General features: G+C 40.1%; 47 protein-coding genes and 1 pseudogene (1 of these 48 running past the window's edge). 38 read left to right on the top strand and 10 right to left on the bottom strand.

Annotation, left to right across the window (positions count from 1 at the left end; translation table 11 throughout):
• Nucleotides 1–568, bottom strand: the 5' portion of a protein-coding gene (locus EEJ45_RS13090) for a DNA-3-methyladenine glycosylase (RefSeq protein ID WP_124565254.1). 32 nt of this gene lie to the left of the window's left edge; the window shows 568 of its 600 coding nt (coding positions 1–568); its start codon is at nt 566–568; its stop codon lies beyond the left edge, outside the window.
• Nucleotides 569–841: 273 nt separating this feature from the next.
• On the opposite strand from EEJ45_RS13090, the gene EEJ45_RS13085 reads away from it, so the two are divergent.
• The 6 genes from EEJ45_RS13085 to EEJ45_RS13060 all read left to right on the top strand — a co-directional run bounded on the left by EEJ45_RS13085 (nt 842) and on the right by EEJ45_RS13060 (nt 7,620).
• Entirely contained in the window at nt 842–1,714 is an 873-nt protein-coding gene (locus EEJ45_RS13085; protein WP_124565253.1) for a Cof-type HAD-IIB family hydrolase, read from the top strand.
• 130 nt (nt 1,715–1,844) lie between these two features.
• Nucleotides 1,845–3,335 carry a coproporphyrinogen III oxidase gene (locus EEJ45_RS13080; RefSeq protein ID WP_124565252.1) on the top strand — a complete coding sequence of 497 codons (1,491 nt, stop codon included), beginning with the start codon at nt 1,845–1,847 and terminating at the stop codon, nt 3,333–3,335.
• A gap of 178 nt (nt 3,336–3,513) precedes the next feature.
• Nucleotides 3,514–5,070, top strand: a complete 1,557-nt coding sequence (locus EEJ45_RS13075; protein WP_124565251.1) for a fatty acid--CoA ligase — start codon at nt 3,514–3,516, stop codon at nt 5,068–5,070.
• Between the two features lie 167 nt (nt 5,071–5,237).
• Nucleotides 5,238–6,020 carry an SDR family NAD(P)-dependent oxidoreductase gene (locus EEJ45_RS13070; protein WP_124565250.1) on the top strand — a complete coding sequence of 261 codons (783 nt, stop codon included), beginning with the start codon at nt 5,238–5,240 and terminating at the stop codon, nt 6,018–6,020.
• 32 nt (nt 6,021–6,052) lie between these two features.
• Nucleotides 6,053–6,712 carry an oxidoreductase gene (locus tag EEJ45_RS13065; protein WP_124565249.1) on the top strand — a complete coding sequence of 220 codons (660 nt, stop codon included), beginning with the start codon at nt 6,053–6,055 and terminating at the stop codon, nt 6,710–6,712.
• A gap of 119 nt (nt 6,713–6,831) precedes the next feature.
• Entirely contained in the window at nt 6,832–7,620 is a 789-nt protein-coding gene (locus tag EEJ45_RS13060; protein ID WP_124565248.1) for an enoyl-CoA hydratase, read from the top strand.
• Nucleotides 7,621–7,651: 31 nt separating this feature from the next.
• Here the strand turns inward: EEJ45_RS13060 and EEJ45_RS13055 are convergent, their stop codons facing one another.
• Complete coding sequence (locus EEJ45_RS13055) at nt 7,652–7,837, bottom strand: YhzD family protein (protein WP_124565247.1); 186 nt, start codon at nt 7,835–7,837, stop codon at nt 7,652–7,654.
• Nucleotides 7,838–8,129: 292 nt separating this feature from the next.
• On the opposite strand from EEJ45_RS13055, the gene EEJ45_RS13050 reads away from it, so the two are divergent.
• The 7 genes and pseudogenes from EEJ45_RS13050 (at nt 8,130) to EEJ45_RS13020 (ending at nt 17,736) form a co-directional block, all read left to right on the top strand.
• A complete protein-coding gene (locus EEJ45_RS13050; RefSeq protein WP_124565246.1) occupies nt 8,130–9,350 on the top strand; it encodes a metallophosphoesterase family protein in 1,221 nt (406 codons plus the stop codon).
• A 56-nt stretch (nt 9,351–9,406) separates the two neighbouring features.
• Nucleotides 9,407–12,079, top strand: a pseudogene (locus EEJ45_RS13045) (AAA family ATPase); the annotation flags it as partial.
• Between the two features lie 61 nt (nt 12,080–12,140).
• Nucleotides 12,141–13,085: a 3'-5' exoribonuclease YhaM gene (gene yhaM, locus EEJ45_RS13040; RefSeq protein ID WP_124565244.1), complete on the top strand. Its 945-nt coding sequence runs from the start codon at nt 12,141–12,143 to the stop codon at nt 13,083–13,085.
• Between the two features lie 63 nt (nt 13,086–13,148).
• Nucleotides 13,149–13,346 carry a sporulation YhaL family protein gene (locus EEJ45_RS13035; protein ID WP_124565243.1) on the top strand — a complete coding sequence of 66 codons (198 nt, stop codon included), beginning with the start codon at nt 13,149–13,151 and terminating at the stop codon, nt 13,344–13,346.
• A 99-nt stretch (nt 13,347–13,445) separates the two neighbouring features.
• The gene (locus tag EEJ45_RS13030; RefSeq protein ID WP_124565274.1) at nt 13,446–14,006 is read left to right on the top strand and encodes a glycerol-3-phosphate responsive antiterminator; all 561 of its coding nucleotides are present in this window, start codon (nt 13,446–13,448) and stop codon (nt 14,004–14,006) included.
• Nucleotides 14,007–14,232: 226 nt separating this feature from the next.
• Complete coding sequence (glpK, locus tag EEJ45_RS13025) at nt 14,233–15,723, top strand: glycerol kinase GlpK (RefSeq protein WP_124565242.1); 1,491 nt, start codon at nt 14,233–14,235, stop codon at nt 15,721–15,723.
• A gap of 324 nt (nt 15,724–16,047) precedes the next feature.
• The gene (locus EEJ45_RS13020; RefSeq protein ID WP_124565241.1) at nt 16,048–17,736 is read left to right on the top strand and encodes a glycerol-3-phosphate dehydrogenase/oxidase; all 1,689 of its coding nucleotides are present in this window, start codon (nt 16,048–16,050) and stop codon (nt 17,734–17,736) included.
• A 169-nt stretch (nt 17,737–17,905) separates the two neighbouring features.
• Here the strand turns inward: EEJ45_RS13020 and prsA are convergent, their stop codons facing one another.
• Nucleotides 17,906–18,748 (bottom strand): peptidylprolyl isomerase PrsA, encoded by an 843-nt coding sequence (gene prsA, locus EEJ45_RS13015; RefSeq protein WP_124565240.1) that lies wholly within the window; start codon nt 18,746–18,748, stop codon nt 17,906–17,908.
• 200 nt (nt 18,749–18,948) lie between these two features.
• Between prsA and EEJ45_RS13010 the strand changes: the two genes are divergently transcribed.
• Complete coding sequence (locus EEJ45_RS13010; RefSeq protein WP_124565273.1) at nt 18,949–19,050, top strand: YjcZ family sporulation protein; 102 nt, start codon at nt 18,949–18,951, stop codon at nt 19,048–19,050.
• Nucleotides 19,051–19,159: 109 nt separating this feature from the next.
• A complete protein-coding gene (locus EEJ45_RS13005; RefSeq protein WP_124565272.1) occupies nt 19,160–19,246 on the top strand; it encodes a YjcZ family sporulation protein in 87 nt (28 codons plus the stop codon).
• Between the two features lie 60 nt (nt 19,247–19,306).
• Here the strand turns inward: EEJ45_RS13005 and EEJ45_RS13000 are convergent, their stop codons facing one another.
• The 3 genes from EEJ45_RS13000 to EEJ45_RS12990 form a co-directional block, all read right to left on the bottom strand.
• Nucleotides 19,307–19,498 carry a hypothetical protein gene (locus tag EEJ45_RS13000; protein ID WP_124565239.1) on the bottom strand — a complete coding sequence of 64 codons (192 nt, stop codon included), beginning with the start codon at nt 19,496–19,498 and terminating at the stop codon, nt 19,307–19,309.
• Nucleotides 19,499–19,655: 157 nt separating this feature from the next.
• On the bottom strand, nt 19,656–20,213 hold the full coding sequence (locus EEJ45_RS12995) for an HTH-type transcriptional regulator Hpr (RefSeq protein WP_124565238.1): 558 nt from the start codon (nt 20,211–20,213) through the stop codon (nt 19,656–19,658).
• A gap of 135 nt (nt 20,214–20,348) precedes the next feature.
• Nucleotides 20,349–20,711, bottom strand: coding sequence for a YtxH domain-containing protein (locus tag EEJ45_RS12990; RefSeq protein ID WP_124565237.1), 363 nt, complete (start codon nt 20,709–20,711; stop codon nt 20,349–20,351).
• A 71-nt stretch (nt 20,712–20,782) separates the two neighbouring features.
• On the opposite strand from EEJ45_RS12990, the gene EEJ45_RS18495 reads away from it, so the two are divergent.
• Nucleotides 20,783–20,944: a hypothetical protein gene (locus tag EEJ45_RS18495; RefSeq protein ID WP_164464283.1), complete on the top strand. Its 162-nt coding sequence runs from the start codon at nt 20,783–20,785 to the stop codon at nt 20,942–20,944.
• 51 nt (nt 20,945–20,995) lie between these two features.
• Here the strand turns inward: EEJ45_RS18495 and EEJ45_RS12985 are convergent, their stop codons facing one another.
• Nucleotides 20,996–21,427, bottom strand: coding sequence for an HIT family protein (locus tag EEJ45_RS12985; RefSeq protein ID WP_124565236.1), 432 nt, complete (start codon nt 21,425–21,427; stop codon nt 20,996–20,998).
• 545 nt (nt 21,428–21,972) lie between these two features.
• On the opposite strand from EEJ45_RS12985, the gene EEJ45_RS12980 reads away from it, so the two are divergent.
• From EEJ45_RS12980 to EEJ45_RS12945, 8 genes are all read left to right on the top strand, one after another.
• The gene (locus EEJ45_RS12980; protein WP_124565235.1) at nt 21,973–22,722 is read left to right on the top strand and encodes an ABC transporter ATP-binding protein; all 750 of its coding nucleotides are present in this window, start codon (nt 21,973–21,975) and stop codon (nt 22,720–22,722) included.
• Complete coding sequence (locus EEJ45_RS12975; protein ID WP_124565234.1) at nt 22,709–23,917, top strand: ABC transporter permease; 1,209 nt, start codon at nt 22,709–22,711, stop codon at nt 23,915–23,917. Before EEJ45_RS12980 ends, EEJ45_RS12975 begins: the two co-directional genes overlap by 14 nt.
• Before the next feature lie 5 nt (nt 23,918–23,922).
• A complete protein-coding gene (locus EEJ45_RS12970) occupies nt 23,923–24,636 on the top strand; it encodes an EcsC family protein (RefSeq protein WP_124565233.1) in 714 nt (237 codons plus the stop codon).
• Nucleotides 24,637–24,758: 122 nt separating this feature from the next.
• Nucleotides 24,759–26,870 (top strand): transglycosylase domain-containing protein, encoded by a 2,112-nt coding sequence (locus EEJ45_RS12965; protein ID WP_380018303.1) that lies wholly within the window; start codon nt 24,759–24,761, stop codon nt 26,868–26,870.
• A 212-nt stretch (nt 26,871–27,082) separates the two neighbouring features.
• Nucleotides 27,083–28,123, top strand: coding sequence for a uroporphyrinogen decarboxylase (hemE, locus tag EEJ45_RS12960; RefSeq protein WP_380018302.1), 1,041 nt, complete (start codon nt 27,083–27,085; stop codon nt 28,121–28,123).
• A 15-nt stretch (nt 28,124–28,138) separates the two neighbouring features.
• Nucleotides 28,139–29,077, top strand: a complete 939-nt coding sequence (hemH, locus tag EEJ45_RS12955; protein ID WP_124565232.1) for a ferrochelatase — start codon at nt 28,139–28,141, stop codon at nt 29,075–29,077.
• Nucleotides 29,078–29,099: 22 nt separating this feature from the next.
• Nucleotides 29,100–30,506, top strand: a complete 1,407-nt coding sequence (hemY, locus tag EEJ45_RS12950) for a protoporphyrinogen oxidase (RefSeq protein WP_124565231.1) — start codon at nt 29,100–29,102, stop codon at nt 30,504–30,506.
• A gap of 448 nt (nt 30,507–30,954) precedes the next feature.
• The gene (locus EEJ45_RS12945; RefSeq protein WP_380018301.1) at nt 30,955–33,381 is read left to right on the top strand and encodes a DUF6359 domain-containing protein; all 2,427 of its coding nucleotides are present in this window, start codon (nt 30,955–30,957) and stop codon (nt 33,379–33,381) included.
• A gap of 14 nt (nt 33,382–33,395) precedes the next feature.
• On the opposite strand, the gene EEJ45_RS12940 is transcribed toward EEJ45_RS12945, so the two are convergent.
• Nucleotides 33,396–34,805: a cryptochrome/photolyase family protein gene (locus EEJ45_RS12940; protein ID WP_124565268.1), complete on the bottom strand. Its 1,410-nt coding sequence runs from the start codon at nt 34,803–34,805 to the stop codon at nt 33,396–33,398.
• Nucleotides 34,806–34,998: 193 nt separating this feature from the next.
• On the opposite strand from EEJ45_RS12940, the gene EEJ45_RS12935 reads away from it, so the two are divergent.
• The 3 genes from EEJ45_RS12935 to EEJ45_RS12925 all read left to right on the top strand — a co-directional run bounded on the left by EEJ45_RS12935 (nt 34,999) and on the right by EEJ45_RS12925 (nt 39,047).
• Nucleotides 34,999–35,571 carry a TetR/AcrR family transcriptional regulator gene (locus EEJ45_RS12935; protein WP_124565230.1) on the top strand — a complete coding sequence of 191 codons (573 nt, stop codon included), beginning with the start codon at nt 34,999–35,001 and terminating at the stop codon, nt 35,569–35,571.
• 74 nt (nt 35,572–35,645) lie between these two features.
• On the top strand, nt 35,646–37,922 hold the full coding sequence (locus EEJ45_RS12930; RefSeq protein WP_124565229.1) for a YhgE/Pip domain-containing protein: 2,277 nt from the start codon (nt 35,646–35,648) through the stop codon (nt 37,920–37,922).
• Between the two features lie 111 nt (nt 37,923–38,033).
• On the top strand, nt 38,034–39,047 hold the full coding sequence (locus tag EEJ45_RS12925) for a LacI family DNA-binding transcriptional regulator (RefSeq protein WP_124565228.1): 1,014 nt from the start codon (nt 38,034–38,036) through the stop codon (nt 39,045–39,047).
• Between the two features lie 55 nt (nt 39,048–39,102).
• Here EEJ45_RS12925 and yhfH read toward each other — a convergent pair whose 3' ends face one another.
• Nucleotides 39,103–39,237 (bottom strand): protein YhfH, encoded by a 135-nt coding sequence (gene yhfH / locus EEJ45_RS12920; protein ID WP_124565227.1) that lies wholly within the window; start codon nt 39,235–39,237, stop codon nt 39,103–39,105.
• A gap of 158 nt (nt 39,238–39,395) precedes the next feature.
• On the opposite strand from yhfH, the gene EEJ45_RS12915 reads away from it, so the two are divergent.
• The 3 genes from EEJ45_RS12915 to EEJ45_RS12905 all read left to right on the top strand — a co-directional run bounded on the left by EEJ45_RS12915 (nt 39,396) and on the right by EEJ45_RS12905 (nt 42,856).
• Nucleotides 39,396–40,130, top strand: a complete 735-nt coding sequence (locus EEJ45_RS12915) for an MBL fold metallo-hydrolase (RefSeq protein WP_124565226.1) — start codon at nt 39,396–39,398, stop codon at nt 40,128–40,130.
• Between the two features lie 9 nt (nt 40,131–40,139).
• On the top strand, nt 40,140–41,126 hold the full coding sequence (lplA, locus tag EEJ45_RS12910) for a lipoate--protein ligase (protein WP_124565225.1): 987 nt from the start codon (nt 40,140–40,142) through the stop codon (nt 41,124–41,126).
• A gap of 203 nt (nt 41,127–41,329) precedes the next feature.
• Nucleotides 41,330–42,856, top strand: coding sequence for a fatty acid--CoA ligase family protein (locus EEJ45_RS12905; protein WP_124565224.1), 1,527 nt, complete (start codon nt 41,330–41,332; stop codon nt 42,854–42,856).
• Nucleotides 42,857–42,885: 29 nt separating this feature from the next.
• Here the strand turns inward: EEJ45_RS12905 and EEJ45_RS12900 are convergent, their stop codons facing one another.
• Nucleotides 42,886–43,464 carry an SCO family protein gene (locus EEJ45_RS12900; protein ID WP_124565223.1) on the bottom strand — a complete coding sequence of 193 codons (579 nt, stop codon included), beginning with the start codon at nt 43,462–43,464 and terminating at the stop codon, nt 42,886–42,888.
• Nucleotides 43,465–43,618: 154 nt separating this feature from the next.
• Here EEJ45_RS12900 and EEJ45_RS12895 point away from each other — a divergent pair, with 154 nt between their 5' ends.
• The 8 genes from EEJ45_RS12895 (at nt 43,619) to EEJ45_RS12860 (ending at nt 57,531) form a co-directional block, all read left to right on the top strand.
• Nucleotides 43,619–44,872 carry a M48 family metallopeptidase gene (locus EEJ45_RS12895; protein WP_124565222.1) on the top strand — a complete coding sequence of 418 codons (1,254 nt, stop codon included), beginning with the start codon at nt 43,619–43,621 and terminating at the stop codon, nt 44,870–44,872.
• Nucleotides 44,873–45,107: 235 nt separating this feature from the next.
• Nucleotides 45,108–46,688, top strand: coding sequence for a malate synthase A (aceB, locus tag EEJ45_RS12890; RefSeq protein WP_124565221.1), 1,581 nt, complete (start codon nt 45,108–45,110; stop codon nt 46,686–46,688).
• A gap of 17 nt (nt 46,689–46,705) precedes the next feature.
• On the top strand, nt 46,706–47,983 hold the full coding sequence (gene aceA, locus EEJ45_RS12885; RefSeq protein WP_124565220.1) for an isocitrate lyase: 1,278 nt from the start codon (nt 46,706–46,708) through the stop codon (nt 47,981–47,983).
• 650 nt (nt 47,984–48,633) lie between these two features.
• Nucleotides 48,634–49,224 carry a competence protein ComK gene (locus EEJ45_RS12880; protein WP_124565219.1) on the top strand — a complete coding sequence of 197 codons (591 nt, stop codon included), beginning with the start codon at nt 48,634–48,636 and terminating at the stop codon, nt 49,222–49,224.
• A 208-nt stretch (nt 49,225–49,432) separates the two neighbouring features.
• Nucleotides 49,433–50,032, top strand: coding sequence for a TVP38/TMEM64 family protein (locus tag EEJ45_RS12875; RefSeq protein WP_124565218.1), 600 nt, complete (start codon nt 49,433–49,435; stop codon nt 50,030–50,032).
• 99 nt (nt 50,033–50,131) lie between these two features.
• Nucleotides 50,132–53,578, top strand: a complete 3,447-nt coding sequence (gene addB / locus EEJ45_RS12870; protein ID WP_124565217.1) for a helicase-exonuclease AddAB subunit AddB — start codon at nt 50,132–50,134, stop codon at nt 53,576–53,578.
• Entirely contained in the window at nt 53,575–57,210 is a 3,636-nt protein-coding gene (addA, locus tag EEJ45_RS12865) for a helicase-exonuclease AddAB subunit AddA (RefSeq protein ID WP_124565216.1), read from the top strand. Before addB ends, addA begins: the two co-directional genes overlap by 4 nt.
• 15 nt (nt 57,211–57,225) lie before the next feature.
• Nucleotides 57,226–57,531, top strand: a complete 306-nt coding sequence (locus EEJ45_RS12860; protein ID WP_124565215.1) for an HNH endonuclease — start codon at nt 57,226–57,228, stop codon at nt 57,529–57,531.
• The last annotated feature ends 140 nt before the right edge of the window (nt 57,532–57,671 follow it).

The following is a 57,671-nucleotide window of genomic DNA, read 5'->3' as shown; positions in this document are numbered from 1 at the left end:
AAAAGCGCCACGGGTAGTGGACGGCCTCTTCTGCGTAATCGATATTAATTCGTGGTCCTGTTGTTATTTCATAGGGCAAGGGGTTACACGCTTCAATGTAGAGAGTATTACCAAATAATGATACTCCATTGTGAACTCTTGTAATGCACATGGCTTTGCACAGCTTACCGGGCCCGTTTGTAAGGTTACGCATTTGACTTTTACTCACATTTATTGTGCCGTATCGTGCATACAGCATCTCCTCTATTCCTTCGTCAGGCATAATTGCACGGACCAAAATACCATGTGGTACGCCTTCTGGAGCTGTAATAATATTGAAGCAATCATACATGCCGTATATCAAATAGACATAAGCATGCCCCGGCGCACCGAACATGACTTCTGTGCGAGCAGTACGACGATTACCATGGCTATGGGCCGCTTTATCTTCAGGTCCTTGGTAAGCCTCAACTTCTATGATAATACCACTTCTTCTTTTGCCATTTACAACGTGTACTAATCGTTGTCCAAGTAAGCGGCGTGCGACAGTCAATGTATCATATTCATAAAATGATAAAGGTAATTTCATACAGAACACTCCTTTTATAAGTGCAAATAGTTTTTCGTATATAGACATAGTAAGAAAATCAAAGGCAAGAACTGTTTCATATAGACCTGTGGGTTTCCACTGCACGAGCTCCGCTATGTAACTACATAATACGCGGTCTACCTTCCCGTTCTAAAAAACTCACTTTCATTTTTGTCAATTCACAGACGCTTGAAGTATGATTTGTTCTAAGGAAGCCCATCGTTTCATACGCTATTTATGAGGACGCGACAGCTTAGAAAAGGAGGGGCTTCTATGATTTATCGGTTATTAGCTATTAATATAGATGGTTCTCTCATTCGCTCCAACGGCCGTTTACAAAAGGGCGTAAAGGAAGCGATTGATTTCGTGCGCGAAAAAGGCGTATACGTGACGCTTTATACGAGCCGTAATTTTCAGTCGGCGCATAAAGTGGCCAAAGCGCTAAAACTGGATTCATTGCTTGTCACCCATAGCGGTGCGTTTGTTGCGTCATCTTTAGATGAGCCGTTTGTACAACGCAAGCTATCGGAAGAGAAGACATTTAACTTAGTACAGGTACTTGAACATTTTGATTGTAACATACGTATTTCACACGAACGTTTTTCTTTAGGAAACCGGCGCAAGCTGTCCTCTAATCTCATTGCACGTGCCGTACTTTCAAATGCAGACCCTGTATTTTATCCTATCCAGTTTGTAGAATCGTTAGGCGATACACTACGTGATCAGCCTGTAGAAGCGGCGCGAATTGACGTATTTTTCGCTAGTAAACAAGATAAAGAAAAAGCATTGCAGACTGTTCGTGATGCATTCGAGGACGTAAACATCATAGAATGTAATGGTAATAAAATCGAAATTTTACCTACAGGTGTGTCAAAGCTACGTGGTCTACAAATTGTTGGTCAGCATTTGGGAATTGCCACATCAGAAATGGTCATTATTGGCGACAGCATTGATGATTTAGAAGCCATTGAACACGCTGGACTTGGTGTAGCAATGGGGAATGCAACTATTGAAGTGAAACGTGCTGCTGGCTGGATTACCCGCTCTAATAATGAAAATGGTGTTACGTATATGATTAAAGAACACTTCCGTAAACAGTTTCCGCTTGATTTCTTGAAAGACCATATTAGAATCAAGCGTTGGTAATCTTGCAAGCAGAGGCTGTCCCAAAAGTGGAACAGCCTCTTTGCTTAAACTTACCATTATACATCCTGGTTGACCGCTTCTTACTCCTGAAGTACACTAAAGAAAGTCTGAAATGAAAAGGTGAGGAGCATTGCAAATAACTATTCAACAATTACAGGATGAGCGTTTTTTGCGTCCGCTGCAATTGATTGGCAGCTTGTTTTTTGAAGAATGTACTATCGTATTCGGAGAAGACGGAGAGCTTACTGTTGCGATTCATATAGAAGGAGAAGAGGAAGTGACAGCTTCCGCTGTGTTAATGGAGGCGGCGACAGGTAAAACTTACAGTGCTTCGTTCTCTAAAGATGTCACAAGCTTTGAAACGGAAAAAGAACGTTTTAAACAGGTAAAACATGTGGTTTCCTATGTGTATCTTTCTGTTTTACAGCAGTTTACGGGTATTGAACAGAAATGGGGCATTTTGACTGGGGTAAGGCCAACGAAATTGCTGCATAAGAAATTGCAAAGTGGTTTGTCACAAGAAGAGGCACACAGACAGCTACGTGATGAGTATTTAATTCACGATGAAAAAATTGAGTTGATGCAGCGTATTATTGATCGGCAACTTGCGGTCGTGCCGGATTTATATAATTTGAAGCAAGAAGTGAGTATTTATATTGGTATCCCGTTTTGTCCGACAAAGTGCGCATACTGTACATTCCCAGCTTATGCAATTAATGGGCGACAAGGCTCTGTTGACTCTTTTTTAGGCGGCTTACATTATGAGATTCGCGAAGTTGGTAAGTTTCTAAAGGACAAAGGCATTAAAATTACAACTGTATATTACGGCGGTGGAACGCCGACGAGTATTACAGCAGAAGAAATGGACATGCTGTATGAGGAAGTATACGAGGCGTTTCCAGATGTGAAGAACATTCGTGAGGTAACTGTAGAAGCGGGGCGACCGGATACCATTACACCGGCAAAGCTCGATGTGCTTAATAAATGGAATATCGACCGCATCAGTATTAATCCGCAGTCATATCATCAAGAAACACTAAAGGCGATTGGTCGTCATCATACGGTAGAAGAAACGATTGAAAAGTACCACTTGGCACGTTCAATGGGAATGAATAATATCAATATGGATTTAATTATCGGTTTACCAGGAGAAGGTTTGGACATTTTTCATCATACGTTGGCAGAAACAGAGAAGCTGATGCCGGAATCGCTGACGGTTCATACACTTTCCTTTAAACGCGCTTCTGAAATGACACAAAACAAGCGCAAGTATAAAGTGGCAAGTCGTGAAGAAATTACGGAAATGATGTACGCGGCGGAGGATTGGACGAAAGAGAATGGTTATGTACCATATTACTTGTATCGCCAAAAGAACATCTTAGGTAATCTTGAAAATGTTGGCTATGCGATGCCAGGACAAGAAAGTATCTATAACATTGTTATTATGGAAGAGGTACAAACCATTATTGGTCTTGGGTGCGGAGCATCTAGTAAGTTTATTCATCCAGAAACAGGCGTAATTACGCAGTTCTCGAACCCGAAAGATCCAAAGTCCTATAATGATAACTATATGAAATATACAGAAGACAAACTGAAAATTTTAAGTGAGCTATTCGCGTGATACATGACAAGTCATCCAAAAGTGGATGGCTTTTTTGTGTAGAAATACAACGAAAAACCGAGGGAAATGACGAGAAATGACTTATTTTATCTGAGGTCTCTTTTCAATCAGAGAAGGAGGGGCTTGACCAATCAGCGAAATTATACAAAGGTAAACTTTACTCAAGGAGGAATGTGCGATGTTTATGACGATTGGGAGAATCTTTGATTTGAGCGTGCAAAGCTATCCAAATCAAGAGGCACTTGTAGAACCTGCAAAAGGGATACGTTGGACGTATAAACAATGGGAAGAACAAGTGAATAAAACGGCAAATGCTTTCCTTGCAAATGGTGTTACAAAAGGGGATTGTGTATCTGCATTTCTTTATAATTCGAGTGAATTTGCAACCGCTTACTTTGCTTGTGCTAAAATTGGTGCTATTTTTAATCCTATTAATTTCCGTTTAAAAGAAAGAGAAGTATCCTATATTTTACAAGATGCATCGCCAAAAGTAGTATTATTTGAACAGGCTGTGGCAGCAACTGTAGAAACACTGGCAGAAAAATTTACGTCTATTTCCTTTTGGTGTATCGATGGAGAAACACCTGCTTTTGCAACTTCTTACCATGAGCATATTGCAAAAGCAATAGATCAACCTATTTTTATAACAGTCGAAGAATCGGATTACTGTTCTATTATGTATACAAGCGGCACAACAGGGCATCCAAAAGGAGTATTGCACCGTCACCGTGAAATGGCAGAGCATAGTTTAATTTGTACATATTATCTGAAATATTCACGTGATACAGTCGGGCTTGTAACAGCACCTTTATATCATTGCGGCGAGCTTCATGCCGGCATTCTACCTCGGGTGCATGTGGGCGCGAAGAATGTGATTTTGCATCAATTCGAAACAAAACAAGTATTAAACACGATTCAAGAGGAAGGCATTACAACATTCTTCGCCGCTCCTACGATGTGGAATATGCTACTGCAGGAGGATATAACACGTTATAAACTCGATACTATGAAAATTGGTATCTACGGGGGAGCGGCAATGGCACCTTCTCTTGTAAAGGAATGTAAAGAACGTCTGCATATTGACTTGGTACAAATTTACGGTATGACGGAAATGGGACCAGTTGTCTCCTTTTTAGTAGAGGAAGACCAACTTACAAAAGCTGGTTCGGCAGGAAAAGCATGTTTTAATCACGAAATTCGTATTGTCAAACCGAATGAAGAAGGAGTATCGGAGCCGGATGACGTACTTGCACCTTATGAGGTTGGAGAAATTATTATGAGGGGTCCTTGCATGATGGCTGCCTATCATAATCGCGCGGAAGCAACCACAAAAGCGACTTATAAAGGTTGGTATCATTCCGGAGACCTCGGTTATATGGACCGTGATGGATATCTATTTGTAGCTGACCGTGTGGATGATATGGTGATCAGCGGCGGTGTGAACATCTATCCACGTGAAATAGAGGATTTCTTGCATAGTCATGAAGACGTGCTTGATGTAGCAGTGCTAGGCGAGCCGGATAAATTGTGGGGTGAGCGCGTCGTAGCAGTGGTTGTGAAAAAAAATCCAAACCTTACGGCAGAAGAGCTTGATGCATATTGCAAGGGGACAAACGGCATTGCGGATTATAAGCGTCCAAGACAGTATATTTTTATGGAAGAACTACCACGAAATGCTAGTGGTAAATTGCAAAAATTTGTCCTTCGCCAGATGTTCACAACAACGGTTAAATAAAATAACCTAAAAAGCTGCCCGAATTCAGGCAGCTTTTTAGGTTATGGACTTGCAGTTGAAATTTCTTATAAAATATCTTGACGAAAGAAAAGATATATATTAGATTACAACTAAATGTTTAAGCTTTTAAACATTTAATCATAAGGGTATAAGAAAGGTTGATATAGATGAAACATGAGACAGTATTAATTACAGGTGCATCGGGCGGTATTGGGAAAGAGCTTGCTTATTTATTCGCGAAGGGTGGCTACCATCTTGTATTAATAGCGCGTGATGAAAGTCGTTTACAAAACATTGCAAATGAACTACAGAATAAATATGGCACACAGGCTACCATCATTGCAAAGGATCTTTCTAATCAAGATGCTGTAAGTGAAGCATACAAAGAATTGCAGGAAAAGCATGTGCAGGTAGACTATCTTGTAAATAATGCTGGATTTGGCTTGTTTGGAGAATTCGCAAAAACTGACTTGGATAAAGAGCTTAATATGATTGATTTAAATATAAAGACGCTAACACATTTAACGAAGTTACTTTTACCGGGAATGATGCAGCGGAACAAAGGCGGTATTTTAAATGTAGCTTCAACTGCGGCATTCCAGCCGGGACCATTGATGGCTGTGTATTATGCAACAAAAGCATATGTGCTTTCGTTTACAGAAGCGCTTGAAAATGAATTGAAAGATACAAATATCAAGGTAACCGCGCTTTGTCCAGGTCCGACACAAACAGAGTTTTCAAATCGTGCAGATCTTGGTGCATCTAAACTATTTAAGAGCGGTGTTATGGATGTAAAACAGGTTGCCGCTATTGCTTATAAAGAATTCCAAAGTGGTAAAACCATTGTCATTCCAGGATTAAAAAATCGCATTCTGGCAGGCAGTATTCGCTTTATGCCGAGAAAGCTGGTAACCGCAATCGTTCGTCGTGTTCAAGAGCGAGAGCAGTAAGATTATAAATCAGGAAAAAGGAGTGAATGTGATTGAAACGAACAGCGCTGCTTTTAGGAGCATCAGGATTGGTAGGATCGGAGCTTTTACAAATATTATTAGTCTCTGAAGTTTATCAAAAGATTACCGTTTTGGTACGCCGTAAGCTCCATGTCAATCATCCAAAGCTTGTACAGATTGAGATTGATTTTGACCGCATGCAGGAGTATGGTGCGCATTTTGAAGTGGACGATGTGTTCAGTTGTCTTGGCACCACGATTAAAAAAGCTAAAACACAAGAAAACTTTAAAAAGGTTGATTATGGCTATACACTAGCCGCTGGAAATCTTGCCAAGCAGTATAAGGCAAAGCAATTCCTTATCGTCTCCTCTATTAATGCGGATGCTAGTGCGTCTGTCTTTTATAGCCGCGTTAAAGGAGAAACGGAGGAAGAATTAAAAAAGTTGTATTTGCCAAGCTTGCATATATTTCGCCCGTCACTTTTACTAGGGGACAGGCAAGAATTTCGTCTAGGCGAAAAAACAGCAGAGAAAATGAGTACGGCTCTTCCTTTTTTGTTTAAGGGGCCACTGCGTAAATATAAACCAGTTCATGCAAAAGATGTTGCGACAAGTATGTATGAAGCTGCACTGACTGAGAAAAGTGGAATTTACACATACGAATCGCATATGTTGCATCAAAGCTCGGATTAATAGCCGAGCTTTTTTCATATCAATTCGCAAGCTAATATTTTTGTAACATTACAAAAAAGAAGGATTTCTTCTATATCACCTCAAATTGTATAGTGTGAACAATAAAGGGGGATATGAAAATGACTGTATCAAGTTCTACAGAATGCGTTATTGTAAAATATGAAGGCCGTATTGCAACGGTAATGTTAAACCGCCCAGCTGTTTTAAATGCTTTAGATGAGGCAACGTTAAAGGAATTGCTTTATAAGCTAAAGGAAGTAGCAGGGAGCGCAGTTGATGTAGTTGTATTGTGCGGAAACGGGAGAGGATTTTCTGCAGGGGGTGATATTAAATCGATGCTATCAAGTTCTGATGAAAGTAAATTTTTGCCGATTATGAACACGATCTCTGAACTTGTTGTTACTTTGTATACAATGCCTAAATTGGTTATCAGTGCGATACACGGCCCTACTGCTGGTCTTGGATTAAGTTTAGCTTTAGCTGCGGACTATGTTATTGCTGACACTTCATCTGTCATTGCGATGAATTTTATCGGTATTGCTCTTATCCCAGATGGTGGCGGTCACTTCTTCCTGCAAAACCGTGTGGGTACCACGGCAGCGAAGCGAATTATTTGGGAAGGAAAGCGTATGACGGCCGATGAGGCACTGAAAGCAGGTGTTGTAGATGAAGTAGTAGCACAAGATTTCCCAAAAGCGGTAAGGGAAAAAGCAGAAGCGTGGTTGCAAAAACCAATTAAGGCAATGGTGCAAACGAAACAAATTTTGTGTGAAGGAAATAAACAATCCTTACTTCAAGTGCTTGAGCTTGAAAAAGAAGGGCAATTCCGTATGCGTGCCACTGCAGATCATAAAGAAGGTATCGCGGCTTTTTTGGAAAAACGCATACCAGTGTTTCAAGGGAAATAAGACGAAAAGAAGCACGGTGATTCCGTGCTTCTTAGCGTTGAAATAGAATGAGCTTTCCGCTCGCGCTCGTGCAGCGATGCGTCTGCTCATATACATGATGCTCACGAAGCAATTGCTCGCCAATTCGCTTTGCTTCTGCCTCGCTAGCTGCCTCAAAGGTTTTATCAATTAACTTTTTCCCGTCTTTTTCATAAGCTGTGATTGTGTAAACGCCCATTTTTTTCTCCCCTTTAAAATAAAATCAGAATGTTATTACTATTTTGACATAAAAATGATTGGTATGCAAAAAGAAATTTATTGGTGAGCATGCTACAATAAGACATAAAGTAGTACATATGTTTTATAAGTTAGAAGAGTAGGAAAGATGTTTGCTTATAAATGACGTGGTGCGAGCCATACATAAGCTCTAGCTATGTTTATACAACGCTTACTCCTCTTTTCTAATCTAAAAGAAGATTCTTCATTTAATTTGTAATCGCATATTTTACATAAGAAAAGGAGTTTCGTTGATGACATCATTAACGTTTATTCATGCAGCGGATTTGCATCTTGATAGTCCGTTTAAGGGTATGCAAGGACAAGTTCCTCTTTGGTTGTTTGAGAAGATGAGAGAAAGTACTTTCCGTTCATTCACGCGTATCATTGATAAAGCAATTGTAGAACGCGTAGATTTTGTCATATTGGCTGGTGATTTGTATGATGCGGAAACAAGGAGTTTACGCGCACAGTTATTTGTTAGAGACCAATTAAAGCGTCTAGAAGAATACGGCATTCAGGTATATATTATTCATGGAAATCATGATCATTTGGGCGGAAATTGGGAAGGGATTTCGTTTTCGCGCAATGTGCATGTTTTTAGCCAGCCGTATGTGGAACAAAAATTATATTACCGAGACGGAGTACTTTTAGCTGCATTATATGGCTTTAGCTACCATCAAAAAGCTGTTCGAGACAATATGACCGCACAATATAAGAAAATGGGGGATGCCCCTTTTCATATTGGATTGTTACACGGTAGCTTAGAAAGTGATGAAGATCATAGTCGTTATGCGCCGTTTTCAATTCGTGAACTACAGGAGAAAAATTTTGACTATTGGGCCCTTGGTCATATCCATAAACGAAGTATCGTAGGACATCACCCTCCCATTGTATATCCTGGAAATATTCAAGGTAGACATCGTAAAGAGCTAGGGGAAAAAGGGTGTTATTTGGTCCGAATGGAAGCTGACTTTGTTACGCAGACATTTATACCAACATCTGATTTAATTTGGCATGAAATTGAGGTTTCAATTGAAAATTTGGAACATATCGATGCGCTTTTACAAGCTTGCTATCAGGCGCTCAATACAATTCGTAATCCAGAAGGGGGAGCCCTTGTATCTTTAATTTTTTCAGGTTGTGGTGAATTGTCTTTTTATCTCAAGCAAGAGTTGGATGAATTTATTCATATTTTACAAAGCACAGAAGAGCGTGAGGATTTTGTTTATATTATAAAGTATGAAAATCATACGATATCGCATAAAGCACTGCGTGCACAATTGGACAATCCTTTCTTTGCTTCGTTGCTAGGGGAAGGTAGCCAGTTTAATGATATGGATAGTATCTTACGCCCCCTAAGAACTTCTGCATCTGGTCGGCAGATTGAAATGTTTTCCGAAGATGAGAAACAAGATATTCAAAAAGAAGCAAAACGGATTTTACTTCGCATGATCGGGGAGGTGGAGAGATGAAATTAGAAATCCTTCATATATACGGATATGGAAGCATAGAAAAGATGGATCTGTCTTTGAAGGATATTACGGTACTATACGGAGAAAATGAAGCCGGAAAATCAACAATTCGTTCCTTTATCAAAAGTATCTTGTTTGGTTTTCCGATAAGAGGACAATACAGATATGAGCCGAAAAGTGGTGCTGCTTATGGAGGTGCCATTACGATGATGACAGAAGAATATGGGCGTATTCGCGTGGAGCGTATTCCCAAGCAATCTGTAGGCGAGGTGATAGTTTACTTTTCAGACGGAATGCAAGGCGGAGAAGAAGTGTTGCAACAGCTGTTAAAAGGCATTGATATAGGCTTGTTTGAATCGGTATTTTCGTTTGATATGCATGGGCTTCAAAATATTAGGCAGGTAAGCCGTACAGATCTCGGTAATTATTTATTCTCAGCAGGTGCGGTTGGGACGGATATATTGCTTAGAATGGAAAAAGAGCTTAGTAGTGAGATAGAGGCTCTTTTTAAGCCAAACGGTAGAAAACCCATCATTAATGCTGGATTACAGGAACTTGCAAAGCTAGGTGAGTCAGTTAAGAAATGGCGTACAAAACTTGGCTTATATGAGGAATGGCAAAGGAAAAAGCGAGAATGTGAAGAGCAAATGGCGGCTCTGCGTATAGAGCAGGAGCAAATACGATTACATATACAGGATTGCGAAACCATGCAAACATTGCAACCACTCCTGCTACAACGACAAAAGGATGAGGATTTTCTACATACTTTTTCTGCAGTTTCGTTTCCCGTAAACGGCATTGCTAGATATGAAGCTTTAATGGCGGAGTGGAAACCCATCCGCGCACGAATGGCGGCTCTTGAACAAAAGATACAAGATGAAACAAGAATACTCAACGAGTTGCGTGTATCCGCCGATTTATTGAAGCAAGAAGCTCTTGTTGATGAATGTCGTCTCAGTCATATGTCTTACGAAAGTGAAAAGCAAGAGTTGGAGCTTATGAATCGTTCTATTGCCCAAATGAAGAAAGATTTACTTACGCTACAAGAAAGTACTGGTGTATTACGTGATGTACAAGAAATAGATACGAGTCTAGCTGCAAAAGAAGCTATGAGACAACTTGTACAAACAGCACAAAGACTCTCAGAGCAGAAGCATCAGCTTGATGAGCGCTTTACTGAAGTAAAAGCGCAACTGGAGGAACAGGAAGAGCGTGTGCAGCATATTAAAGGAAAAAGAAAAGGGCATGCTCACAAGAGTACTTCCCATGCAAATATAAAAGTGCTAGCTGTAGGGTTAGTTATTAGTATTTTCTTATTTGCAGCAGGCCTTCTGATTGGAGTTACAGGCTTATCCATATTCAGCTTGGTACTTTTTGCAGGAACCGTTGTATTTTGGATGATGAATCGAGCACCTCGTAATGATGTTGTGAAACAATTAGAAGAGGTAGAGCTTTTTAAATTACAGCAAGCAGAGAAATTATATGAGCGGATTTTGCAGCAATATGAGGAATGGGAGCAAACCTCGTATGAATTAGAAAAAGAAACAGAACGTATAAGAAATAAGTATGCCTTACCACATTCTCTTCCTCATTCTCAGCTGCTGTCAGCTTTTGAGAAGTTGGAAAAGATGAAACAATTGCAGCGTGAGATTATGCTGAAAACACAGCAGTATGAAGATATAATGAAGCGCACAAAGCAATTTGAGCAAAAGGTTTTAGTGTTAAAGCAGAGCTTTCACGTTGCTTCCGGTTCTATATCAGGCATGCTGCATAGTATATATGCACTTGTGCAGGCTGAAAAAGAAAAGCAAGTAAAGAAGCAACGAGTGATAGAAGAGCTAGCTGAAAAACAGGCTGAATATGAAGAGTTGCAGCATGCACATGCTGCATATGTCAAGGAGCGAGATGAACTTTGGCAAGCAGCGGCAGCTTCCAGTGAGGAGTCATTTTATCAGCGCGGCAAAGAATATGAAGAGGTACAGAGCATAAAAAGGCAATTGTCTTTCATGAATACACAAATTAATATACTGCAAGAACGACTGCATCTTGTAGATATTACAAAACGAACAATCTGGATAAACAACTATGAAGAGTTGTATGAAACCTATACAAAAGAACTGCAGCGTATGCAGCAAACAGAGCGGCAGCTACAGGAACAAATTGCAAAGTATCAGGTAGAAATAACGGGACTTGAAGATGGGGGCGCTTATCCGGAGCTTTTACATGAATGGGAAGTACGTAAGGAGAACTTACGTGAGCAAATGAAGAAATGGGCAGCATATAGCGTTGCAAAGACTATGCTGGAAAAAACGAAGGCGCGTTATCATGATGAGCAATTACCCCGTACGTTAGAATCAGCAGAGCAATATTTTATTCATTTAACAAATGGTCGATATCAGCGTGTATTTGCCCCCAAAGATGAAAGTGGATTTATAGTGGAGCGGAAGGATGGTATAAGGTTTGCGGCACATGAACTCAGTCAAGCTACTGCCGAGCAACTATACCTTTCATTACGCCTAGCGCTGGCGGATACGCTAGATCGGAAGCTTCCTTTGGTGATAGATGACAGCTTTGTACACTTTGACCGAGAGAGAACGGAGAGGGCTGTTTCCTTGCTTCATCACATTGCGCAAAAGCGGCAAGTGATCTTTTTTACCTGTCATGCCCATTTGCTAGCGTTCTTTGATAACTCTGAAACAATACAGTTAAAAGGCGCAGAGTTTGTTTGAATACTCATACAGACTGACCTGTCATGGTATAATAAATATAACTTACGCTGGAGGAACGAATATGAAAAAGAAAATTTTACAATATGAGGTTGGTGAATCAGTAGAGGTGCTTCTGCTTATTAAGTCAGCCGCACGAGGAATTGCTAGTAATGGCAAGCCATTTCTTACTCTAATGCTTCAGGACCAAAGCGGAGAAATTGAAACAAAGCTATGGGACGTTTCAAAAGAAGATGAGCAACAGTACGTGGCCGAGCGAATCGTAAAAGTTGCGGGCGATATTCAAAACTATAAGGGGCGCATTCAATTAAAGCTGAAGCAAATCCGCATTTTACAGCCACATGAAGCACCGGATGTGTCGGAATTTTTAGAGCGTGCCCCTTTAACAAAAGAAGAGATGCTGGAGAAGGTCACACAATTTGTATTTGAGATGCGCAATCCAAATCTGCAGCGCATAACAAGGTATTTATTAAAGAAATACCAGACGCAATTTTTAGAGTATCCAGCTGCAACAAAAAATCACCATGAGTTTGTTTCAGGCTTAGCTTATCATGTGGTATCTATGCTAGAGCTGGCAAAATCCATTGCAGATTTGTATCCTACCTTAGACAGAGATTTACTCTATGCAGGTGTGATTTTACATGATCTTGGCAAGGTTATTGAATTGTCTGGTCCCATTTCTACCACCTATACAGTAGAAGGCAATTTGCTTGGCCATATTTCCATTATGGTAGGCGAGATTTCTAAGGCCGCGGATGAGCTACAAATTGTCGGTGAAGAGGTTTTAATTTTACAGCATATTGTCTTAAGTCATCACGGTAAGGGAGAATGGGGCAGTCCAAAGCCACCGATGGTACGAGAAGCAGAAATTTTGCATTATATTGATAATTTAGATGCGAAAATGAATATGATGGACCGTGCACTCAGCCGCGTCAAACCAGGAGAATATACAGAGCGTGTCTTTGCGCTTGAAAACCGTTCCTTCTATAAACCCAAATTTCATAGCTAAGGTATAAACAGTAGAGCTTCCTCATATAGTTGTAATAAAACAGCTTGTCTGAGGGGTGAAAATATGGAATTAGCATGGTGGGTATACCTTGTGATGATTGGGATTGTAGTGAGTGGCTACATGGTATTGCATACAGCAAAAAAAGAAGAAGAGATGGATCAAGAGTTTATTGAACGTGAAGGAGAAGTGTACATGAAGCGCTTGCGTGCAGAACAGGAGCGGCGCAATGCGAAGAAGGACGAAAACACCCTTCTTTTATAAGCCGGCGTGCCCGGCTTTTTGTTGTCTAATGTATATAGTGTGTAGCAAATATTCTTTTTAAATTAGGAAAGAGAATATTTGCTAGGAAAGGAACAACAAATGGAAATTTATGAACAACGTATATTGCCGGCAGTACGGCAAATTAAAGATTTAGAAAAACTATTGCGAAGCAAGTATACATACATCGTGCTTCTGGATTTACATGTAGCGCAACTGAAAAGTGTTGTTTCCTTAGCAAAACGCCATGGAAAAAAGGTCTTTTTGCATGTGGATTTAATTCGTGGCCTGCAAAGTGATGCGTATGCAACTGAGTTTTTGTGCCAAGAATTCGAACCGTACGGTCTGCTTTCTACAAAAGCAAATGTCATCACAAAAGCAAAGCAAAAGGGTGTAATAGCTATACAGCGCATCTTTTTAATTGATTCAAGTTCACTTGAGAAAAGCTATGCTTTGCTAGAAAAAACACGGCCTGATTATATCGAGGTGTTGCCCGGCGCGCTTACGGAGGTAATTGCTGATGTGAAAGAGCAAACGGGAATTCCAATTCTAGCAGGCGGGTTTCTTCGTAGTGTAGAAGACGCAGAAAAGGCGTTAGCCGCAGGGGCAACGGCGATTACAACATCTGACCGTAGTCTGTGGCGATATTATGAAAAGGAATGAATATCATGCATTGACACCGCTTACAAAAATGTTTACTATTATAAATAAGTTAATAATTGTGACGGAGAAAAAAGAGATTCACATTCAGAAACTTTTACATAAAGGTAAAAGAACATGGGTGTGGTCTCTTCTTTTTTAAATCATAAATCATAGGGAGTTATAAAGCAAATCAGCTAGTCAGAATTTATGATGTAGAGACGAGAGTTTTTTTTAGGAGGGTGTAGTAATGGAAACATATATTCTTTCACTAGATCAGGGCACGACAAGTTCTCGTGCAATGTTGTTTAATAAACAAGGTAAAATCATTCACACAGCACAAAAGGAGTTCACACAGCATTTCCCGAAGCCAGGCTGGGTGGAGCATAATCCAAATGAAATCTGGGGCTCCATTTTGGCTGTTATCGCAAGCTGCTTAAGTGAAGCAAATGTAAAGCCTGAGCAAATTTCCGGTATCGGTATTACAAATCAGCGTGAAACGACAGTCGTGTGGGAAAAAGCAACAGGCAGACCTGTTTACAATGCGATTGTATGGCAATCACGTCAAACAGCGGATATTTGTGAAACACTAAAAAAAGAAGGCTATGATGAGCTTGTACGCACGAAAACGGGCCTATTAATTGACGCATATTTCTCAGGAACAAAGGTAAAATGGATTTTGGATCATGTAGAGGGTGCGCGTGAACAAGCGGAAAATGGCGAGCTCTTATTTGGAACGATTGATACGTGGCTCGTATGGAAGCTGTCTGGCGGTACGGTACATGTGACGGACTATTCTAATGCTTCAAGAACATTAATGTATAATATTCACGAACTACAATGGGATGAAGAACTTCTTGCAATGTTAAACGTACCAAAAAGCATGCTACCGGAAGTTCGCCCTTCTTCTGAGATATATGGTTATACGACACCATACCACTTTTTTGGACAATCCGTTCCAATTGCCGGAATTGCAGGCGATCAACAAGCAGCGTTGTTTGGGCAGGCTTGCTTTGAAGAAGGTATGGCAAAGAATACGTATGGAACAGGTTGCTTTATGCTTATGAACACAGGTGAAAAAGCAGTGGCTTCTGAGCATGGATTATTAACAACCATTGCTTGGGGGCTTGATGAAAAGGTAACCTATGCGCTTGAAGGGAGCATTTTCGTGGCCGGATCGGCTATTCAATGGCTCCGAGATGGACTACGCATGATCAAAGATGCACAGGAAAGCGAGTTATATGCAGAACGCGTGGATTCTACAGAGGGGGTATATGTAGTGCCTGCATTTGTAGGACTGGGTACGCCGTACTGGGACAGTGAGGTGCGAGGTGCTGTGTTTGGCGTAACACGAGGCACTACAAAGGAACATTTTATCCGTGCAACATTGGAATCGTTGGCGTATCAAACAAAGGATGTACTAGACGCTATGGAGGCGGATTCCGGTATCAACCTGCAAACATTGCGAGTGGACGGCGGTGCTGTGAAAAATAACTTCTTAATGCAATTTCAGGGCGATTTATTGCATGTGCCAGTAGAGCGTCCAGTCGTGAATGAAACGACGGCTTTAGGCGCTGCGTATTTAGCAGGTCTTGCGACAGGATACTGGGAGAGCCAAGCGGAAATTGCAAAGCAATGGAACATGGATCGTTCTTTTGAACCGAAAATGGAAGAAGTACGTCGTAAAGAGTTATATACAGGCTGGAAAAAAGCAATTGAAGCAACAAAAGTTTACAAATAAGTAAAATTGTAGTATACTAGAGATAAGTTAATATATTGTCAGGAGTTTTAGAGAGACCGCAGCGCGCTATAGATGCATATTCTATAGTGCAGTTTGTGGTCTCTTTTTTTGTATAGGCTGTGTTAAAGCCTAATGTTGACAATTTGCACTTGTTGATTGGAGTGAAGGGGGTAAGACTTCTGCGGGAAAAGCGATTCAAAGGAAGACCCGCAGGCGCATAGTGCTGAGGAAACTCCTTGACCGCCCACGGAAAGCGAACCCCCGTAACGGAAATCAACAACAAACTTTAACAGAGCCTTTGCATAAAAAAAGGAGGAAAAAGTGATGGGAACTTTATTTTCAAGTAGAATGCGCAAACAAGAGTTAAGGAATATAAATAAACAGCATGTGGATGTATTAATTATTGGCGGGGGGATTACAGGGTGTGGTATTGCACTTGATGCAGTGACACGGGGAATGTCAGCCGTGCTATTTGAAATGCAAGATTTTGCTGCAGGCACATCGAGCCGCTCTACCAAGCTTGTACATGGCGGTCTTCGCTATTTAAAGCAGTTTGAAGTGAAAATGGTAGCAGAGGTAGGCAAAGAACGAGCAATCGTATATGAAAACGGACCGCATGTCACAACACCAGAATGGATGCTACTTCCGATTCATAAAGGCGGTACATTCGGGAAGCTTAGTACATCAATTGGTCTACGTGTGTACGATTTCTTGGCAGGGGTAAAACAGAATGAACGCAGAACGATGTTGAGCAAGGAGGAAACATTGAAGCGCGAACCACTTGTCAAGCAAGCTGGATTAAAAGGCGGCGGTTATTATGTAGAGTACCGCACGGACGATGCTCGATTAACGATGGAAGTGTTAAAAGAGGCTGTAAATAGGGGTGTAAAAGCATTTAACTATGTAAAAGTCGATTCGTTTTTATATGAAAATGGCAAAGTGATCGGTGTAAAGACTGTTGATCAAATTGATGGCGCTACGTATCATGTATACGCAAAAAAAATAATTAACGCAGCCGGTCCATGGGTGGATTTACTCCGTGAAAAAGATAACTCACGCAATGGTAAGAAATTGCAATTATCTAAGGGGGTACACCTTGTGATTGATCAAAAGCGTTTCCCTTTGCAACAAGCCATTTATTTTGATACACCAGACGGCCGTATGGTATTTGCGATCCCTAGAGGGGGAAAAGCCTATGTTGGTACAACCGATACGTTTTATAAGGAAGATGCCGCGCATCCGCGTATGACGACGGAGGATCGAGACTATATTATCAATGCAATTAATTATATGTTTCCAAGTGTGAAGATTACAGAACAGGATATTGAATCCAGTTGGGCTGGTGTACGTCCTCTGATTTACGAGGAAGGAAAGAATGCCTCGGAAATTTCGCGAAAAGATGAAATCTGGCAATCTCCAAGTGGTCTCATTACAATTGCGGGAGGTAAGCTCACAGGCTATCGTAAAATGGCAGAAATGGTGGTAGACCTTGTGGCTGATTTATTACAAAAAGAAACAGGTGCACGTTATCAGTCCTGTAAAACGAAACCAATGCCTATTTCAGGAGGAGATGTCGGAGGTTCTAAAGGGTTTGAAGCATTTGTTGCCGAGAAAACGAGACTAGGACAGCAAAGAGGATTGACCAAACAAATCGCTGAGCAGTTTGCTCGTTTTTACGGTTCTAATGTAGATATATTATTTGATTTGTATGACAAGCACGAGAAGGAAGCGCAGGTGTATCAATTATCAGTCGATGTATTTATCCCGCTTGTATATGCACTCGATTATGAGATGACAGTAAAGCCGACGGATTTCTTGGTTCGCCGTACAGGCGATGTGTTCTTTAACATCGACCGCGCATACCGCAGTAAAGATGGTGTTATTCAATATATGAGTAAGCGTTTAGGCTGGAGTACTCAGGAGAAAGTAACCTACAGTAAAGAAGTAGAGCATGCGCTTCGTGCTGCGATACAACCTGTCGATCAAGATGATACGAATTCTGTAGGAGCTTAAATGAAAGAGGCCGGGACATAACTGAATTATGTCAGTCTAAAGCCGACAGAATAGAGAATAACTAACACTCATAAAGGAAAAATCCGAACTCAATCGAATTCTGTGTAGAGAATTCCGACTAATAGTTCGGATTTTTCTTTGGCTGAATCCCAGCCTCTTTTTCGTTTTATTATTGTCCAGCAGGTTGTTCAGCTGGTTTTAAAGCGTCTTTTAAGTCTTTGTCTTCAACTTTTACATTGGCTTTTTTCAATTCTTTATCAACAAGCTCATTCATGAACGCAGAATCCTGCATTTTCTCTTCAACAAGCTTATCTTTAATCTTAGCCTTTTCTTCCTCAAACGACTTTAATTCTTTAATATCAGTTACCTTAATGATGTGATAACCGTATTGTGATTTTACTGGTTCACTAGTTTCACCTTTTTTCAGCTTGTAAGCAGCTTCTTCAAATTCAGGAACCATTTGACCAGGACCGAAGTAATCTAAGTCGCCGCCTTTTTCGCCGGAACCTTTATCTTCAGAATATTGTTTTGCTAGCTCTTCAAAGGATTGTCCTTGTGCCAAAAGATCTTTTACTTTTTTAGCAGTTGCTTCATCTTTTACAAGAATGTGGCTTGCTTTAATTTCAGGCTTATAATGCTCTTTTAATTCTTTATCAGTCAAACTTGTAGCAACCGCTTTTTTCAAAGCAAGGCTGGAACGAATTTGCTTTTTAAAGGAATCCTCTGTCATGCCGCTTTGTTTTAGTAATTCTTTAAATTGATCTCCGTATTGCTTCTTTGCATCTTCGTACTCTTTTTCCACATCTTTTTCACTTACTTTATACTTCTTTGTAAACACTTTCTCAATCACTAATTGCTTTAGTATGCCTTGTCCAGCGCGTTCCTTCATTGCATCGTAAAACTCTTCCTTTGTTACATTTCCGGAGCTAGACTTCACGATTGTATCGGAAGAGCCGCAAGCGGAAAGAGCAAATACGCTCGAAGCTGCCAGTGCAATTATTGCTTTCTTCATGTTAACACTCCTACTTTATGTATTTTACAGTATGTTCCCATCAGAAAATAGACTCTGAGTGGTTGACCTCCTTCGCCTATTATCTCATAAATAAAAGAAAAAGCGCAACATTTGTCGGTTTTGTTTGCAAATTTAGGGTATATATGTAAAGTTTCAATGTTTATGGGCAAAAGGATGTTTCTTTTCATATGATACCGCAGATAAACAAAGGAGGGGTATCTATGGATTTCAATAGCGGTTTTGTCATATTGCTTATTTTATTTATTCTTTTGATTATTGTTGGATGTATTTACATGTATTAATTGAAATTCTGGGTAAATACCTAATCCATTATGGCGACAAGCGCATACAATATCATACTTCAATATGAATTCGCTGTAGCGGATTTATATGAACAAGGAGGTGTGAAGCATGAGCGGGGGATACTACAACGGTTTTGCATTGGTGGTTGTATTGTTCATTTTGTTGATCATCGTAGGTGCGGCTTGGTTGTACTAATTGTAAATGTAAAAAACATAAAACATCGGCCAATATGCGGTCGATGTTTTTTATGTATGCTTAGATAAGATGAATTGCGACAAACACCCTAACATAAGCGGATATTAATAAAATCGTAACACAGATATTGATGACACGAAATAAACGGATGGCGCGGGTGGGTGTGATTGCTTTGCGTACACATAGCTGATGCGTCAATACGTTTATATAAAACAGAATGAAGCACGCGAATAGTGCAAATAAAATAAGCAAGAAAACACCTCCTTTGGCTTTAGTCAGTATGAAAGGGAGTCGTGTGTAGGAGGGTTAATATTGTGAAGATTTGAATCGTAAAAAGCGGACAATACCGCTTTTTACAATAAAAAAGCGCTTCCATTAAAGAAGTAAATAAATTATAAATGTATGTATCCTATTTTTTAATGAGCTTTTTATCTTGTTCAGTAAAATTTTCTTCAATATTGTCTAATGATTTTTCAAAGATATCAATAAAATCTTGACCATATATATTTCTCAGAATCGCCATTAATTCGATATTTTCTGGAAATTTACCGTAAAAATCCCGAAGTGCGAGCGCACCATTGAAAACAGAATTCTTTTCAGGATTATACTGTTCCATAAGGGTTAATAACAACTCTTCGCCGCTTTCAGTAATTTCAATGTATGTGTTACGCTTGTCGTCCTCTTTTTTTGAAAAAATAAGTAAGCCTCTTTCTTCTAATTTTTTGGAAAAGTTGAACGCAGTAGAAACATGCATGACGCCAAATTTAGCAATCTCAGAAATAGAAGCTCCTTTAAGGTGATACGCAATCCAAAGAATGTGGTGCTCATTAATATTCAAGTCATACGGTTTAATCCATTGTTGCCAATCTTTTTCTACGCATTTCCATAAAGCTTTTGATAGTTGTGCGATACGCTGACTAAAAATCATAGCTTCTTTTATTGAGTAACTCTTCTCCCCGTTTTTCATTAACTCACCTGCTTTTCTCTCAATCTACTTCATTATTATCTATTATGCCAGTAAAATAAAAATTAATAAAGAACTTTTGTTAGAATTGTTAAAATTTTTTGTTTAAGCCAGGATTTGTAAATCCTGGCTTTTTTACTATTCCTTAGGTGGCACGGCATTTTGTAGTTGTTGCAGTGAAGTTTGAATGTCCTTTAATTCTTGTTCAATATTCGCTTTGTTAGGCTTAATTTCCTGCTGCCAAGTTGAAAATGCATGTTGCATATCTTCCTTTAAGTCATTAAACACAATCTTACTTTCAGAAGCAGCTTGTATGACTTGATCTTTTAATAGCAACGATTGATCTTTTAGATCACCTAGAGACTGTTTAGCAAGATTGCTTTTTTGTTTTACTTTTTTACGAAAGTCTTTTCCAGAAGAAGGGGCGGTACATAAAACAGCGATTGCTGCTGCAGCACCTCCGACCATTAGACCTGTAAAAAATGCTGTTGCTTTTGACATATAATACCCCCTGATAATTTTTTCATGAATAAGGGACAACATGCATATGTGTAGAGTAGGAGGGATGATCCATGTTGTTCCTGTTGGTTATAGTGAGTGCGTATTGTTTTATTCGTGCAGGCTTACTCTTATCAGAAAAAAGTATGTATCCGCCACCACTTGTACGAAAACGAAAAGCAAGGCTTTACGTTAGTCTTGCGATTGTATTATTAATTCTTGCATTCTTGTTATAGAAACTGTGCTAAAACGTAATGTTGATAGTTAACAGAGAATTGATACTGCCATTATGACAAGTTGTGTGCAATAGAAGCAGCGATTTGTTGTAAATCAGCTGAAGTATAATTATCCGCATTTGATTTCCAAGTTACATCAAATCCATCATTTTTTTCGTAGCGCGGAATGATATGGATATGAAAGTGGAAAATTGTCTGCCCAGCATCTTTTCCGTTGTTGTTCAATAAGTTCAATCCAATTGGGTTGAACTCTTTTTTTATGGCTTCTGCAATTTTTGGAACTGCAGCAAAGGTTTTGGCGGCTATTTCTGGCGTAAGTTCAAAGATATTTTCTTTATGTATTTTGGGTACAACAAGAGTGTGTCCCTTTGTTACTTGGCTAATGTCTAAAAATGCATACATGTATTCATCTTCATATACTTTGGCGCTTGGAATGGTACCTGCAATAATTTTGCAGAACAAGCAATTTTCTGAATGATGCATATTAATCACCCTTTCTTACATATTCTTAGGCGTATTTTATCATATTTATGTGAGATACAATAGAAAAACAGGAAGCAAAATGCTTCCTGCCGTATGAGAAAGGAGTATTGAAAAACTTATCGTATTATACCTTTAGGAGACACCTCATTTGCTAGGAAAAATTTGCGCATTTTCACTTCTCTGCTCTGCTCGAGACACCCCATTTACGGTTGAAGTATATGCCTTTTCCAATCATGAATTGCTGTTAGAGAAACAGATATCTCTACTCTCCGACAAACACCTCATTTTCAACAAAATGCTACGTTTCTCTTACTTGGTCTTTAATCGACACCCCGTTTCAAAATGATTCCTACACGTCCTCATTTGCTCGGCTTGTGTTTTTCAATATCGCCCTTCCTCACTAATTATCATGTCCACAATTGCAAAGAGTATGCAGTCATTTTATAAAAACTTTTATCAGTAAAGGAACACTGCTTTTTCAAATGTGCATTCTAGTCAGCTTTTTTGGTAAGATGGATATATATTGCTTCAGAGGAGGGTGATTCATGGATACATTATTACGCATTGAAGGTATTACAGGAGGATATACGAAGCGGCCGGTGCTACAGGATGTCTCGTTTTCCATCGCTTCCGGGGAATTAGTGGGACTTATTGGATTAAATGGAGCAGGAAAAAGTACAACCATTAAGCATATTATTGGTCTGATGGAGCCAAGGAAGGGGAAGATTGCAATTGGTGGAAAAACCTTTGCAGAAGACCCTACCTTGTATCGGGCTAGCTTTACCTATATACCAGAAACACCAGTTCTATACGAAGAGTTAACACTCGAGGAGCATTTAAAGCTAACGGCTATGGCTTATGGTTTATCTGAGGAGATATATAAGGAAAGAGTTCCGGCACTTTTAAAAGAATTTCGCATGACAAATCGCTTAAAGTGGTTTCCTTCTCACTTTTCCAAAGGGATGAAGCAAAAGGTAATGATTATGTGCTCTTTTCTTGTGCAACCTTCGTTATATATTGTAGACGAGCCATTTTTGGGGTTAGATCCGCTCGGTATTCAATCTTTGCTGCAAATGATGGATAAAGCGAAAAAAAGTGGTGCGGGTATTTTAATGAGCACACATATTTTAGCTACTGCGGAACGCTATTGCGATTCGTTTGTCATTTTGCATCACGGACAGGTACGGGCAAAAGGAACCTTAGAGGAGCTACGCCTTCAATTTTCTATGCCAAGTGCTACATTGGATGATATCTATATTGCGCTTACAAAGGACGATGACCATGAACACGAATGAATTATGGAAGCAGCGGTTCATATTGTTTCTTACCAATATTCGAACGTATAGCCGTTACATTTTTAATGATCATATCAGTATTGTTCTTGTATTTGGTCTTGGTCTTGGTACGTATTATTATAGAGAATGGCTACATACCTTATCTCCGGATTTTCCTTCTGCACTTATCATAGCGCTTGTGCTTTCTTTTGTGCTGACAGCAGGATCTGTTCAAACATTATTTAAGTCTGCCGATCTTGTATTTTTACTTCAGGTTGAAGAGAAGCTTGGTATCTATATACAGAAAGCATTTCGCTTTTCCTATGTGATGCAGCTGTATGTGCTTGTTTTGTTTTTTGCGGCATTTGCACCGTTATACACGAAAACGCTGGGAAACGTTCAAAGCTATCTCGTCTTGTTATTACTTGCGATTCTTGCAAAGCTTTGGAACCTAATGGGCTATTGGAAAAGTTCCTTTGATATGAACCATAATGTAAGACGGTTTGACCGTATGATTCGATTTTTTTTCAACTTTTTGTTAATGTTTTTTGCAGCTACGCATAATTCGATTTTTATCGTGGGAACGATTGTAGTAGCAATGGTACTGTATTTGCTTTTACTACAAAGAAAGCAAAAAGGCAAAGGACTGCACTGGGAGTATTTAATTGAAGAGGAAAATCGACGGATGCTCTTATTTTATCGCATTGCCAACATGTTTACAGATGTTCCTGCGTTAAAAGAGCAAGTGCGTCGCCGTCCTTGGTTAGACTTTGTTGCAAATATGGTTCCACTTCAGCAAAGAAGTACATACACGTTCTTGTACACACGAACCTTTCTACGGTCAGGCAATTATCTGGGTATATATGTACGCTTACTTGCGTTAGGAGCTATTCTTGTATATATAGTACCGTCTTTATACGGACGGATGCTTCTCAGTAGTTTATTTCTTTACTTGTTAGGGTATCAAGCATTAAGCCTTTGGAGACAGCATAGTTTAAAGCTATGGGTAGGGCTATATCCTGTACCTGAAGTAATGAGAAAACAATCCTTTTTACGTGTTCTCTTTATATTGTTACTTGTAGCAGCTACCATACTCATAATTGTTTTTGCGATTGCCACAAAGCACTGGCTCATGACAGGAGCACTGACAATCGGCAATATTGCAGTGGCTTTCTGGTTTACGTACGTATATGGCAAGCGCAAAATACAGAGGTGATAATAATGAACGTATATGAACAACAAGTTATGCACAACCTTGCTACTTGGAAAAAAGAGATGATGCAAGAGTCTTCACTTGTAAATCGTTTTTCTAAAAAGGTACAAACGAAGGTGCAGGAACTGATTCCAGAAAAAGCGCATGCCATTATTACAGAAACGATGAAGAAAATGGTGCAAGGAATTGTCATTGGTACTGATTTTATTCAGCCAGTGCTAAAAAATAAAGCTTTGACCTTACAAGAGCGGGACGAACGCGTTAAAAAGAAGATAGAAGATTATAAAAAAATCGCAGCAGTAGAAGGCGCTGGTACCGGAGCGGGAGGCATTCTGCTTGGGTTAGCTGATTTTCCTCTATTACTCACGATTAAAATTAAATTTCTGTTTGATGCAGCAACGCTGTACGGATATGATACAAGTAAAGAAGAGGAACGGTTATTTTTGTTACACATCTTTCAGCTGGCCTTTTCAAGTGACGAGCATCGCCGCGATATCTTTTCTATTGTAGAGAATTGGGAAGAAGAAAAAGGGCGACATATGGATTGGCGTAAGTTTCAGCAGGAATATCGTGATTATATCGATTTTGTAAAAATGTTACAGCTTGTTCCGTTTATTGGCGCACCGGTGGGGGCTTATGCAAATTATAACCTGCTACAGCGTCTTGGTGATATTACGATAAAATGCTATCAAATGAGATGGCTGAATGAGCATAAAGAATGAGTCTGCTGATGCAGGCTCATTTTATTTCTCAGGAAATGTCTAACTCTGTCGTTTTGGTACATAAAGGAAAATAAATGATGAATACTAAGGAGTAATTATATTGCGGAAATGAGGTAACTGCATTGAAAAAAGGCTGGTGGATAATCGGTGTTGCTGCATTCATGTTTGTTACAGCATGTATGGGATACTTTGTCATAATTTTATTCGGTAATTATGCTATAGATGAAAGAAAACTTGTGTTACAATCCACGTCCCGTATTGTAGATGAAGAGGGAAATGAAATTACAAAAATGTATACACAAAATCGGGAGCCGATTTTGCTTGAAGATGTACCTGTTCATGTACAACAGGCATTCCTAGCAATAGAAGATGAACGCTTTTATAAGCATCATGGTATGGATGGAACTGCTCTTATACGTGCTCTTTATCAAAATATACGTGCTGGTGAAAAAGTAGAAGGAGGAAGCACAATTACGCAACAGGTCGTCAAAAATGTGTTTCTAACCAATGAAAAAACATGGTCTCGTAAGATTAAAGAACTTGCGATTGCTATGAATTTAGAAAGACGATACACAAAAAAGCAAATTTTAGAGCTATACCTGAATCAAGTATATTTCGGTCATGGTATATACGGTATTAAGGCAGCTTCCCTATTTTATTTTCAAAAGCAGCCTGATGAACTGGATGTGGCAGAGGGAGCGCTTTTAGCAGGGCTTATGAAGGCGCCTGGTACGTACTCTCCTATTTTGCACCCACAAGAAAGTAAGGAACGTCGTAATTTAGTACTCACACAAATGCATAAAACGGGATCGTTATCAGCTGAAGAAGTTATTCACTATCAAGGGCGAACGTTATCACTTCGTTTGGCTAATAAAAAAGATGAACAACCTTTTTTATCTTACATAGATATGGTGTTTCAAGAGGCTGCGGATGTATACCATTTATCGTATGAAGAAGTATTAAGAGGTGGATACACGTTTGTTGTAGGCTTAGATAAAGAGTTGCAACAAAAAGCATATGATTTATTTCAAGACCAACGTAATTTTCCAAAACAAAGTTCTGATATTGAGGGGGCTTTTGTATTAATGGACAGCAAAACCGGTGCTATCCAGGCAGCGTTAGGGGGAAGGAAATATGTGCCACGCGGCTGGAATCGCGTGTATCAAAAAAGACAACCAGGTTCAACGATTAAGCCCATTTTGGTTTACGGACCTGCGATGGATACCAAGAAGTATAAGCCATACTCCTTGCTTACTAATGAGAAGCAGGATTTTAACGGATATATGCCTCGTAATTATAATGATCGCTATTCCAAAGAGATTACAATGTATGACGCAGTGAAAGATTCTGCAAATGTGCCGGCTGTATGGTTATTAAATGAGATTGGTCTTGCTACAGGTAAAAAATATTTAGAACTTGCGGATGTTGCAATAGAAACGGACGGATTAAGCGCAGCGCTTGGTGGTCTAAAAGAAGGTGTTTCACCAATTGATTTGGTGAAGATGTACAGAGCTTTTGGGGCTAAAGGACGTATTGTGCAGCCGCATGTCATTCGCAAAATTTTAAATCAAAAAGGTGAAGCGATTGCAGAGGCGCACTATGAAGAAAAGAAACTGTTTTCTGAACAAACGGCATGGTATATGACAAGAATGCTGGAGGCAGCAGTCAAAGAAGGAACTGCTAAAGTCGGTCGTTATGATGGCGCATTAGCAGGAAAAACAGGAACAACCTCCATTTCTGGGCAAGAAGAAGGGGCCAGAGATGCTTGGTTTGTCGGATTTACGCCTAGTGTTGTGGGGGCAGTTTGGATGGGGTATGATCGAACCGACGCTTCCCACTATATAAAGGGAGGCAGTAGCTACCCTACAACACTATTTAAAAAGATTTTAATGAATACGGAAGCCGAAGCTTTTGCTTCATTCGAAAAACCGGATGGTGTAAAGCAAGTTGGAGAGCCAATTCGAATGACTTCTTTAAAAGAGGCACAAATGCGAGTAACGTTTACACCACTCGGCTTATTTACAGCCAAGATTACGTGGAATCCTCTTTCAGATAAACGAGTACAGTACCGTATTTATAAAGAAGGTAGTTCGCAGCCAATTGCTACTGTTACGGGAAAAGGCTTTTACGATGTGAAACGTATTAATATTTTTTCTGTATCTACGTTTTATGTGGTTCCATACAATCCACAAACTAAGCAAGAAGGGGAAAAAACAAAAGCGAAGAAGCGCTGAATATAATAAATTTATGTTATAATGAATTTTGTGAAAATAGGGTGTATGTTTGTTCAAAATACGTTTTATGACAAAATTTGAGCATAAAAAGTGGCAATTTAATGAACATGGACATTTCTTTGTGCAATTTATAGTGCAAGAAGGTATAGTAAAATAAGATATTTATTGTGACAGCCATGTATACATTCGTACAGGAAGGGAGTTTGGGGTTTTTGGTACAATTTAATGATACGTTTTTAAGAGCTTGTAGGGGAGAACGAACGGATTATGTGCCAGTTTGGTATATGAGACAGGCTGGAAGATCGCAGCCGGAATACCGCAAAATAAAAGAGAAGTATTCGTTGTTTGAAATTACGCATCAACCGGAGCTTTGCGCATATGTCACCAAATTGCCGGTGGACCAATATAACGTTGATGCAGCCATTTTGTATAAAGACATTATGTCACCGCTTCCATCTATCGGTGTGGATGTTGATATTAAAGCTGGTATTGGTCCGGTTATTGCCAATCCTATCCGTTCCTTAGAAGATGTAGAGAAACTCGGGAAGATTCATCCGGAGCAAGATGTACCTTATGTATTAGAGACAATTCGTTTACTTACAAAGGAGATGCTGTCTGTACCGCTCATCGGTTTTGCAGGAGCACCATTTACACTAGCAAGCTATATGATTGAAGGCGGCCCGTCGCGTAACTATAATAAAACAAAATCCTTTATGTATGCAGAACCGAAAGCATGGTATGCCCTAATGGAAAAGCTTGCGGATATGACGATTGCGTATGTACAAGCACAAGTCGCAGCTGGTGCAAAAGCTGTACAAATTTTTGATTCGTGGGTAGGGGCTTTAAATGTAGCGGACTATCGTTTATACATTAAGCCGACAATGGAGCGCATTTTTACAGAGCTTCGTGAGCTTAATGTACCACTCATTATGTTTGGGGTTGGTGCAAGTCACCTAGCGAATGAATGGCATGATCTGCCTCTTGATGTAGTAGGACTTGATTGGCGTTTACCAATTGAAGAAGCGAGAGCGAGAGGGATTCATAAAGCAGTTCAAGGAAACCTAGACCCAGCTATCTTATTGTGTCCGTGGGAAGAAATTGAAGTGCGCGCGAAAGCCATTTTAGATCAGGGAATGAAGCAACCTGGCTACGTGTTCAATTTAGGACATGGCGTGTTCCCAGAAGTAAACCCAGACACGCTGAGAAGGTTAACAGCATTTGTTCATGAATATTCTGCGGGACAATTGCGATAAGCAAGGAGGAACAACATGAAAAAGAAAATGGGCTTACTTGTCATGGCATATGGCACACCTTATAAGGAAGAAGATATCGAACGTTATTACACACATATTCGCAGAGGCAGAAAGCCTAGCCCTGAGATGTTAGAGGAATTAACAGAAAGATATCGTGCAATCGGTGGTATTTCACCCCTTGCAAAAATCACGCTGGAGCAGGCGCATGCGCTAGAAAAGCAATTGAATAAAATGCAAGATCATATTGAATTTAAAATGTATCTTGGTTTAAAGCATATTGAACCGTTTGTTGAAGATGCGGTACAACAAATGAAAGAAGATGGAATTACAGAGGCGGTAAGTATCGTGTTAGCGCCTCATTATTCTACATTTAGTGTAAAATCTTACAATGGACGAGCGAAAGAAGAATCAGAAAGAATCGGTGGTCCAGTTATTTATGATATTGAAAGCTGGTATAAAGAGCCTAAATTTATCGCATATTGGGCAAAGCAGGTAAAGGACACCTATGCAAGTATGCCTCCGGAAGAACGTGAACAAGCGGTACTCATTGTATCTGCACATAGCTTGCCAGAAAAAATTATTGCACAAGGTGATCCTTATCCTGAGCAGCTTGCAGAAACAGCAAAGTTAATTGCAGAAGCTGCAGGAATTACAGCATATGAAGTTGGCTGGCAAAGTGCCGGCAATACACCTGATCCGTGGATTGGACCTGATGTGCAGGACCTAACAGCTGATTTACATGAGAAACATGGTTATAAGGCATTTGTATACATTCCTGTCGGCTTTGTGGCTGATCATTTAGAGGTGTTGTATGACAACGATATTGAGTGTAAGGTTGTCACAGATCGAATCGGTGCCAGCTATTATCGACCTGAAATGCCGAACGCAAAGCCAGAATTCATTGCGTGCTTAGCAGATACAGTGATAAAAAAAGCAATTCACGTTGCAGAGTAGTACAGGGCAGGAGGCGTTGCATATGGAAAAGGTTGTAATTATTGGCGGTGGCATAACGGGTTTGACGGCGATATATCGATTGCAGCAGGAAATTAAAGCAAAAGGATTGGCAATAGATACGGTATTGATTGAAGCTGCAGGACATCTTGGTGGCAAAATTCAAACCGTACATCGTGATGGGTTCACAATTGAGAGAGGTCCGGACTCCTTTTTAGAGAGAAAAGTGAGCGCAGGACGTTTGGCACAAGAATTGGGGCTTGGCGAGCAGCTGGTTAACAATACAGCAGGCAAATCCTACGTGCTTGTTAACAACAAGTTGCACGGTATTCCGGAAGGCTCTATGATGGGAATACCTACGCAAATTACACCTTTTCTTGTTTCTGGTTTATTTTCTCCTGTTGGAAAACTAAGAGCTGGTTTTGATTTTATATTGCCTCGTTCCAAACAGACAGAAGATCAATCGCTAGGTGCTTTTTTTCGCCGCCGTCTTGGCAATGAAGTTGTTGAAAACTTAATTGAACCCCTTTTGTCCGGCATTTATGCCGGAGATATTGATAAAATGAGTCTTATGTCTACGTTTCCACAATTTTACCAAGTTGAGCAAAAATATCGAAGTATTGTCCTTGGTATGAAAACAATTGCACCCAAAAAACCATCAGGTACCAAAGGAATTTTTCAAACATTAACAGGTGGTCTAGGTACTTTAGTTGAAGCACTTGAATCTCGTTTACAGCCAGGGACAGTATTAAAAGGGACGCGTGTAGAACGTATTACGAAGAATGGGGAACAGTACCGTGTGCTATTAAGTAACGGCAAGGAGATAGAAGCAAGTGCGATTATTGTTGCTGCGTCTCATAAAATGCTACCAAATTTGCTTCCACAATATAATGAGTTTCGTCAATTTAAAGCGATTCCGTCGACTACCGTTGCCAACGTAGCGCTTGCATTCCCCACTGCAGCAATTAAACGTGATATCAACGGAACTGGGTTTGTCGTATCACGTAATAGTGACTTTTCCATTACCGCTTGTACATGGACCCATAAAAAGTGGCCACATACAACACCAGAAGGGAAAGTATTACTGCGCTGTTATGTCGGGAAGCCGGGCGATGAAGATATTGTGACAAAACCGGACAAAGAGTTAACCGACATTGTGCTACAAGATTTAGAGAAAACAATGGATATTGATCAGAAACCCGAATTTGCTGTTGTAAGTCGTTGGCAGGAAGCAATGCCGCAATACACAGTCGGACATAAGCAACGTTTACAGAAGATTAACGAATTTATGAGCAAAGAACTCCCAGGTGTATATTTAGCCGGTAGCTCTTATGGCGGTGCAGGATTACCTGATTGTATTGATCAAGGTGAACAAGCTGCAGCACATGTTATAAATCATGTACTGAATCATCAGATAATAAAAGTCATATAAAAGATGCCGGAACAACTGCATCCTGCAGCTCTAAAGCCCAAAGAATAGAGAATAACGAACACTCATAAACGAAAAATCCGAACTAAATCGAATTCTGTGTAGAGAATTCCGACTAATAGTTCGGATTTTTCTTTGGCTGAAAACCTTTTGTCCCAGCCTCTTTTATATTTCATTGCTTCGTTTGTTGCCTGTATTCATATGTAGATTGGGCGACAATGCTTGCCACCAATTCTAAGAGAGTAACATATAATATCACATACAAAAGGTAGGAGGAGATCGTTATAGGCGGTTTTTTCTCTGCATAATAATGCTTTTGTGATAAATATTATATGGAAATACAACGTTTTATTACGGTGATTAAAACCAAGCTCTCTCAATCTATAAAATTTGTTTTTTTAAAATTTTGTAAATTTGCAATAAATAACTTTGTCAATAAGAAAAGGATGGTATGATAGAAAGGCCGGAAAAAAACGGCAAACGTAAATTTGAGGAGGAAACGGGTTTGAAAAAGTTTTTCTTAGTCTTGTTCGCAGTGCTTTTAGTTTTTCCGCTTATGGTTCCAAGTATTAAAGCGGAAACAGTTTTGACGGTTAAAGAAGCAATTGAGGCATTTAAAAACACGGGCAAAGTCAATGCAGTGGTGGAAGGGTATATCATCGGATATACTACAGGCCCTTCTAAATATACAAATGACTCGTCAAAATTTGCTGATACAAATATTGCAATTGCAGACGAACCGGGGGAAACAGACCCTGCAAAAATTATGCCTGTTCAGTTGCCACCAGGTGAAGTACGCAAAGCGGTAAATGTAAAAGATCATCCTGAGCATGTGGGGAAAAAGGTTCGCTTAACAGGCACGCTTGAATTATATTTCAGTAGTCCCGGTTTAAAGTCGGTTACGGCGTATCAATTTGAGGGCGGACAACAAGAAAAAGTACAAGATGTTCAAATCAGTCCAAACGGCGGTACAGTAGATAAAGGTGCAACGGTTACGCTTTCTACATCTACGGAAGGAGCCACTATTTATTATACACTTGATGGCATGACACCAACGATGCAGAGCCTGGTGTACACAGCACCTTTTACAATTAGCAAGGATGTTGTTGTAAAGGCTATGGCGGTAAAAGAAGGTTTGGCAAGCTCTAATATAACGACAGCCGCATTCTTAGTTAAAAACGAAAAGCCTGTGCGTATACATGATATCCAAGGTACAAGTCATATATCACCATATGAAGGAAAAAATGTATTTGATGTCGAAGGTGTTGTAACAGTAGTAGATAATAACGGTTTTTATATGCAAGATATAAAACCTGATGAAGATATGGCAACTTCTGAAGCTATTTACATATTCAAGCGTCAGTCTGGTGTGAAACCAGGAGACCTTGTTGCAGTTGACGGAGAAGTGGATGAATATGTCGGTGCGGGTTATTCAGATAAAATGAAAACCGACCTAGCGGGTACACAGATTAAGGCAAGCCGTTTAACAGTTAAAGAGTCCAATGTAGTTTTGCCAAGCTCGATTGTTCTAGGTAAGGATGGTTTGCATATTCCTAGTGAAATAATAGACAATGATTCGTTTTCTGTTTTTGATCCTAGCGAAGATGCCATTGATTTTTATGAAAGTCTAGAAGGTATGCTAGTGGAAGTACGCAAAGCGGTAGTAGCTGGTCCGCAAAAATATGGTGATGTTTTTGTGACTGTGGATAATGGTACTTCTGAGCTTCGCACACGCGGTGGAACACCAATACTTGCAGCGGGTGATTACAATCCAGAACGTCTATCGATTAAAGCAGGAAGAACATTTGTTGCAAAGGCTGGAGACTTTTTTAAAGGAAATATTACAGGAGTAGTGGGTTATGATTACGGTAATTATCGTATCATTCCTATAGGACAGTTGCCTGAATTGCAGGACGGCGGTTTGCAACGTGAACGCTCAGCGATTAAGCCTGCTATTGATAAAGTAACAGTAGCAACATTTAATATTGAAAATTTCTCTGCGAATCCGGAACAAACCTCTGATGAAAAGGTACAAGGCTTAGCGGCAGCAATTATTCACAATTTGAATATGCCTGACATAATTGCTGTACAGGAAATGCAGGATAATAACGGAACAGTAAATGACGGTACAACGGATGCTTCTTTAAGCGCAAAGCGTCTGATTGATGCAATTCGCGCCAATAAAGGTCCAGGATATAAATATGTTGATGTTGCGCCTGAGAATAATCAAGACGGAGGGGCACCAGGTGCAAATATCCGTGTAGGTTTCTTGTATAATCCAACACGCGTTCAATTTGTTCAGTCTGCTGATCATAAAAATTTATTGCCGCAAAACCCTATGAGAATTGGGACTGACAATCCGTTATTTAATGATACAAGAAAGCCTCTAGCTGCTGAATTTCAATTTAAAGGACAAAACTTTGTAGTGATTTCCAATCATTTAAACTCTAAAATTGGCGATGCAACGCCATTTGGAAAAATTCAACCGATTGTACTTGGCAGTGAGTCAAAGCGTGTAGAGTTGGCTACAGAAGTAAATTGTTTTATGAAAAATATTGTAGACACAAAGAAAAATGCAGTTGTAATAGCGGTAGGAGATATGAACGATTTTCAATTTTCCAAGCCACTGCAAACACTAAAAGGCGATATTATGACAAACATGATGGAAACATTACCGCTTGAAACTCGCTATACGTATATTCATGATGGTAATGCTCAAGTATTAGATCATATTTTAGTAACGAACAATGCGGCGTTATATACAAAGGTACAGCCTGTTCATATCAATGCCGAGTTTATGTATGAGCACGGTAAGGTTAGCGATCATGATCCAGTTGTAGCACAAATAGATTTGAAAAAGGTACGCAAGGCATCCTGAAGTAAATCCCTGTCCTAGGACAGGGATTTTTTCATCGCTTCATATGCATGCAGCGCACGGGCACGAGCAGCAGCATGGTCTACAATAGGGTAAGGATATGTTATACCGAGGATTACATTTGCTTCATCTAGAACGTTTTTTGGTGCGATCCAAGGCTTATGAATATATTTGTTAGGTAAAGAGCCAAGTTCAGGCACCCACTTGCGCACGTATTCCCCTGTATCATCAAATTTCTCACCCTGTGTTACGGGATTGAAAATTCGGAAATACGGTGCAGCATCCGCACCACTACCGGCAACCCATTGCCATCCCATTGTATTGTTGGCTAAGTCAGCATCCACAAGTGTATCCCAAAACCAGGCAGCACCTTTCTGCCACGGAATTAGAAGATGCTTAACTAGAAACGAAGAAACGACCATGCGTACGCGATTATGCATAAATCCAGTGGCCCAGAGTTCTCGCATCCCTGCGTCAACAAGTGGATATCCCGTTCGTCCTTTTGACCAAGCTTCGAAAGAATCTTCATCGTCACGCCAAGGGAAATATTGGAAGTTTCCGTTAAGAGGCTCTGTTACAGTATGTGGGAAATGATGTAACAAATGATAGGCAAATTCTCGCCAAATGAGCTGACGTATAAATGCATGTCCTTCTTGTTTTGAGGCAATATAATGATAGACTGCTCGGGGTGAAAGTTGCCCGAATGCCAAATAAGGTGAAATAGCAGAATGAAGTGCATGGCTAGGGAAATCACGTCCCATTTCATAATCAACGAGTTTGTGTGATGCAAATGTACGCAATTTAACGTAAGCTGCACGTTCAGTAGGCTCCCAATTTTTTGCAATGTCATCGATCCAGTTTACTTTTGGCAACAATTGCAAATCTTCAATTTGTAGAGTATCTTCATAAGAAAAAGATGTTAATTCTGGAATTGGGAATGGTTTTGGTACCATCTGATTCAAAAATGCTTTATAGTATGGTGTAAAAACTTTATAAGGCTCTCCATTTGCTTTCTTAACTGTATGAGATGGAAGCAAGAGGTGAGATTCAAAGGTATGACATACAATATCTTCTTGCCTTAGTTGCTTCATAATTTCTTGATCTTGTTGATAGGCATGTGGTTCATGGCGTACATTTAAATAAAGTGCATCGGCATTTGTATCACGAATTATTTTACGTAAGATAGTAAGCGAATTGCCTTTTTGTATAATGAAGGGGATATTAAGTTCCGCCAAACGCTCCTTAATATCATATAAAGCAGAATGAAGCCACCATTTACTTGCACTTCCTGTACGCCAGCTCCCTTCATATTTCTCGTCATAAATATATACTGGTAAAACTTTACCTCTTAGGGCAGCACTATACAAAGCGGGGTTATCATATAAACGAAAATCTTTTCGAAACCAAACAATAATTCGTTGTTTCATCATATTTCCTCTCTAATTCATATTGTACATGTATTGTGTAAAGTAATTATATGTTTTGTACATTGTATCGTCTAGTGAAAATGTTTATATTAGCTTTTAAAAATAATTTTGCTTCACATCCGGAGGAGACTGTGATAGTATACATATATACTAATTGACCAAAATGTTCATTTGGTCATTTTGAGGTGAGAAGATGGCGATAGATCGAAGGCGAGCTGTGATAGAAGCGGCCACACAATCCTTTGCATCATTCGGTTACAAAGCAACGACAATGGATCATGTAGCTCGCTTAGCAAATGTCGGAAAAGGAACCATCTATACATTCTTTAAAAACAAAGAAGAGTTGTTTGGCGAAATCATTTCACATTTAATTTTGGAGATGAAAGCAGTAGCAGACGAATGTATAGACTCTGAAGGGACATTTTTTGAAAATGTTCATCGTACATTATATCGTATATTGGAATTTCGAAAAGAACATCAGTTAACGATTAAGCTTGTACAAGAGGAAAGAGAAATTGGTACCCCGGAAGTACAAGAAATGATGCGGAAACTGGATAGTGCGATTATTTCATACATCAGTACCTATTTAGAAAAGGCGATTGCTAAGGGCGAGATAAGACAATGCGATCCTGAAATTACAGCGTTTGTTATGCTGCGCTTGTATATATCGCTCATTTTTGACTGGGAAAGAACACGTCAGCCACTTGAAAAAGAAGAAATTGCACAGTTGTTCGAGCTGTATTTATTGAAAGGATTATCAAAATGATGGTCCTTCTTCTTACGAGAAAAATGACTAAATGAACAATACGGTCAAATGTATAATTAGGAGGAGAAACAATAATGAGAGGATTAACGCTGCTAAAGAAAGAGTTCTTAGCGATTGTTAAAAACAAAAAGTTGTTGATTCCTTTACTAGGTGTGCTATTTATTCCTGTCTTGTATGCAGGCATGTTCTTATGGGCCTTTTGGGATCCATATGAGCAACTAAATGATCTACCTGTAGCCGTTGTAAATATGGACGAAGGAGCTGCAAAAGACGGTGAGAATTTACAGGTAGGTAATGACCTTATAAAGGAATTAAAGGAAAATGATAATTTTAAGTGGGAATTTGTAAGTGAAGCAGAAGCAAAAAAAGGGATGGACGATCGTAAATACTATATGACTGTACGTATTCCAGAAAATTTCTCACGAAACGCAACAACATTATTAGATACAAATCCTGAGAAGTTGGAGCTTGAATATATTCCAAACGAAAGCTTAAACTTTCTTTCTTCACAAATCGGTGGTACAGCTATTGATAAGCTGAAGCAGGAAGTAGCAAATACAGTAAGCAAAACATATGCAGAAAAGGTATTTGCTGATATTACAAAGGTGTCTGATGGCTTAGCACAAGCAGCTGATGGTGCTAACAAACTTCGCGATGGTTCACAAACATTAACGGATAAACTAAATGAAGTAAAAGATGGTGTACCAAAGTTATATAATGGTGCAGAAACGATTACGAACAAATTAGGTGAGCTAAAAGGCGGTGCGACACAGTTATATACTGGTTCGCAAACATTGACGGATAAATTAAATGAAGTAAAAGATGGTGTACCAAAGCTATATGATGGTGCGCAAACTATCACCAACAAATTGGATGAGCTAAAAGGCGGTGCGGCAGAACTTTATACTGGTTCGCAAACACTTGCAAGCAAATTGAGTGAAGTAAGCCAAGGTGCACCTCAACTATATGCGGGTTCCCAGACAATTACGAAGGGTGCGTCAGATTTAGCAGCTGGAATGCCTGCATTTCAAACCGGTGCTGAGAAATTGAGTAAAGGTGCGGCTGCAACAGCAGAAGGTGCAAAGAATATCGGCGCCGGCTTAGAGGCTTTAAATCAAAAAATGAATGAACTTCCTGAGCCTTATAAAACAGAAATGCAAAAAGCAGTACAACAATTAATTGAAGGTAATAAGCAAGTAATTGGTGGTGCCCAAACTGTTTCTGAAGGCAATGCGACACTAGCGCAAAAGACAACAGCAATTAGTCAAGGTGCGAACCAATTAGCAGCGGGATCTGGTCAGTTGACTGAGAAACTGAGTGTGTTAAACCAAGGTGCACCGCAGCTTGCTGAGGGTGCAGTAAAGTTATCTGATGGATTAGGTAAACTAGCAGCAGGATCTAGTCAACTAGCAGCAGGATCTAGTCAATTGACTGAAAAACTGGGTGGATTAAAAGATGGAGCACCGCAACTTGCAAATGGTGCGGTAAAATTATCTGATGGATTAGATAAGCTTGTATCAGGATCTGGTCAGCTAGCGGCAGGATCTGGTCAGTTAACAGAAAAGCTCGGCGGATTAAAAGATGGAGCGCCATTACTTGCAGATGGTTCTAAACAGATTTTAGACGGACAATACGAGCTGGCTTCTAAGCTTGGCGATGCGGCAAAAGAAACAGGGGAAGTAAAAACAAATGAAAACACGTATGATATGTTTGCCGATCCTGTTAGAGTGAAAACAGAAAAGGTAGCAGAAGTGCCGAACTACGGAACGGGCTTTACACCATACTTCCTATCACTAGGTTTGTTTGTAGGTGCGTTGCTTCTTTCCATTGTGTTCCCGCTTCGTGAAACAGTAGGCGAGCCAAAAAGTGGCTTCAGCTGGTTTATTAGCAAGTTTGGTATTTTACTAGGTGTAGGTATTATTCAAGCGCTTGTCGCAGATCTGATCTTGTTTGTTGGGCTTGATATTGAAGTGAAAAGCGTACCATATTTCATTCTATTCAGTATTTTAACAAGTCTAACCTTCATTGCGCTTGTACAGTTTCTTGTTACAGCTTTTAGTGACGCAGGACGCTTCATGGCGATTATTGTGTTGATTTTGCAATTAACAACCAGTGCAGGTACATTCCCAATTGAATTGGTACCAAAAGCTCTTCAAGTATTCAATGCTTGGTTACCAATGACGTATTCTGTGTCAGGCTTTAAAGCTGTGATTTCGAGTGGTGATTTTGGATTTATGTGGCAAAACGCTGCTATCTTAGGTGCGTATATTGGTGTGATGGCACTTGGAACCATCGTTACACTTACCATTATTCATAAACGTTACTTCGGCCGAATGGTTGATACCGAATAAGTGAACGCCTGCAGCTTCTGCAGGCGTTTTTCTGTTTTATGCATTGAAAGTTTTTCTTTCTTCCTATATAATGTAAAACGGAAACGCTTACATTATTAAGGGGGAAATTTTGTGTCAACAATTGAGGACGTTGCAAAGCTGGCGGGGTTATCTCGAACAACCGTATCACGCGTAATCAACAATCATCCATACGTGTCAGATGATAAAAAGAAAAGGGTTGCAGTTGCGATGGATACGCTCGGTTTTGTGCCGAATTCTGCTGCGCGGAGGCTACGCAAGCAAAAGGCAGAAACAATTGCTGTTTTAGTGCCCCGTGTAACGAATCCCTTTTTTAGTAAGTTAATAGAGTCGCTCGAGATGGCGGCTTCGGAATACAAATATAAACTAATTATTTGTCAAACGCGTTATTTGCCTGAAAAAGAGTTGGAGTATTTGCAGTTATTAGCTACGAAACAAGTAGACGGTATCATCTTGTGCTCACTTCAAAATAAATGGGAGCATGTCGAACCCTATCTAGAACATGGCCCAATCGTACTTTGTAACGAGTACGCAGAAGAAGCGAAAATACCGACGGTTAAGTTTAATCAAATTGAAGGCGCTTACGAAGCGACAAAACATTTGCTAGAGCAAGGGCATCGCCGCCTGTTATTCTGTAGCGGTAGCGAGCAAAGCATGGTTGTACAGCATCGTAAAATGGGATTTTTACGAGCGGTAGCGGAACATAAGCTACAAGTAGAGTATATGGAATTTATTGAAAATGCATACGATATTGAGGATGGACGCCGTGTATTCCATACGATTTCTCACATGAACAAAATTCCAACAGCTATTTTCGCTGGCGGTGATGAAGTGGCAGCAGGTATCATATCCGAAGCAAAGCGCAATCTATGGCATGTACCGGAACAACTTGCTGTTGTAGGATTTGATAATCAATTGCTGTCAGAGATTACCGAACCAGCTATTACAACAGTGTGTCAGCCTGTAGATAAAATGGCCTATAAAGTAATTGAAGTGATGATGGACAAGATTGTCACAAAACGATACCGTCATAAAGAAATCTACGAGTTTGATTTAGAGCTCGTCGTAAAAGGATCGACTGTGAAAAATATGATGATGTTAGCATAAAAAAGCATCGCGGTATATATACCGCGATGCTTTTTTATGCAATGCTTTGCTATAATCAATATTCTCCTGTATGAATGCAGTCGTCGCATTGATTGTGGTACGCTTCGTGTTGCTCATCAATCTCCTTACCGCACTTGCAGCAGTTTTTTGGTGGTAAATTTCTAAAGAACTCCATTGGATTTTGTAACATGAACGATTCCCCCATTCGTTTTGTTATTTCTATTGTATTAATACAATTATATTTAGTCAACAACTGTTTTATAACAAATTAAAAATGATGAAAATGTCCACCAAAACGATTATAGTTAAAGAGCATTGTAAAAACTGAAAAGGAGAGGATGTGAGTAAATGAAACTTACAGTTGTAGGCTTTTGGGGTGGTTATCCAGAAGCTGGAGAAGCGACATCAGGTTATTTGTTGGAGTATGAGGGGTTTAAATTGCTTATTGATTGCGGCAGTGGTGTACTGTCACAATTGCAAACATATATAGGGATAGACGAGTTAGATGCAGTGTTAGTATCTCATTATCATCACGATCATATTGCAGATATCGGTGTTTTACAATATGCGCGCCTCATTCAATTTTTTAATGGGGAAAAGCTTCCTACCTTACCGATTTACGGGCATGAATTGGATCAACAAGGTTTTGCGTCTTTAACGCATGCTCCTTATACAGCAGGTATGGCGTACAATCCGAAAGAAGAGTTACAAATTGGTCCATTTACGATTACATTTTTGCCGACTAAGCATCCTGTACCATGCTTTGCGATGAGAATTACAGCAGGAACAAGCACAATTGTATATACAGCTGATACAAGCTACTTACCTGAGTTGGTGCCGTTCACAAAAGGAGCAGACTTATTTATTTGCGAGTGCAATATGTATGCACATCAGAATGGGACAAATGCAGGACATTTGAATAGTACAGAAGCTGGTCAGATTGCACAGGAGGCAAAAGTAGGGCAGTTGTTACTGACGCATTTGCCGCATGCGGGCAATATAGCTGATTTGGTAAAGGAAGCGCGTATTGTGTATGATGGACCTATTGAACTGGCACGAAGCGGTTATATTTGGAATGCATGAGGTGGGAGTATGTTATTTATTGATAATAAAGGGATTACAGACCCAACAATTAACTTGGCAATTGAAGAGTATTGTCTAAAGAACTTAGATATTAATGAAACTTACTTACTTTTCTATATTAACGAATCGTCTATTATTATCGGGAAAAACCAAAATACGGCGGAAGAAATTAATGCGGACTATGTAAGAGAAAAAGGTATTCACGTTGTGCGCAGACTATCTGGGGGAGGCGCAGTGTATCATGATTTAGGTAACCTTAATTTCAGCTTTATTACGAAAGATGATGGAGAAAGTTTTCATAACTTTAGAAAGTTCACCGAGCCTGTAATTGAAGCGTTGCAAAAACTTGGTGTACATGCCGAACTGAGCGGGCGTAACGATATTTTAGCGGGGGGCAGAAAAATTTCCGGTAATGCACAATTCTCCACCAAAGGAAGAATGTTCAGTCACGGCACTTTACTGTTTGATTCTCACATTGAAGATGTTGTAGGCGCATTAAACGTAAAAATGGATAAAATTCAATCAAAAGGGATTAAATCCATTCGCAGTCGTGTTGCAAATATTAGCGAGTTTTTAGAAGAACAGATGACAATAGAACAATTCAGGCAGTTATTACTTGAGACGATTTTTCAAACGAAAAATATTCCATCTTATGAGCTTACGGATACGGATTGGAAAGAGATTTATAAACTAGCTGAGGAGCGCTATAGAAACTGGGATTGGAATTACGGTAAGTCTCCAAAATGTAATGTACAGCATTCACATCGCTTTCCAGTTGGACAGCTTGATGTTCGCTTGGAAGTAGAAAAAGGGGTCGTCAAAACATGTAAAATTTATGGTGACTTCTTTGGAGTTGAGGATGTACAGGACTTGGAGCAAATCTTACAGGGACGAAAGTTTGTTAAACAAGATTTTGAAGCAGCTTTAGCAAACATAGATATACAGCGTTATTTTGGTAATATAAAAAAAGAAGAGTTTATTTCATTATTCTTTTAAACTAAGTAAACCGGTCATTTGAAATGACCGGTTTGCTTTTTATTGGAGTTACAAAAAAATGGTCATACCACTTAATGGTATTAAAAAGCTTACATTTTATTGTTTTTATTTTCCTGAAAAACAAATTTCCCTTGCTTAATTAATTTTCAATCAATTATAATATATTTGAATTTTTATAATTTTTATAAAAAGGGGGCTTCTCTGTGAATCTCGTTCACTCACTGTTAGAGACGGCAAGGGAGAAGGGAGAAAAGCCGGCTTATATCTTTGAAGATAAAGCCACATCGTATGCAGAGCTAGGTGGCGCTGTTACGAAATTTGCAAGCGGTTTGTCCAAGCTAGGGGTAAAGCAGGGCGATCACGTGGCGCTGCTGCTTGGAAATTCACCGTATTTTGTAATTGGTCTTTACGGAGCGATGCGCATTGGTGCAACAGTCATTCCAATTAATCCAATTTACGCACCAGATGAAATTCAATATATTTTGCAAAATGGCGATGTAAAAACGGTTATTGCGCTTGATGTATTGTTACCGGTAATGCAACATCTTGCACCGACGTTACCGGGCATGGAACATATTATTGTATGTCCAACATCTGAAACGGCAGTTGTGGAAACAGAAAAAATGAAATCGTTTACAAGCGTGATTGCTACAGGGGATTTTTCACTTCCAATGCCAGATTTAAAAGACGATGATACGGCAATTATTTTGTATACGTCTGGTACTACAGGAAAACCGAAGGGAGCTATGTTGACGCACCAGAATTTGTACAGCAATGCGAGTGATGTGGCTTCTTATTTACAGTATACGGAGCACGATAAAGTCGTAGCAGCACTGCCTATGTTCCATGTATTCTGTTTAACTGTTGCTTTAAATGCGTCAATTGTAAATGGTGCCACGGTCTTAATCGTACCAAAATTTAGCCCAAAAGAAGTATTTCGCGTTGTCAGCAGCCATGAGGCAACTGTATTCGCCGGAGTACCTACCATGTACAACTTCTTATTTCAGTATCCAGAAGGAAATCCTGATGATTGGAAAACGTTGCGTCTTTGTATTTCTGGAGGAGCTTCGTTACCAGTCGCGTTGCTTGAAAACTTTGAGAAGAAATTTAATGTGATGATTTCCGAAGGTTACGGCTTGTCCGAGGCATCTCCAGTTACATGTTTTAATCCGTTGGACCGCCCGCGCAAGGCTGGTTCAATAGGGACAAACATCATAAATGTCGAAAATAAAATTGTCAATGAACTGGGTGATGAAGTAAAGCCGGGGGAGATTGGCGAATTAATTGTCTGTGGTCCAAATGTGATGAAGGGATATTACAAAATGCCTGAAGATACAGCTGCAACAATTCGTGACGGGTGGCTCTATACAGGGGATTTGGCTCGCATGGATGAAGAAGGTTACTTTTACATTGTAGATCGCAAAAAGGATTTAATTATCGTTGGTGGCTATAACGTCTATCCACGGGAGGTGGAGGAGGTTCTTTATAAGCACCCGGCAGTTATGGAAGCCGTCGTTCTTGGCATTCCTGATTATAATCTAGGAGAAGCTGTAAAAGCATATGCAGTAATGAATGATGCTTCAGTCAGTGAGACCGAATTACTTACATATTGCGCACAGCATCTTGCCAAGTATAAGGTTCCTTCTTCTATCGAATTTTTACAAGAACTTCCAAAGAATACAACGGGCAAAATTTTGCGCCGTGCATTAAAAAAAGAAGTTGGAGTATAAGAAAAGGCGGCTGATTATTTCAGTCGCCTTTATAGTGCCTCTTGAATAGCTTTTAACACTTTGTCTTGATTAAATCCCTTCTCTCCCATTCCGAATACTTCGATTAAACGATTGTTCTCATCGAGAAGATATGTATTGGAAGTATGGATGTACATGCCGCCGCCTGGATCTCGATATAGAAAATTAAAAGATTTTGCCAGCATCTTTGTTTGGTCCTCATCACCACGTAGCACATGCCAGCCTTCTTTTATATCAAACGTTTCAGCATATTCATATAACCTTTCCTTTGTATCACGAGCTGGATCTATCGTGATTGTTATGAATTCAATATTTTTTCCAAATGAACCGTCTTTTACGAGCTGATTACGTAGGTATTTCATTTTATAAGTTGTAACTGGACAAATATCAGGACAGTTTGTATATATAAATTCCACAAGTTTCAGCTTTTTCGGCAATGCATCAAAGGAAATGTTTTCTCCGGTTATGTTCTCCATAACAATTCCTTTTGGAAGCTCCATTGTCAGCTTGCGGTATGCGCTGAAATAAAAAATACCACATCCTACTGCGATGATTAGCATTAACACAAATGTTATGTACAGCTTTTTCATCCTAAATCCCCCCTTATTTTCATCATACAGGATGATGCACGATGGTAATTATGTGGAGAGTGAATATTGCGTGAACTTTCCGCAGCTTGTTCTAATTTAGTGGACAACAACTACAATAGTAATAGAGAGAGTTTGGACATCAAGGAGGGGAAGAATGAAAAAAGTTATTGGTTGGTCGCTGTTTCTGTATGTTGGTTTTGGTTTGTTCATATATTGGTATTTATTTTATGGAACGAGCACAGCAATTCCTGAGATGTATAAAGGATCTAGTGCGGACCCAGCAACATTCATGAGTCAGCGCGAGCTAGTTTTAAGTCAGGATTTTTCTCGTATTAAATATTTGCTATACTTTCTTGCTACGCCATTTGAGTGGCTAGTCCTGCTGTTAATCTTAGTTCTTGGTATATCTCGTAACTTTGAAAAATGGGCAAAGCAAAGCGCTAAGCCTAAGATCCTGCAAATTGGTGTCTATTTATTTTACTTATCGCTGCTAACAACAGCACTGGCACTTCCATTCCAATGGATTAGCTATCAAGTATCAAAGTTTTACCACATATCAACGCAAACAACTGCAAGTTGGGTGAAGGATCATATTATTGACTTCTGGGTCAATTTTGTTTTTATGTTTGTTATTGTGGCAGTGTTGCTTTGGTTGATGAAAAGAAGTGAGCGTTGGTGGTTGTACGCATGGTGCTTATCAGTGCCATTCACAATTTTCATGACGTTTATTCAGCCGGTTTTTATAGATCCACTGTACAATGATTTTCAGCCACTGCAGAATAAACAGTTAGAAACTAAAATTTTGAAATTAGCACAACAAGCAGATATCCCAGCGAGTCATGTATATGAAGTGAATATGTCAGAGAAGACGAATGCGTTAAATGCATATGTAACAGGAATTGGATCTAATTCAAGAATTGTTTTATGGGATACAACACTTAAACAGTTGAGCGAGAATGAGATTTTGTTTATTATGGCACATGAAATGGCGCACTACGTAAAAAAGCATATTTATTGGGCGCTTGCAGGTTCAATTGCCTTATCATTTGTCGGTCTGTATCTGATTAGTCGCTTAATCAATCGTACGATTCGAAAATTTGGTCATATCTTCCATATCTCATCTATCACCAGTTTTTCCGTACTGCCGCTGTTTTTTCTTTTTTCATCTGTACTATCGTTCGCTGCAAGCCCAGCAATGAATTATGTATCGCGTGCAGAGGAACGCGCATCGGATACATATGCGATGGAGCTAACGAACGACAATAAAGCAGCGGTCATGACGTTTCAAAACTTGTCTAAAACAAGTTTAAGTCAAGTCAATCCACCAGGACTTGTGAAATTTTTCTTGTATACACATCCGACTATTTTAGAACGCATTCAATATTTAGAGCAGTATGAGAAGAAATAACATACTAACATAAGTTGTTAGTGACAGTTTGAGGGAGTTTCTAGACGACGAGCCTATAGGGTCGTCTTTTTTTGTAATAATACAGAACTTATTAAAGAAAACGCTTTCATTAAATTTTGATAGCTTTTTCTGTACTTTCACTGAAAAAATTCAAAAATATCTTCCTTTTCAGAAAGTTTGTTATATAATATGTATTAGAAATGAAAACTGTTATAAAACAGAAAGGGGAATAGAGATGACGACACAAACATCGGGAGTGTCTATCACAGGGCGACTATCACTTGGGTATTCTGATATTTTGACACCAGAAGCGCTTAAATTTTTGAAGGCTCTTCATGAAAACTTTAATGAGCGGCGAAAAGAGCTACTTCAAAGGCGCAAGGAAAAGCAGGAAGCAATTGACCGAGGTGTGTTTCCAACGTTCTTACCGGAAACAGCCCATATTAGAAATAGCGATTGGACGATTGCACCTCTTCCTGCGGATTTGCAAGATCGTCGTGTGGAAATAACAGGACCTGTAGACAGAAAGATGGTTATTAATGCATTGAATTCTGGCGCTCGTCTGTTTATGGCCGACTTTGAAGATGCCAATGCACCGATGTGGGAAAACAATCTGGACGGACAAGTAAATTTACGTGATGCAGTCAATCGTACCATTTCATTTGTCGGTTCAAATGGCAAAGAGTACAAGTTGAATGAAAAGACAGCGGTTCTTTTAGTGAGACCACGCGGATGGCATTTAAACGAAAAGCATGTGTTGATTGAAGGTGAAGAAATATCCGGCAGTTTGTTTGACTTCGGTTTATTTTTCTTTCATAACGCCAAAACACTTTTGGCAAGCGGAAGTGGACCTTATTTTTACTTGCCGAAGCTGCAAAGTTACCTAGAAGCACGTCTTTGGAATGACGTGTTCGTCTATGCGCAGGAATACATTGGTGTATCTAAAGGTTCTATTAAAGCCACGGTCCTACTTGAAACCATTCATGCCGCATTTGAAATGGATGAAATTTTATATGAGCTACGCGAGCATTCAGCGGGGCTCAATTGTGGACGCTGGGATTATATCTTTAGCTATTTAAAAACATTTGCGAAGCATGAAACATTTCTACTGCCTGACCGAGCGCAGGTAACGATGACTGCACCGTTTATGGAGGCGTATTGTCTACGTGTCATTCAAACATGTCATCGTCGCAATGCCCCGGCAATCGGCGGTATGGCGGCACAAATTCCTATTAAGAACGATCCGCAAGCGAATGAAGAAGCTTTCCAAAAGGTACGGGTTGACAAAGAGCGAGAAGCAAACAACGGTCACGATGGCACTTGGGTAGCGCATCCGGGTCTTGTACCTGTGGCATTGGAGGTATTTGACAGGATTATGCCAACTGCTAATCAGATTGATAGAAAACGAGAAGATGTACATGTAACGGAGGAAGAGTTACTGCGAGTACCAACTGGTACTATTACGGAACAAGGACTGCGGACGAATATTAATGTCGGCATTCAATATATTGCATCATGGCTGAGTGGCAGAGGCGCGGCACCTATCCATAATTTGATGGAGGATGCAGCAACAGCCGAGATTTCTCGTGCACAGGTGTGGCAATGGGTACGTCATTCAAAAGGACAATTTGAAGATGGCACAGATATTACATTTGAGCTAGTTGCACAATATCAGGAGGAAGAAGTAGAGAAAATTGAGAGAGAAGGTGCGTATGCATCCGATAAACTGCAACAAGCATCTCGGTTGTTCACAGCTTTGGTACAGGATGATAACTTTGTAGAATTTTTAACGTTGCCTGGATATGAACTATTATAAAAAGGAGATGGATGAGGATGACAAATCAAAAAGCACAACAATTACAAGAAAGCTGGGAGCTAGATTCACGATGGAACGGTATTGAGCGCCCATATACAGCGGACGATGTACTTCGTCTACGGGGTTCAATTGAAATTGAGCATACACTTGCACGTCGCGGCGCGCAAAAACTATGGGACAGCTTGCATACAGAGGATTATATTAATGCATTGGGTGCTTTAACAGGAAATCAAGCGATGCAGCAAGTAAAGGCTGGTTTAAAGGCCATTTATTTGAGTGGTTGGCAAGTAGCTGCGGATGCGAACTTGTCTGGCCATATGTATCCAGATCAAAGCTTATATCCTGCTAATAGCGTACCAGCTGTTGTAAAGCGCATTAACCAAACATTGCAGCGTGCGGATCAAATTCAACATATGGAAGGCAGCGGCGATGTAGACTATTTCGTACCAATTGTTGCAGATGCAGAAGCAGGCTTTGGCGGTCAGCTTAATGTATTTGAATTAATGAAGGGAATGATTGAAGCCGGCGCTGCAGGCGTTCACTTTGAAGATCAGCTTTCCTCAGAGAAAAAGTGCGGACATCTGGGCGGAAAAGTATTATTACCAACACAAACGGCAGTGCGTAACTTAATTGCAGCGCGCTTAGCTGCAGATGTGATGAACGTGCCGACAATCATCGTAGCGAGAACAGATGCGGATGCCGCAGATCTGATTACAAGTGACATTGATCCATATGACCAGCAGTTTATTACAGGAGAACGAACACCGGAGGGCTTTTTCCGTACAAAAGCTGGTCTTGATCAGGCGATTGCACGCGGTCTTGCTTATGCACCATACGCAGACTTGATTTGGTGCGAAACATCTGAACCGAACTTAGAGGATGCGAAGCGTTTTGCTGAGGCTATTCATGAAAAATTCCCAGGAAAATTGCTTGCTTACAACTGTTCTCCATCTTTCAATTGGAAGAAGAAGCTAGATGATGAAACCATTGCGAACTTCCAAAAAGAAATCGCAACATACGGATATAAATTCCAATTCGTTACGCTAGCTGGCTTTCATTCCTTAAATTACGGTATGTTTGAATTAGCACGCGGATACAAGGAGCGCGGGATGGCGGCATATTCTGAACTGCAACAGGCAGAATTTGCTGCAGAGGAGCACGGCTATACAGCAACGCGCCATCAGCGTGAAGTGGGAACAGGTTACTTTGATCAAGTAGCACAGGTTATCACAGGAGGAACATCATCTACAACAGCATTAAAAGGTTCTACAGAAGAAGAACAGTTTGCGAAGTAATGGGAAGCAGCGCCGTGAGCGCTGCTTTTTATTGCATAGGCTGTGTTAAAGCCTGATGCTGATCATTAGCATTTGTTAATCGGAGTGAAGAGGGGAGAGACTTCGGCAGAAAAGCGAGTCAAAGGGAGCCCCCGCAGGTGCATAGCGATGAGGAGTCTCCCTGACTGCCCGCTGAAAGCGAGCCCCCGTAATGGAAAGCAACAACGAACCTTAACAGAGTCATATAAAAAGAAAGCATAAAACCTCGGATATTGTCGTTTTTTAAGTTTGTGTTAAAACGTTATGTTAGTTTTTGGGTTTTTTATATAACGTTATAAAGATGTTAAAATATTGAAAACTTTTACATAAAGTGGATTTTGTGTGGTAGGATTTTTTATGTAAAGCCCATTCTATAGGAAAGGAGGAAGTTTTTAGGAAGAGCGGTTAAAAATTCGAATGATTATTTATAGTGTCAGTACAACAAAATATCGCATTTGTGTCTAATCTGCAGAATAAATTAATTAATGCTTTTATTTTTATGCTTGCGGAAGACAAATACACTTTTCTTGTTTATACAATAATCTTCGAATTCTTTATTTCCTAAATATATATTAAAGGATAAAAAGACTAATAGCATGACTAAATACTAAACTGTTAATGAGGTGAGTAACATGGCAAGGCAGGAACGTTTTGAAGATGAGGATCTTGTGAGATGTGCAGACAGCTATATTATAAACAAAGACACAATAGCTGTGTTGCCAGTAACCAGGGTCGGAAAACCAACTATTTCAATGGTTATTGAAGAAGAACAAGTAATCTATATCTTACAAGAGCCGGTTGATATTATAAAGACGAGTTGTCGTTCTTATGGTTCTAGCCTAGAGGGCAGAATTGAAGGAACTCGTGAGTTAATTGGAACCGTCAATAAAGCTCCTATTGTTATTCATGATCGGTTATATTATTTTCCTACAACATCTTATACAAGAGAAGATTGTGCTTGGATCTCTCATTCACATGCTGCAAAAAGCAAACCCCTCTCACCTAAGACCCTGCTTCTAAAATTTATTAACGGACAGACGATTAAATTACCTATGTCTCATCAATCCTTCACCAATCAATTGAATCGAACGGCACAGCTCCGATCTGTATACGAAAACAGCAGGGAGCGTCGTAAACTTCCTTATCTCGTGGTCTTAGAGGCAGAAGAGCTTTTGGGCAATCATAAAGGAAAGAGTAATTACTTATCTGATTGGAAAGATTGAGTTTTATTTGCGATGTTGTGTATCGCTCTGTACATAGGAATGTCAGTGCATGAAAAAACTTTGCTCTATGGCTGAGCAAAGTTTTTTTATGTAGGTATAGGTGCATATATTACTTAAGGAAACGGACAAGAAATGGTACAATGTAATAGAAAGAAAATAACTTATTTGTGAATGAGTATATTCAAGGAAAAGGAGCCAAGTACTGTACATGGAGCTTCAAACAATACAGCAATACTTCACAATTGAAAATATGCAACAGTTGTTACAAAGCTATCGAGATTTTGGACCGGTGGCTGGTATAATGCTTCCGATGCTTGAAGCATTTTTACCATTTTTACCTCTATTTGCATTTATTATGGCAAACGCTGCAGCATATGGCCTTTGGGAAGGTTTTTTCTATTCTTGGCTTGGTTCCTGTATCGGCTCATTGTTGTTATTTTTACTGATTCGGGGTTTTGGAAGGCATCGTTTTTTTGGGTTTGTCAATCGCCATCCAAAGGTGCGTAAATCTATGAATTGGATTGAGCGGAAGGGATTCGGACCCATTTTTCTACTTTTTTGTTTACCTTTTTCTCCATCGGCACTTATCAATGTGGTCGCTGGTCTTTCAAGGATTAGTAAAAAACAATTTGTTTTGGCCTTGTTACTTGGGAAAATAGTCATGATTTTAGGTGTGAGTTATATCGGCTATGATATATTCTCTTTCATCCGGAATCCAATTAAAACATTAATTGTAGCTGGTGTTGTGTTTGTTTTATGGTATATAGGTAAGAAAATTGAAATAAGACTTGAGCTGGGAAAAGAGTAGCACAACTCTCTTCTCAAACATGTAAAAGCTGAGCTACAGGGGTGTTCGAGCATTTCGAATATCCTTCTTTTATATAGAAATTTAGAAAGGTGGTTGGCTATGTCATTGCGTATTGTATTGGGACGAGCAGGAACTGGTAAAAGTGCCCTATGCCTACGAGAAATGCATGAGGAGCTAAAGCAAAGACCAAAAGGGGACAGTATTATTTACTTAGTACCTGAACAAATGTCGTTCCAAGCGCAGCAAGCACTAGGAAGTTCAATCCGTGCACAGGTATTCAGCTTTTCGCGACTTGCTTGGAAGGTGCTTCAAGAGACTGGAGGAACAAGTAGACTTCATATTGATGAAGCAGGTGTAAATATGCTTCTTCGTAAAATTGTGGAAGCACGTAAAGGCGAGCTGCGTGTCTTTCAAAAAGCAGCAAAGCAAAATGGCTTCTTTGGACAGCTTGGTGGTATGATTGCTGAATTGAAACGCCACAACGTAACACCTGCAGATATGTATAGGGTATGGCGAGAAGTTGAAGATAAGCATGCTCCGCTTCTCGCCAGCAAAATGCACGATTTACAGCTGCTCTATGAAGATTTTGAACGTGCACTTATTGGAAAGTATTTAGATTCTGAGGATTATGTCAAGCTGCTTGCTGAAAAACTTCCACAATCTTCTTACATGAAAAATGCAATTATATATGCAGACGGCTTTCATACGTTTTTGCCGCAGGAACTTGATGTATTAAAGCGTATGTTGCAATGTGGAGCCAAACTTACGGTTACACTCGTACTTGATGCGCCACAAAAGCAGGAAATGGACTTATTTTACACAACAGCACGCACGTATGAAAGACTTATGAAAATAGCAACTGATGTACGAATTAAGGCTAACAGTATCTTGCTGGAGGAGCCACATCGTTTTAAAGGAAGTGCATCGCTTGCTCATATTGAGAAGCACTTTGAATCTATTCCACCGAAATACTTTGCGGGGAGCAGTAATTTAACAGTTTATACGGCTGCGAATCGACAAGCGGAGGTGGAAGGAGTTGCACGGGAAATTCGAAGGCTTGTAAGAGAAGAAGGGTATCGTTATCGTGATATCGCTGTTATGTTACGGAACGGCACAAGTTATAATGACAGCATAAAAGCGATTTTTGCAGCAAGTGAAATTCCGTTTTTCATTGATGAAAAACGCTTGATGTTGCACCACCCCTTGGTAGAACTGATTCGTTCTGTGCTGGAGGTGATTGAGGGCAATTGGCGCTATGAAGCGGTCTTTCGCTGTATTAAAACCGAACTGTTGTTTCCGCGTCGCTCTCATTTGTTGAAGCTTAGAGAAGAAATGGATGCGTTTGAGAATTATTGTCTCGCTTATGGTATGCAAGGGAAAAAGTGGACAAATGGTGAGAGATGGACGTATAGACGCTATCGTTCTTTAGAGACAACATTGCAAACCGACAATGAACGCGAGACCGAAGAACGCATGAATAACTTACGTGATATGGTGGTAAAACCGATTTTTACATTGCAAAAGCGATTGAAGCGTGCGAAGTCCGTACGCAAGATGTGTGAAGCCGTATATTTGTTTTTGGAAGAGCTTCGTGTGCCAAGAAAGTTAGAGGCAATGCGAAAGAAAGCAGAGGAAGAAGGAAACTTGCTGTTTGCTAATGACCATGAGCAAGTATGGCATGCTGTTATTGACTTGTTGGATAAATATGTGGAAATGCTTGGTGATGAGAATATGTCACTGCAGCTTTTCAGTGAAGTGATGTCTACAGGTCTTGCTTCATTGCACTTTGCCAACATTCCTCCTTCTCTTGATCAAGTATTAATTGCTAATATAGACCGTTCTCGCTTGGCAAATGTGCGTGCTCTATTTTTAATCGGTGCTAACGAGGGTGTAATTCCTGGTTTGCCAGCGGATGTAGGAATGTTATCGGACGAGGAACGAGAGACCTTGCTTGGAAGTGGTATAGAGCTCGCTTCAACAACACGACAAAAGATGTTAGAAGAACAATTTATCGTGTATCAAGCGTTAACACGTGCATCTCATCGTTTATATATAAGCTGTCCATTTGCAGATGAGGAAGGAAAAGTATTGCTACCATCTGGACTTTTCAAAAAGCTAAAAGCACTTGTGCCAAGCGCTGAGCAAGAGTTTTTAACGAATGAGGTGCAAGAGGGGAAAGAAGAGTATATTACAACACCTGCGATGACGCTGTCACATTTGGTGCAGCAGTTGCAGCTTTGGAAGCAAAGCGGTTATAAGACCGACTTGTCTTTTTGGTGGGATGTATATAATTTTTATGTACAATCGCCGCAATGGCAAGAGCATAGTAAACGTGTCCTCTCTAGTTTGTTTTATCGAAACGAAGCAAAGCCACTTCATAAATCTGTAAGCTTGGCTCTTTATGGAGAGACGATTAAAGGCAGTGTTTCACGTATGGAGTTGTTTCAACGTTGTTCATATGCGCACTTCGCACAGCATGGCCTGGCCCTTCGAGAACGTGACATCTTTACAATTGATGCTCCTGATATTGGAGAGCTTTTTCATGCTGCGCTCAAAAGCATTGCCGATCGTTTAACACAGCAAAGCAGGAGCTGGGCTGATCTGAGCCGAACAGAATGTGAACATTTAGCGATGGAAGCCATGGAAATGCTGGCGCCGCTTTTACAAAAGGAAATTTTATTAAGCTCAAATCGTCATCATTATTTAAAGCACAAATTGCAGCAAATTATTTTCCGTGCTTCCCTTATACTTAGCGAGCATGCGAAGTCGAGCGGCTTTGTGCCGGTGGATCTTGAGGTGCCGTTTGGTATTGGAGCTGATGCATTGCCGCCGCTTCATTTTCAATTGGCAAATGGTACGAAAATGGAGGTTGTCGGTCGCATTGACCGTGTTGATATGGCAGAGGGAGAGAAAGGAACGTTCCTGCGCATTATTGATTATAAATCAAGCGCCAAATCACTCGACATGACTGAGGTGTATTATGGGCTGGCGCTACAAATGCTTACCTATTTAGATGTTGTGATTGAAAATGCTGGGAAATGGGTGAAGGATAAGCAAGTTGCACCGGCGGGAGTACTATATTTTCATGTGCATAATCCAGTTGTGGAGATTAAGGGTGATGCAACGGATGCAGACATTGATCGAGAAATTTTACGCAAATTTAAGATGAAAGGTTTATTACTGGGTGATACAGATGTTGTTCGTTTGATGGATGCTTCATTAACATCAGGTTCTTCAGATATTGTATCTGCGGGATTAAAAAAGGACGGAACTTTCAGTGCTTATTCATCCATTGCGAGCGAGCAGGAGTTTCATACATTAAAACAATATGTCCGACGCAAGTTTCAAGATATCGGAACAAGTATTACAGAAGGAGTCATTGATATTGCGCCGTACAAATTAAAGACGAAAGCGGCTTGCGGCTTTTGTCAGTTTAAATCAGTTTGTCAATTTGATGAATCATTGCAGGAAAATGAGTACCGCGTACTGCGTCCTCTAAAAGAAGCAGAAGCGTTGCTGAAAATGAGAGAGGAGGGAGACCGATGATAAAGCCGGCTCATGTGCACTGGACAGATGATCAATGGAAGGCAATCGTATCAGAGGGCAGTGATATTTTGGTGGCTGCAGCAGCCGGTTCTGGTAAAACTGCTGTACTGGTTGAGCGCATCATTCAAAAGCTAATTGGACCGAACCCAATTGATGTAGATCGTTTGCTTGTTGTTACCTTTACAAATGCTTCTGCACAGGAGATGAAAACGAGAATTGCAGAAGCGCTGGACAAAGAGCTTGCAAAGCAGCCGCATTCCCAGCATTTGCGCAAACAGCTGAATCTGCTGGGACGTGCTTCTATCTCAACGCTGCACTCCTTTTGCTTACAGGTAATTCGTAACTATTATTACATGATTGATGTAGATCCTGGATTTCGGATAGGCAGTCAAGCAGAAATTGAATTGTTAAAAGAGGAAGTCTTACATGATTTACTCGAAGAGGAGTATGGTTTGGAAGGAAATGAGTTATTCTTTGATCTTGTAGAACGTTATACAAGTGATCGAAGTGATGATGACTTACAGGATATGATTCTTGCTTTTCATAGAGAAGCGACTGCGCATCCTAATCCAAAACGCTGGCTGCAGCAAGTTAGAGATCTGTACAAAGAAGCCAATCATATAGACGAATTACCGTATACATCGTATTTATTAGCATATATGCAATTACAGTTACGTGGCTTGCGTGCTCACCTGGAAAAGGCGATGGAACTTACACAATGGCCGGGTGGGCCACTGCCGCGTGAAGCAGTATTTCGTGATGATATTAGGCAAATTGATATGTTACTAGCAGCTTCGTCGTGGACCGAGATGGATGAAGCAATCAAGTCCGTGAAGTGGCAGACATTGCCGCGTATTAAACGTGCGGATTATGAAGAAGAACTGCTTCAGCGTACGGACCAGCTACGAAAACAAGTAAAAGAAGACGTAGCGAAAATGACGGAGGACTGGTTTAGCAGGTCATCCGAAGCCTATATGGACGATTTAAAAGAAATGGCGCCTATTGTCGCCAAATTGACTGATTTGGTACAGACATTTATTGCTCGGTTTCAGCAAGCCAAACGTGCTAAAAGCATGGTCGATTTTACAGATTTGGAGCACTTTTGCTTAGCAATTTTACAGGAAAATGACGCCCCTTCCGCTGTTGCAATGCACTATCGTGAGTTGTTTGCGGAAGTGCTTGTCGATGAGTATCAGGACGTAAACTTTGTTCAGGAATCGATCTTGCGTCTTGTAACGAAAGAAATGGAAAGTACCGGAAATCTATTTATGGTTGGCGATATTAAACAATCTATTTACCGTTTTCGTCTAGCTGAACCTGGTCTGTTTCTTGGTAAGTATAAACGCTTCACACGTGAGGGTGAAGGGGGACTGAAGATTGATCTTGCACAAAACTTTCGCAGTCGTCCTGAGGTTTTACATGGGACAAACTTTGTATTCAAACAAATTATGGGCGAGACCGTAGGAGAAATTGCATACGACGAAGATGCTGAGTTGAAGCCGGGAGCTGTGTATCCGGATAGTTCTGATGTAGATGCTGAGCTGTTAGTTATTCATGCAGAAGCACAAGAGGAAGAAGAACTTGAAAATCCGCAGCTAGAAGCACGTCTAATTGCCCAACGAATTCGCAAGATGATTAGTTCAGGCTATGAGATATATGATCGTAAACATGGTGCTATGCGTCCGATATCTTATCGTGACTTTGTAATCTTACTGCGTTCCATGCCTTGGGCACCTACAATGATGGAAGAGTTTAAGATGCAGGGCATTCCTGCATATGCAGAGCTAGCAACAGGCTATTTTGAAGCAACGGAAGTTAATGTTATGTTAAATATGCTACGTGTAATCGATAACCCGCAGCAAGATATTCCGCTAGCGTCTGTATTGCGGTCTCCTATTGTAGGTATGAAAGATGAAGAATTAGCAACTATTCGCATTCATGGTAAAAAAGCTTCATTTTACCAAGTACTGAAAAGCTTTGCGTATTCAGGCAAACCAAGAGAGCTTCGCGAAAAAACAGATCTATTTTTACAAGCATTACAGAAGTGGCGTGATTTTGCACGTCAGCAGCCTCTTACAGAACTAATTGCTAATATATATCGTCAAACTGGTTATTATGACTTTGTGGGTGGTTTACCAGGCGGAAAGCAAAGACAAGCTAATTTACGTATGCTACAGGACAAGGCAAGGCAATATGAAGCCGGCGACTTTCGTGGTTTATTCCGGTTTTTGCGCTTTATTGAAAGGCTGCAAGAGCGCGGCGATGATATGGGAGCTGCGAGGGTAGCGAATGAGCAAGAAGATGTAGTGCGTATTATGACGGTTCATAAAAGTAAAGGTCTTGAGTTTCCAGTCGTATTTGTTGCAGGCATGGGAAGGCGTTTTAATACGAGAGATTTAACAAACCGTTTTCTGCTTCACAAGGATTTTGGTTTTGGCTCGCAGTTCATTGACCCGCAAAAGCGAATTAAGTTTACGACGTTACCTTATATAGCTATCAAACAAAAGATGAAGATGGAAATGATTGCGGAAGAAATGCGGGTGCTTTATGTAGCCTTGACACGTGCAAAGGAGAAGTTAATTTTAATAGGCTCGGTTAAAGATGCTGCTAGTGTTATTTCTAAATGGACTGAAACGAATGATCATAAAGAGTGGCTTCTTCCTGACTATATAAGAGCACAGGCGTCCTCCTATCTTGATTGGTTAGGCCCTGCTTTGATGCGACACAGAGCAGGGGAGGAATTTGGAGATAGAGGTAGGGTGCTGTCTGCTATTGACCAGCATGAGGCTAAGTGGAAAGTCGAGATCATTCAAATGGATGCATTGCGACCATTTGATACGGAAATGGAAGAAAATGCTGAACTTCTTGCTGCCTTGCAAGCGCATGAACCGGTGCCCGCCCCAAATTCTGATATCATAGAGCGTTTGCACTGGGCATATTCCTTTCAGGAGGCTACCGCATATCGAGCAAAGCAATCTGTTTCTGACTTAAAGCGTCAGTACGAAGCCAATGAAGATAGCGATGAAGTCCTCTTATCTGCACCGCGTTCTGCTATTGAAAAACGACCGCGTTTTATGGAGAAAAAGGGGTTAACAGGAGCTGAGCGTGGAACGGCGATGCATACTGTGATGCAGCATGTGAACTTACATGAAGAAATAACCAAAGAAAGAATTGCTGAACAGTTAGCTAGTATGGTAAACCGTGAGCTATTAACAGAAGAGCAAGCGGACAGCGTTGATCCGGAGGAAATTGTGATGTTTTTCCATACGAATCTTGGACAACGTGTAAAGATTGCTTCTCATGTAGAACGAGAGGTCCCATTTTCTATTCTATTATCTGCTAGTGAAATATATCGAGATTGGAGCGCTACGTACGAAGAAAAAGTTGTTGTACAAGGTGTGATTGATTGTATGATTGAGGAAGAAGACGGAATTGTTCTCATTGATTTTAAAACAGATAAAATTACGGGGAAATATCCGCGCGGAATTGAACAGGCACGTAAGGAATTAGAAAAACGCTATGAGAAGCAGTTAAATTTATATGCGACTGCTATCGAAACAAGCTTAAAGAAAAAAGTAAAAGAAAAATATTTATACTTTTTTGACGGTCATCACATACTAGCCTTAGATTAAGGAAAGAGTGAGAGTATGGGAAAACGACTTTACGGCACTTGTGAGCTTTGTCAGCGAGATGACTTGGAATTAACAGTGCATCATTTAATACCAAAGGAGTTAGGCGGTACGTTTGAACCTACTGCGGATTTATGTATTGCTTGTCATAAACAAATTCATGCTTTGTATACAAACCAGGAGCTTGCTGTGCGTTTGCATACTATTGCAGCATTACAAGCTGATGAAAAAATATCGTCATTTTTAAAATGGATTCGCAAGCAGCCGTCTTCTAAGCTTGTTAAAACAAAAAAATCAAACGAACGCAAGCAAAAAGGAAGGTAGAAATACCCTCCTTTTTTGTGTGGAGAACCTCTGCTTCTGCACCTGAACAAACCGTCTCCGCTTTTCTTATTGTCCAGCTCCGCCGGTTAGGTGCTGCCAGCCGAGAACCTCCGCCCATAAAGGCAGAAAGCGCCTTTTTG

The organism is Ectobacillus antri (assembly GCF_003852715.1).
GTDB classification, from domain to species: Bacteria; Bacillota; Bacilli; order Bacillales; family Bacillaceae_G; genus Ectobacillus; species Ectobacillus antri.
Note: the sequence above shows the minus strand (reverse complement) of the source record. Positions and strands in the feature narration are given on the sequence as shown.

Coding starts and splice junctions, on each gene's coding strand:
- EEJ45_RS12875 (WP_124565218.1), top strand. CDS start 49,433: ATGGAGCTTCAAACAATACAGCAATACTTCACAATTGAAAATATGCAA.
- EEJ45_RS12945 (WP_380018301.1), top strand. CDS start 30,955: ATGATAGAAAGGCCGGAAAAAAACGGCAAACGTAAATTTGAGGAGGAA.
- EEJ45_RS13075 (WP_124565251.1), top strand. CDS start 3,514: ATGTTTATGACGATTGGGAGAATCTTTGATTTGAGCGTGCAAAGCTAT.
- EEJ45_RS13035 (WP_124565243.1), top strand. CDS start 13,149: ATGGAATTAGCATGGTGGGTATACCTTGTGATGATTGGGATTGTAGTG.
- aceB (WP_124565221.1), top strand. CDS start 45,108: ATGACGACACAAACATCGGGAGTGTCTATCACAGGGCGACTATCACTT.
- EEJ45_RS13085 (WP_124565253.1), top strand. CDS start 842: ATGATTTATCGGTTATTAGCTATTAATATAGATGGTTCTCTCATTCGC.
- addA (WP_124565216.1), top strand. CDS start 53,575: ATGATAAAGCCGGCTCATGTGCACTGGACAGATGATCAATGGAAGGCA.
- EEJ45_RS13050 (WP_124565246.1), top strand. CDS start 8,130: ATGACATCATTAACGTTTATTCATGCAGCGGATTTGCATCTTGATAGT.
- aceA (WP_124565220.1), top strand. CDS start 46,706: ATGACAAATCAAAAAGCACAACAATTACAAGAAAGCTGGGAGCTAGAT.
- EEJ45_RS12860 (WP_124565215.1), top strand. CDS start 57,226: ATGGGAAAACGACTTTACGGCACTTGTGAGCTTTGTCAGCGAGATGAC.
- EEJ45_RS13020 (WP_124565241.1), top strand. CDS start 16,048: ATGGGAACTTTATTTTCAAGTAGAATGCGCAAACAAGAGTTAAGGAAT.
- EEJ45_RS12895 (WP_124565222.1), top strand. CDS start 43,619: ATGAAAAAAGTTATTGGTTGGTCGCTGTTTCTGTATGTTGGTTTTGGT.
- hemY (WP_124565231.1), top strand. CDS start 29,100: ATGGAAAAGGTTGTAATTATTGGCGGTGGCATAACGGGTTTGACGGCG.
- EEJ45_RS12980 (WP_124565235.1), top strand. CDS start 21,973: ATGGATACATTATTACGCATTGAAGGTATTACAGGAGGATATACGAAG.
- addB (WP_124565217.1), top strand. CDS start 50,132: ATGTCATTGCGTATTGTATTGGGACGAGCAGGAACTGGTAAAAGTGCC.
- EEJ45_RS12975 (WP_124565234.1), top strand. CDS start 22,709: ATGAACACGAATGAATTATGGAAGCAGCGGTTCATATTGTTTCTTACC.
- hemH (WP_124565232.1), top strand. CDS start 28,139: ATGAAAAAGAAAATGGGCTTACTTGTCATGGCATATGGCACACCTTAT.
- EEJ45_RS12995 (WP_124565238.1), bottom strand. CDS start 20,213: ATGAAAAACGGGGAGAAGAGTTACTCAATAAAAGAAGCTATGATTTTT.
- EEJ45_RS13030 (WP_124565274.1), top strand. CDS start 13,446: ATGGAAATTTATGAACAACGTATATTGCCGGCAGTACGGCAAATTAAA.
- EEJ45_RS13005 (WP_124565272.1), top strand. CDS start 19,160: ATGAGCGGGGGATACTACAACGGTTTTGCATTGGTGGTTGTATTGTTC.
- EEJ45_RS12900 (WP_124565223.1), bottom strand. CDS start 43,464: ATGAAAAAGCTGTACATAACATTTGTGTTAATGCTAATCATCGCAGTA.
- EEJ45_RS12970 (WP_124565233.1), top strand. CDS start 23,923: ATGAACGTATATGAACAACAAGTTATGCACAACCTTGCTACTTGGAAA.
- EEJ45_RS12990 (WP_124565237.1), bottom strand. CDS start 20,711: ATGTCAAAAGCAACAGCATTTTTTACAGGTCTAATGGTCGGAGGTGCT.
- yhfH (WP_124565227.1), bottom strand. CDS start 39,237: ATGTTACAAAATCCAATGGAGTTCTTTAGAAATTTACCACCAAAAAAC.
- EEJ45_RS13070 (WP_124565250.1), top strand. CDS start 5,238: ATGAAACATGAGACAGTATTAATTACAGGTGCATCGGGCGGTATTGGG.
- EEJ45_RS18495 (WP_164464283.1), top strand. CDS start 20,783: ATGTTGTTCCTGTTGGTTATAGTGAGTGCGTATTGTTTTATTCGTGCA.
- prsA (WP_124565240.1), bottom strand. CDS start 18,748: ATGAAGAAAGCAATAATTGCACTGGCAGCTTCGAGCGTATTTGCTCTT.
- EEJ45_RS13060 (WP_124565248.1), top strand. CDS start 6,832: ATGACTGTATCAAGTTCTACAGAATGCGTTATTGTAAAATATGAAGGC.
- yhaM (WP_124565244.1), top strand. CDS start 12,141: ATGAAAAAGAAAATTTTACAATATGAGGTTGGTGAATCAGTAGAGGTG.
- lplA (WP_124565225.1), top strand. CDS start 40,140: ATGTTATTTATTGATAATAAAGGGATTACAGACCCAACAATTAACTTG.
- EEJ45_RS12940 (WP_124565268.1), bottom strand. CDS start 34,805: ATGAAACAACGAATTATTGTTTGGTTTCGAAAAGATTTTCGTTTATAT.
- EEJ45_RS12930 (WP_124565229.1), top strand. CDS start 35,646: ATGAGAGGATTAACGCTGCTAAAGAAAGAGTTCTTAGCGATTGTTAAA.
- EEJ45_RS12915 (WP_124565226.1), top strand. CDS start 39,396: ATGAAACTTACAGTTGTAGGCTTTTGGGGTGGTTATCCAGAAGCTGGA.
- EEJ45_RS12935 (WP_124565230.1), top strand. CDS start 34,999: ATGGCGATAGATCGAAGGCGAGCTGTGATAGAAGCGGCCACACAATCC.
- EEJ45_RS12985 (WP_124565236.1), bottom strand. CDS start 21,427: ATGCATCATTCAGAAAATTGCTTGTTCTGCAAAATTATTGCAGGTACC.
- glpK (WP_124565242.1), top strand. CDS start 14,233: ATGGAAACATATATTCTTTCACTAGATCAGGGCACGACAAGTTCTCGT.
- EEJ45_RS13055 (WP_124565247.1), bottom strand. CDS start 7,837: ATGGGCGTTTACACAATCACAGCTTATGAAAAAGACGGGAAAAAGTTA.
- EEJ45_RS12880 (WP_124565219.1), top strand. CDS start 48,634: ATGGCAAGGCAGGAACGTTTTGAAGATGAGGATCTTGTGAGATGTGCA.